The organism is Streptomyces sp. NBC_01549 (assembly GCF_026339955.1).
GTDB lineage: Bacteria > Actinomycetota > Actinomycetes > Streptomycetales > Streptomycetaceae > Streptomyces.
In genome coordinates this window covers 5954791-6012461 of record NZ_JAPEPW010000001.1, presented here as the reverse complement: position 1 = coordinate 6012461, position 57671 = coordinate 5954791, and the positions used below count along the sequence as shown (strand labels likewise).

Genomic DNA, 57671 nt, shown 5'->3' with positions numbered 1-57671 from the left:
AGACACCGCACGGCCCACGCCGCTGTCTACAGGTCACGGTCGAACGCAAGGAGGGGAAGAAGCCGCTGGTCGCCCGCTTCGGCGGGATCCCACTCAAACGAGAGCGCACCGCCACGCTCGCCGACGTCCGGCCGGTGACAGCACCCGCCTACAACGAGCTGATCAAACGGCTCCTGGCCGAGTACTGCGAGCTCTGCGAGACCCGCACGGATCTGGAGGTCCACCACATCCGCCACCTCGCAGACCTCAAACAGCCCGGACGTCGGGACAAGCCCGCCTGGATCCAGCTCATGGCCCGGAGGAGGCGCAAGACGCTTGTGCTCTGCCGGACTTGCCATGTCTCGGTCCATGCCGGGCGCGTTTCTCAGCCACTGCGGACGTGACCGCTGGAGAGCGGAATGCCCGGAAACGGGCACGTTCCGTTCGGGAAGGGGCCGTCGGAAAAGGACCCGTGCCACGGGCACCTCGTCGGCGGCCTACTTCACCCGACGACCAAGGGCTGGTCCCCTACATCGCGAAGAAGCTCACCATCAAGACCGGCAAGAACAAGGACAAGCACCCGTCGGTCGCCTCGCTGTACCGGGCCTTCGCCGAGGCTGAACAGACCGCGTCCGCGTGACCTTCCCTTGCGATGCCGCCGTGGGCCTCTAACCGCTCAAGACCCTTCTCAGCGCCAACCACGGTTCCATTGAGGGGCCCCGAAGTTCTCGGACAGCGTCCCCATAGGATCGAAGTCCAGAACGGCGGAGAGAGCACATGGCACAGAAGCGTAGGAAGTTCAGTCCTGAATTTCGGGACGCGGCGGTCAAGATGTTGGTCGTGGGGTCCCGCCCGATTGCCGAGGTCGCCCGAGAGTACAAGTGAACGAGGGAACGCTGGACACCTGGGTCAGCCGGTACCGGCAGGAGCACGCCGGGGAGGAGCCTCCGCTGAACATCAGCGAACGTGGCCGCCTGCGCGAACTGGAACGCGAGAACCGGGAACTCCGCATGAAGACCGAGTTCCTGGGAAAAGCCCGCACTCGCGGCGGCCGGTGTCGTGAAGAAGGTCGGCGAGAAAGCTGAGATGTACGGAGGTCGCAGCCGTCGGTACCCCGTCTACGAACTCTCCCGCGAGGACATGTTCCACGTCCTCCGGCACACGTACGCGAGTACCCAGCTTGAGGCTGGCGAGTCGATCGTGAGCGTGTCGGAGTGGCTCGGGCATGCCTCGCCGCAGACCACGCTGACGCACTACGCTCACTTCATGCCGGGGGCGGGCAAGCGGGGCCTCGCCGCCATGGACGAGTGGTTCGATCAAGATCCACAACCGAATGTCCCTGAGGACTCCCTGGGCGCCCCACAGACCCAGAACAGGCCATGAAACCGCAGGTGGCAGCGGTAATCGCGCACACTGACAACGTGTACGAGGAGTACAAGGAGCCGCTCTACGCCGCTCCCCCGCTGCTCCAGCGCATGGTCGACGCGGGCCGGCTCGGCCGGAAGTCCGGCTCGGGCTTCTACACGTACGCCTGATCACGTACGGTAAAACTCAGGCTTCCGCGAGCCCGGCACCTGTTGCGGTGCCGGGCCCGCGCCATTCACACGCCGTGTGCGCGCCGGGCTCGCATATGCCCCTCGCACACGCTCCCCACGCGTCCACCAGGCGAGTTGACTTTCCGTGCGCATCCAAGGGATGTGACGACTACGGAAAGGAGCGGACCCGTGACCGTCGACCCGGAGCATCCCGTGGTCCATGGAGAACTCGCAGAGTTACGCCGTCGCCTCGACGTGGCATACGCACGTGTCGAGGGAGGGCACGCCCTGCTCAGTCACCGCGCCGAACAGACCGCCAAGGAACTCGACGACCTGAGCGCACGGGTCGTCGCCCTTGAACACACCCGCTGGCCACTGCCGGCGATCGCGGCCCTCACGGCCGTGGGCGCCCTCGCCGTGGCGGTCTGGCAGGCTCTCGGACGCTAGCCGACTAGCGTTCAGGACGCCGTGGAGGGATGGATCGGGGCAAGGCGTCCTGCCCGAGCCTGAGGTGATGCAGGAGGAGTAGCGCGGCAGCCATATTGGCGGCCGGGACCTCGCCGCGGGCGACCATGTCGGGAACGAGCTTCAAGGGAACCCATTCCCGACGGTCGGACTCGAAGTCGTCCACGGGGTGTCCGATGTACGCGCCTTCGTCGGCCCAGAAGATGTGGTGCCGGGCGTCGGTGAGCCCGTTGGAGGGCTCGACGCTCATCAGATGGCGCAGGGGTCCCGGTCGCCAGCCGGTCTCCTCCTCGAGTTCGCGGGCCGCCGCGACGGCGATGTCCTCGCCGTCCTCGACGACGCCCGCCGCGAGTTCCCAGCCCCAGCTGTCGGTGATGAAGCGGTGCCGCCACAGGAGCAGCACCTCATTGGCCTCGTTCACCACCGTGGCCACGGCCACGGGACGCAGCCGTATCAAAAAGTGATCGAGGTGCCGACCGTCCGGCAGCTCGACATCTGCGAGATTGACGCTGAACCAGCGGTTTGCGTACACAGTTTGTTCGTTCTGTTTCGTCCACTGCACGGTTCTGCCACCTTCCGCCGAGTAGATGGCAATATCGCAGCAGGAGCGTCCTGACAGCAGGCGCACAGCAGCGCACAGTGCACGGTGCGGCGGTGGGGATCGGTGGTCTAGAGCGGTACGCGCAGTGCTCCGTCGATGAGTTCGGCGGCCTCGGCCGTGCCCGCACAGCCGCTGCGCACCAGGTGTTCGCGTACCGCGCGCAGTCTGTCGCGCAGCCGCTGGGACTCCATCCCCCGGGCCTGCTCGGCCATTTGGACGGCGGTGGCCACCGCCTTGTCGGCATTCCCCTGGCGCAGCTCGATCTGGCTGAGCATCGCGAGACGGTGCACGCGCCCCCGGTCGTGCGCCGGAGTGTCCACGGCCGCCTCGGCGTGCGCCGCCGCGGCCACCAGGTCACCGAGGCTCAGCAGTGCCTCCGCCACCTGTACGTTGACCAGACCGGGCTGGACATAGCCGGTCTCATCGGGTTCGTAACCGCGCCGGATGCGCTCGGCGGCCTGTTCGGCACGCCGAATGCAGGACAGCGCGCTGCTGCCGTCGCCGAGGTGTGCGTACGCCTTCGCCTGCATCGCGTAGAGGTCCGAGGCGAGCGCCGGGGTGATGTGCCGCCCCGCGGCGCGCAGCGCGGCCTCCGCGAAGGCGACGGCCTGCCGGTGCTCGCGCATGAACAGTGCCTGGTTGACCAGCAGAGCTATGACGTACGCCCCAAGACCCCGGTCCCCGCTGGCCTTCGCCAGCCGCAGTGCCTGGTGGAAGTAGCGCTGGGCGAGCCCGTGCGCGTCGGAGTCGTAGGCGCAGATGCCCGCGATGGCGACCAGGCCGCCCGTCGCTCGGTGGAGCTGGCGGCCGGTGGCGTCGGGGTAGCTGCCGCGCAGCAGGGGCGCGGTCTCGGCGTTGAGGAAACCGACGATCCGGCTGCGGGTCGCCACCCCGCCCGCCTTGCGGTACATCTGCTCGTAGTGGGCGCGGGCCGCGCGCAGCATCTCGATGTCGGCCATACTCACGTGGTGGCGGCCGCCGCGTGAGACGTCCACGTCCTCGGGCGGGTTCTCCCACTCCCACACGGGCATCACGGCGGGCGTCCCCGTGACCGCCGGGGCCCCGAGCAGGTGCGGGCGCTGCTGTTCGTCGGAGCGCCACAGGGCAGTGGCACGCTCCACGAAGCCGGAGAGCGAGGTGGCGTGCGGGGCGGACGGCTCGCCGGGCACGCCGAGGCCGATGTCGTCGAGCGTGACGGGCCGGTGCAGGCGCCCCGCGAGCACTTCGCAGATCAGGTCCGGTACTTGGCCACGCGGACGCTGGCCCTTCAACCACCGTGCCACGGCCGTGTGTTCGTATCTGAGCGCGAGGCCGCGTGCCCTCCCCGCCTGGTTGACGTGCGCGGCGAGCCCGGCGTGCGAGATGCCGGCCTCGTCGAGTATCGCGTCGAGCAGAGTGTTGGGCTGCATTCGGGCCCCCGGGTGGCTCGGTGGCGACAGTGCGGTCAGAGTAATCCGTCCCTCTCGCTCATGGGTCACCCTTCACACGGGGTGTGAACGGAATGCCCGTATCCGCAGGGTGCGCGCGCTGTCGCGCAGTGTTTCTTGCCGGTTGACTGAAATGCCTCGCAAGAGGCCGGCCGGGCCGCCGGCTCCCCCTCGTACAGTGCGGCGGCCCGATTCCGCGCCGTCCGCCCGGCTGCCTGCCCGACACTCCGTGGCGGGGCGGACGGCTCCGCCGGCTGCGCGGGGTCACTGCGGGTTGTGTGTCGGCTGCACGTACGTTGTGGCTGGTCGCGCCCACGCGGCGGAGCCGCGCAATGTCACAGCCCCGCGCCCCTAAAGGCCTTGTGCTCGCGTGACCTGATGCGCTGCGGAGTGGACCTGCTGTGTCGGGACGCGGTCGCGGTCGTTGCGGAGGATCAGTACGGCCACGTCGTCTGCCGGTCTGCCACCGGTGTGGCGCAGAAGGCGGGTGAAGACGGCCCTGAGCACAGCCTGCGGAGAGAGCGGCTGGGTGCGGACGGCCTCGGCGAGCGTGGCGGGCAGCGGAAAGAAACGGCCGTGGGTGTCGCGGGCGTCGTCCACTCCGTCGGTGTGCAGGAACAGGGCCTCGTCGGGGAGGAGCCGGCCGCACCGGGTGGCCGCCAGTTCGGCGGGGAGCGGGAACGGGCCGAGCGGGGGGACCGGTTCGGCTGCCGTGAGTGGTTCCACGCGGCCTGCGCCGAGCCGATACGGCGCCGGGTGACCGCAGTTGAGGGCGTACACCTCGCCGTCGTCGCGGATCTCCAGGAGCAGTACGGTGACGAACTCCTCGGCGACCGGGCTGTCGGGGTCCAGGCCCGCCGAGGGGTGTTCGGCGCGCGCCCGCTCGCGCAGGTGCCGGGCCATGGCGCGTTCCAGCCGCCGGAGCACACCGGCGAGTTCGAGCTCGTCGTGCACGGCCTCGCGGAAGCTGCCGAGGACGGCGGCGACGGTTGCGAGGGCGCCGAGGCCGTGTCCGCGGACGTCACCCATGACGATCCGTACGCCGTGCTCGGTGGCGATCACCTCGTACAGGTCGCCGCCGATGTTCGCGCCGCGGTCCGCGGACAGCTGGGCCGCGGCGATGCTCAGACCGTCGATGCGCGGAGGCAGCGGTCGCAGCAGCACGCTCTGGGCGGCGCCCGCGACCTTGCGGATCTGTCTCAGCTCCCGCAGCAGCGCCCGTCTGACGTGGAGGATCAGCCCCGTGCCGACGGCGAAGAAGACGGCGCTGGTGACGATCCGCGCTTCGAGCCCGTCCCGCTGGGCGAGCGGGCAGGTCATCTTGTACGTGACGGCGATCGCGCCCCAGGCGGTGGGCAGCCCCAGACTCAGTGCCCGCCGCAGGGACCGCCGCTCGGCCCGGCGCTCCGTCCGGTCGAAAACGTCCGGCGGCCCGCCGCCGTGAACCGGCCGGTCCGGTCGCACTCGGGGGCTGTCCCGGCGCACCGCCCGGACCAGCCCGGCCCGCAGGCCACACCCCCGGCGCCGCGCCCGAAGTCCCGCCCGGGCCGGCCCCCGCGAATTCGTCCGGGACGTCGCCCTGCGGGGAGCCCCCGCCTTGATATGGATCATGCCGATTGGCCCCCCAATAGGCCCTGACAGCGCAGATGACCTCCAAGAGGCCGGTCCGATTCTGTCGACCGCATGCCCCGATCGAGACAGATCGCCCCGACTTGCCACCCGAATGAGTGACACAGCTTCGGACACCTGCATTTATGCAGGTCGGCCGGGGGAAAGCGCCCCAAAGGGGCGCGGGGAACTGCGCGCCCAGCCACGACACACTCGCAGCCGACAAACAACCCGCAGTTCCCCGGTACAACCAGCGGAGCTACCCCCGCAGCACCGCCCCCGTGCGCCCAGCGGCGAGCGCCACGGCCGCGTCACGCGCCGCGGAGGCCTCGTCGACGGTCAGCGTGCGGTCGTCGGAACGGAACCGCAGCGCGTAGGCCAGGGACTTCTTGCCCTCGCCGAGCTGCTCGCCGTTCTCGTAGACGTCGAACAGCCGGATGGACTCCAGGAGTTCACCCGCGCCCTCGCGCAGCGCCGCCTCGACGTCCACGTGCGGGACGGTCTTGTCGACGACCAGGGCCACGTCCTGGGTGGCGACGGGGAAGGTCGAGATCTTCGGGCCCTTGGGGAGGCCCGCGCTCGCCTGCTCCAGCGCGTCCAGGTCGAGCTCCATCGCGCAGGTGCGCGCGGGCAGACCCAGGGTCTTCAGGACGCCGGGGTGCAGCTCACCGGCGTACCCGATGACCTTCTCCCGGCCGTCGACGACGACGGCCAGCTCGGCGCAGCGGCCCGGGTGCCACGGCCCGTACTGGCCAGAGCGGACGAGGATTTCGGTCCCCGCCTCGCGGGCCAGCGAGCGCGCCGCCTCGATCGCGTCGGCCCAGTCGGCCGGGCGGCCCTTGCCCCACCAGCCGGCCTGCTCGCGGGCGCCCGCGAGGACGACGGCGGCGTGCCGGGGCTGGACGGGGAGCGCGGCCGTGAGGGACGCGATCTCCTCGTCGGTGGGACGGCGGTCGACGGGCAGGCGGCCCGCGACGCGCAGTTCGTCCTGCGGCTGGAAGACCAGGCCGGTCTCGAAGAGCGCCAGGTCGTGGCTGCCGCGGCCGTCGTTGCGGCGCAGGGCGTGGAGCAGGCCCGGCAGCAGCGTCGTACGGAGCGCGGGCTCCTCGTCGGAGAGCGGGTTGACGAGCTTGACGACCTTGCGCTTCGGGTCGTCGGCGGCGAGGGCGAGCTGGTCGAAGACGTGCTCGCCGATGAACGGGTAGTTCAGCGCCTCGACGTATCCGGCGCCGGCCAGCACGCGGCCGATCCGGCGGTGCAGCCGCTGCCGGCCGGTCAGGCCCAGGCCCGCGGGGGGCTTCGGCAGGGTCGAGGGCAGGTTCTCGTAGCCCTCGAGCCGGATGACCTCTTCGGCCAGGTCGTTCGGGTCCGTCAGGTCGGGCCGCCAGGACGGCACGGTGACGATCAGCTCGTCCTGCCCGTAGACGTCACAGCCGACCTGCTGGAGTCGGCGTACGACGGTCTCGCGGCCGTAGTCGACACCGGCCACCTTGTCCGGGTGGTTCGCCGGGATGGTGATGCTGTGCGGCGCGGAGGGCGCGATGACCTCGGTGACCCCGGCGTCGGCGGTGCCGCCGGCGAGGAGGACGAGGAGGTCGACCGTGCGCTGGGCGGCGGCCGAGGTGGCCTGCGGGTCGGCGCCGCGCTCGAAGCGCTTGGACGCCTCGGAGGCCAGCTTGTGACGGCGGGCCGTGCGCGCGATGGAGAGCGCGTCGAAGTGCGCGGCCTCGATGACGACCTCGGTGGTGGTGCCCTCGGTGTCGTCGATCTCGGTGTTGGCGCCACCCATGACACCCGCGAGGCCGATGGGGCCGCGGTCGTCGGTGATGACCAGGTCCCCGGCGTCGAGCGTGCGCGTGACACCGTCGAGCGTGGTGAGCTTCTCGCCCTGCTCGGCCCTGCGCACACCGATCGCGCCCTGGACGCGGGTGCGGTCGTAGGCGTGCAGCGGCTGGCCGACCTCCAGCATCACGTAGTTGGTGATGTCGACGGCGAGCGAGATCGGGCGCATGCCCGCCTTCTGGAGGCGGCGGCGCAGCCAGATCGGGGAGTGGGCCTCGGGGTCGAGGCCGGTCACCGTGCGCGCGGTGAAGCGGTCGCAGCCCATCGGGTCGGAGACCTGCACCGGGTAGCCGAACGCGTTCGGGGCCGGTACGTCGAGCAGCGCGGGGTCGCGCAGCGGCAGGCCGTAGGCGATGGCGGCCTCACGGGCCACGCCGCGCATCGACAGGGCGTAGCCGCGGTCGGGCGTGACGGCGATGTCGAGGACCTCGTCGACGAGCTCGAGCAGCTCGATCGCGTCGGTGGCGACCTCGACCTCCGGCGGCAGCACGATGATGCCGCCGCTGCCGTCGTCGCCCATGCCCAGCTCGTCGCCGGAGCAGATCATGCCGTGCGAGGTCCTGCCGTACGTCTTGCGCGCGGCGATCGCGAAGTTGCCGGGCAGCACGGCACCCGGCAGGACCACGACGACCTTGTCGCCGACGGAGAAGTTGCGGGCGCCGCAGACGATCTCCTGGAGCTCACCGGTGCCGTTGGCGGTGCCGACGTCGACCAGGCAGAAGCGGATGGGCTTCTTGAAGCCCTCCAGCTCCTCGATGGACCGCACCTGGCCGACGACCAGGGGGCCCTTGAGGTCGGCGCCGAGCTGCTCGACGGTCTCGACCTCGAGGCCTGCCGAAATGAGCTTGGCCTGGACGTCGCGGCCGGTCTCCGTCGCCGGCAGGTCGACGTACTCCCGCAGCCAAGAAAGCGGGACCCGCATCAGATCTCCATCCCGAACGGCCGGGTGAACCGGACGTCACCCTCGACCATGTCTCGCATGTCTTCGACGTTGTGGCGGAACATCAGCATCCGCTCGATGCCGAACCCGAAGGCGAATCCGCTGTACTTCTCCGGGTCGACGCCACAGGCGACCAGCACCCGCGGGTTGACCATGCCGCAGCCGCCCAGCTCGATCCAGCCCTCGGAGGAGCAGGTACGGCAGGGGCGGTCGGGGTTGCCGACGGACTCGCCCTTGCAGACGTAGCAGAGCATGTCCATCTCGGCGGACGGCTCGGTGAAGGGGAAGTAGTTCGGGCGCAGCCGGGTCTTCATGTCGGCGCCGAAGAGCGACTGGACCATGTGGTCGAGGGTGCCCTTGAGGTCGGCCATGGTCAGGCCCTCGTCGACGGCGAGGAGCTCGATCTGGTGGAAGACCGGGGTGTGGGTGGCGTCCAGCTCGTCCGTGCGGAACACCCGGCCGGGGCAGACGACGTAGACCGGGGGCTCGCGGTCGAGCATGGCGCGGGCCTGCACGGGCGAGGTGTGGGTGCGCAGCACGACACCGGACTCGCCGTGGTCGCCCGTGGGGCCCTCGACGAAGAAGGTGTCCTGCATCTGCCGGGCCGGGTGGTCGGGCGTGAAGTTCAGGGCGTCGAAGTTGAACCACTCCGCCTCGACCTCGGGGCCCTCGGCGATCTCGTATCCCATGGACACGAAGACGTCGGCGACGCGCTCCATCATGGTGGTCAGCGGGTGGCGGGCGCCGACGGGTACACGGTCGTAGGGCAGCGTGACGTCCACCGCCTCCTCGACCAGCACCCGGGCGTCGCGCTCGGCCTCCAGCTCGGCCTGGCGGGCGCCGAGGGCCTTGTTCACCGCGCCTCGCGCCTGGCCGACCAGCTTGCCTGCGGCGGCCTTGGCGTGCGGGGGCAGGGCGCCGATCTCGCGGTTGGCGAGGGCCAGCGGCGAGGCGCCGCCGGTGTGGGCGACCTTGGCCTCCTGGAGCGCGTCGAGGTCACCGGCGGCGGCGAAGGCGGCGAGCGCCTCGTCCCGCATGCGCTCGATCTCTTCCGGTTTCAAGGCCTCGACCTCTACAGGGTCGTACGACTTATTCGGTGCCGACATCTCTTCCCGTGCTTCCGGTTGGCTGGCGGATGGTCCCCGTCCCGACTCGGGGGACGCATGGTCCCTGAAACGGGGACGCAAAGGTGCCAAAGGCCGAGTCTAACGGGGTGGGAGCCGACCTCGGACGCGCAGTCCGATGGGTGGCTCCGGTACGACTGCGCCCGTGGGGCCTCTTCGGCGTTACAGCAGGTACGCCGGGGTGCCCACGGGCAACGTAAATCGGAACTCGGCGCCGCCGCCGGGGGCGCGGCCGACCGTGATGGTGCCGCCGTGGGCCTCGACGATGCCCTTGACGATGTACAGCCCGAGGCCTGTGCCACCGCGCTTGCTGCCCCGCCAGAAGCGGGTGAAGACGCGGTTCATGGATTCCTCCGGGATGCCGGTGCCCTCGTCGCTCACGGTGACCGACGTGGCTACGTTCTCGCCGTCCTCGCGCTCACGCGGGGACGCCGAGGGCGTGACGTCAATAGTGACGGTTCCCTCGCCGTGCCGCACCGCGTTTTCGAGCAGGTTGCTGAGCACCTGGTCGATCTTGTCCGGGTCGGCCCACAGCGGCGGCAGGGGCTGTTCGATACGCAGCAGGAAGCGGTCGGCGGGCTGGCCGGAGGTGACGTACGCCTGGATGTGGCGGCCGACCGCGGCGCCGATGTCGACGGGCTGGCGGCGCACCTCGAGACGGCCGGAGTCGATGCGGGAGATGTCGAGCAGCTCGGCGATGAGCCGGGTAACCCGGTCGGCGTCGGCGTCGACGGTCTCCAGCATGAGTTTCTTCTGGTCGTCGGTGAAGCGTTCCCACTTGGCGAGCAGGGTGGCGGTGAAGCCCTTGACCGAGGTGAGCGGGGAGCGCAGCTCGTGGGCGACCGTGGCGATCAGCTCGGCGTGGCTGCGCTCGGTGCGGCGGCGGGCCTCGGTGTCGCGCAGCGAGACGACGACGCGGCGGACGGAGCCGGTGGGCACGGTGCGTACGTATCGCGCGGAGACGAGCACCTCCCGTCCCCCCGGGAGCAGCAGATTCCGCTCCGGCTGTCCGACACGGATCGCGAGGCCGCCGTAGGGATCGGTCAGTTGCCACCAGCGACGGCCCTCGAGGTCCTCGAGCGGAAGGGCCGACTCCAGATGGCGTCCGAGGGCGGCGGCGGCGGGGACGGCGGTGATGCGGGCGGCGGCGGCGTTGAAGCAGACGACCCGGCCGTTCTCGTCGGCGATGACGAGTCCGTCGGGCAGATCGTCGGGGTCGACACCGAGTTCGACTCCGAGTCCTGACCCGAGACCGGCATCGTGATCGACGTCATGATCGGCATCGAGTCGATCGTCGCGCTGGTCGGCGCGCCGGGGCGCAGGCGTGTCGCGCACGTCTCGTGCGCGCGGCGCGCTCTTCGCACCGCTCGTGCCGACACCCATCCCCGTATCCCACCTCTCGTCTGGCGCAGTGGGCCCCCGAGCCCGTCACCCTACTAGCTGTCGGTGACGGAGCGGCACCCTCCGGAGGCGCGCTGTGCACGGGCGGACGCGTAGAGACATACGGCGGCGGCCGTCGCGAGGTTCAGACTCTCGGCCTTTCCGTGGATCGGTACGCGCACGACGGCATCCGCCAGCGCGCGCGTCTCCTCCGGGAGCCCCCAGGCCTCGTTGCCGAAAACCCAGGCGGTGGGGCCGCCCATGGTCCCCTTGTCGAGCTCGTCGTCGAGGTCGTCCTCGCCCGCGCCGTCGGCGGCGAGGATCCGTACGCCGGCGTCCTTGAGGCCTCGCACGGCTGCCTCCACGGGCACACCGACGGCCACCGGCAGGTGAAAGAGGGAACCGACCGAGGCCCGTACGGCCTTGGGGTTGTACAGGTCGACGGACGCGTCGGTCAGTACCACGGCCTCGGCACCGGCGGCGTCGGCGCACCGCAGCACCGTGCCGGCGTTCCCGGGGTCGCGGACGTGCGCGAGAACGGCGACGAGCCTGGGCCGCGCCGCGAGGATCTCCTCGAACGGGGTGTCGAGGAACCGGCAGATCCCGACGAGCCCCTGCGGGGTGACGGTGGTCGAGATGTCGGCGATCACGTCCTCGTCGGCGAGGTGCACCCGTGCTCCGACGGTCCGGGCCTCCCCGACGATGTCGGCGTAGCGTTCCGCGGCCTCGACGGTCGCGAACAGCTCGACGAGGGTGGCCGCCCCGTCGACGTGGTGCGCCGCCGCCTCGCGCACGGCCTGCGGTCCCTCGGCGAGGAACAGCCGCTCCTTGCCCCGGAAGTTCCGCCGGGCCAGTCGCCGCGCGGCGGACACGCGAGGCGAGCGCGGGGAGATCAGCTCGGGGGCGGCGGACATGGGGTCACCTCAGGGGGTTGCGAAGGGGCGGCTTGAGGGGCGGGGTGGAGCCGGGTCCCCTCGGAGAAGACGAGGAGAACGGGACCTGTGTGTCCGTGCCGACTGCGGCGGGCGGCGGGGCTTCGGGGGGCCGGAGCGGCAAGCCGCCGTGCCGTCACCGGCCGGCGTCCGGTGACCACGGTCCCGGCGGAGCCGAACACACGGTCCGGCGGAGCTTTCGACGAGCCGGGCCAGGCGCACGGTCCGCCAGCGCTTCGACGGGCCGGACCAGGCGCACGGTCCGCCAGCGCTTCGACGGGCCGGACCAGGCGCACGGTCCGCCAGCGCTTCGACGGGCCGGACCAGGCGCACGGTCCGCCAGCGCTTCGACGGAGGCCGCCGGCCCGGCGGGGTCTGAGTCCCGCCGTCGGGCCCGTGGCCGACCGGCTGGGTGTCCCCGGCCGGATGCCTCTGGCACCGCAAGCGAGCTTCGCCCCCCCGTCGGGGACATCGGACACGTCACGTCATGCGTGGCGTTCGGTGCCGCCCCGGCCGGGGATTCTCCCGTAGCCGACGCGCCACACGGCGCCGCAGGCGCTTCTCCCGCCGCAGGGGCGCTCAGCCGCGACGGCGGAATCCGGCGGTGCCGAACCGACATCGCCGACGCGCAGCGTGCCTCGAGCGGCCGGCGGAGCCCAAACGCACCGGGACCCGCAAGCCGTGAGGCAAGCGGGTCCACAGCCGCGTACGGCTCAGGCGAGCGCGAGCGTCACGCGGCCTTCGGCGCGTTGACGTCCGACGGCAGCGCCTTCTGGGCGACCTCGACCAGCGCGGCGAACGCACCGGCGTCGTTCACGGCCAGCTCGGCCAGGATCTTGCGGTCGACCTCGATGTTCGCGGCCTTCAGACCCTGGATGAAGCGGTTGTACGTGATGCCGTTGGCGCGGGCAGCGGCGTTGATGCGCTGGATCCACAGCTGCCGGAAGTCGCCCTTGCGCTTCTTGCGGTCGTTGTAGTTGTAGACCAGCGAGTGGGTGACCTGCTCCTTGGCCTTGCGGTACAGGCGCGAACGCTGACCGCGGTAGCCGGAGGCCGCCTCGAGGATCGCCCGGCGCTTCTTGTGGGCGTTGACTGCCCGCTTGACGCGTGCCACTTGTTAACTCCTTGTAGCGGGGCTGTGGTTGTCGTCACACAGCCCGAAATCGATTGGGTCCCGGTCGGAGATCAGGCGCGCGGTGCGCGCCCGACGTCACTTGCCGAGAAGCTTCTTGATCTTCTTGGCGTCGCCCGGGGCCATCTCGGCGTTGCCGGTGAGGCGGCGCGTCAGGCGCGACGACTTGTGCTCGAGCAGGTGGCGCTTGCCGGCGCGCTCACGGAGCACCTTGCCGGAGCCGGTGACCTTGAAGCGCTTGCTGGCACCGCTGTGCGACTTGTTCTTCGGCATAGCGCCGTTCTCTCCTCGTCAGTGGCGTTCCGATGCCCGGTCGTTAAACCGGGCACGGTGGAACGTCATGTATGTATCGATTGACATCCCTGGACTCATGTCCCGGGGACTCCATGGACTGTCGTCCCGGACTCCCCGGAGCCTTCACCCTGGGATCAGGCCTCGGCGGAAGCCTCGGCCGGGGCCTCGGCGGTCTCGACCTCGGTGGCCTCGACGTCGGCGGACTCGCCGTCGGCGATCTCACCGTCGGCGGCGTTCTGCGAGCGACCGGGATTGGCCTTCGCTTCTGCCTTACGAGCCGCCTGGGCCTCACGGGCCTCAGCCATCGCCTCGGTCTTCTTCTTGTGCGGACCGAGAACCATGATCATGTTTCGGCCGTCCTGCTTCGGGTTCGACTCGATGAACCCGAGGTCCTCGACGTCCGAAGCCAGACGCTGCAGCAGTCGGTAGCCGAGCTCCGGCCGGGACTGCTCGCGACCGCGGAACATGATCGTGATCTTGACCTTGTCGCCCTGCTTGAGGAACCGGACGACGTGACCCTTTTTGGTGTCGTAGTCGTGCGGGTCGATCTTCGGCCGGAGCTTCATTTCCTTGATGACCGTGTGCGCCTGGTTCTTGCGCGCCTCACGGGCCTTCATGGCCGACTCGTACTTGAACTTTCCGTAGTCCATGAGCTTGCAGACCGGCGGACGCGCGCTCGCCGCCACCTCGACCAGGTCGAGGTCGTACTCCTGCGCAAGCTCCAGCGCCTTGGCAAGCGGAACAATCCCGACCTGCTCGCCGCTGGGACCGACAAGTCGCACCTCGGGAACGCGAATCCGGTCGTTGATGCGGGGCTCGGTGCTGATGGATCCTCCTCGGTAGCACCACACGGCGGTCTGGCGGACAGCCGCGTATGTCTCTGATGACATGTGGACCAACCACCGCGGGGCACGAAAAATGCCCCGGACGGTACACAGGCGGGGCTCCATGGAATACCGGAGCACCACCACGGTGAACCGCGGGGCGCACATTCGGGCGACTCCACCGTCCGTACGGAACGGTGGTGGCCGCCTGACCGGGTGACCCGCCATCCCTGAGGACGGTCGGGTGGGAGATCGGAGCCTCCACTTGTGGGCCGAGCACGCTGACATACGTCGTGGCGCATCCGGCCGGTCGTTACACAAGGTTAGCAGCTCCCCCGGGCCCGCGCTAACCGAGCGCCTCCCCGCTCCCGCGGACGGGTGCCGGTGTGCCGGGGCCTATCGTGTGGGACATGAGTGACACCCCTCCCCAGAACCCCGACTTCGACAGCATGACCCGCGACATCGCCGAGGTCCCCGCGGTCGAGGTCCTCGTCACGGTCGCCGTCAACCTGATGAGCGCCGCCGCCGTGAAGCTCGGTCTGACCGAGGAGGGCGACAAGTACAAGGACCTCGACGAGGCGCGCAAGCTGATCCACGCGCTGGCCGGGCTGCTCGACGCGAGCGCGACCGAGATCAGCTCCTTCCACGCGTCCCCGCTGCGCGACGGCCTCAAGTCGCTGCAGCTGGCGTTCCGCGAGGCGTCGCTCGTCCCGGACGAGCTGGGCCAGGGCCCGGGCGAGAAGTACACGGGCCCGGTCTACGGCTAGGACTTAATCCGCCGGACAGGCCCCGGTTCGCCTGTACCTAACGACCACCCCGTACGAACAAGGGCTCGCCCGGTGGCGTCGTCCCGGCCGGCAGCAGTGCCAGGTCGAGGCCGCGCACCAGGCGGGCCCTCAGTGTTTCGTCGGCGGCGAGCCGCTCGGCGAGCGCGCGAGCGGCCTCGGCCGGGGCGGCGGACGGGTCCAGTACGAGCGCGAGGGTGCCGTCCGCCTGGCCGGGGCCCAGGTGGGCGCGGAGCACGGCGGGCTCGGCGGCCACGGCGGCGCGTACCGCCTCGACCACGGCGGGATCGGCGAGCGGGTCCACCGTCGTACGCCCCTCCGCGAGGGCGAGCAGCGCCGAGCCCGTCAGCTCGTACGGCACCGGACCGGCCAGGTCGAGCACGACCGTGTCGGCCTTCTCGTGCGCGGCGGCCTGCAGCGCCTGGTGCAGGGGTACGGCGACGGGGCGGGCCTGCGGGTCCCAGCGGGCCAGCGACTCGGTGGAGGTGAAGGCGGGCAGGGCCGTGCGGTGGCCGGCCTTCAGGGTCGGCACCGCCATGTCGCTGGTCTTCTCGTGGCGCAGCCCGTTCTCGTCCTCCTCGACCTCGCCGAGGACGGCCACGACGGGCACGAGGAGCCGGGCGCCCTTGAGCGCCTCCAGGACCGGTCCTACGGCGGTGCGGTCCTCGGCCCAGGCCGCGAGCGCCGCGCTCAGCCGGGGATCGGCGGAGCCGTCGTCGTCGGAGAAGCCGGAGTCGGGAATGTTCTTGTTCGCCACGGTCCCCGACCCTATCGGGGGGATGCTGCTGGGCTTGTGCGGGCCCAGAAACCTGACGGTGACGGCTTTCACGGGATTCTCAGCTTTCGCTGACATGTCTCTAACATTCGTCTAACGCCGGGCACAGGCACCGCCCCGAGCATCGCGGGATGGCCCCTCACAGAGCTCGTCGGCGTCGCACCCGCCCCTCCGGACGCAGGACCCTTCTCCACACCGTGGTGGCTTGTGCCGTCCTCGTGGGCGGTACGGCGGCGGGTGCCGTGTATGTGAAGGCACAGGCGCACGACCGCGGGGGCCTCGTATCCTCCTCCTCGGCACCGCCGGGTACCTCGTCCTCGGTGTCGGCCGCGTCGTCGTCCCCCAGCCAGGAGGCATCGGTGGAACCCGTGGCGGACCGGGACGCCCTGCTCGCCAAGGCGATGAAGGCCCTGACCCTGGAGGACGGGGCCGAGGTGTCGGTCGCGGTGTCCGACATCGCCTCCGGCGAGAGCGCCGCCTACGGCGAGGGGGCCTTCGACACGGCCAGCATCGTCAAGGTCGACATCCTCGCGGCACTGCTGCTCCAGGCGCAGGACGCGGACCGGCATCTGACGGCGACGGAGAAGACGTACGCCACCGCGATGATCACGAACAGTGACAACGTGTCCGCGTCCGCGCTGTGGGACATCATCGGGCAGGCTGACGGTCTCGACGCCGCGAACGAGCGGCTCGGGCTGACCGCTACCGCCGGCGGGGACGGTGCGCTGTGGGGGCTGACCCAGACCACGGCCGCCGACCAACTCACGCTGCTCCAGCAGGTGTTCGGCGACGACTCCGAACTCAGCGAAGCCTCGCGCACCTATCTCCAGGGGCTGATGGGCGAGATCGCCGCCGATCAGCACTGGGGGGTGTCGGCGGCGGCCGACGGCACCGAATGGGCCCTCAAGAACGGGTGGCTGGCGCGGAGTTCGACCGGGCTGTGGGACATCAACAGCATCGGGCGGGTCACTGTCGACGGGGACGAGTATCTGGTGGCGACGCTGTCCAACGGCAACACGACCAAGACCAGGGGGATCTCGGTGGTGGAGGCGGCGGCGAAGGCGGCGGTGGCCGCGTTGGGCTCCGCGTGAGTTCGGGGGGCCGTAAAGGTGCGGGGGGCCGTTCGACTGCGGGTGGGTAGTGGCTGGGCGCGCCCACGTGGCGGAGCCGCATATGTCACAGCCCCGCGCCTCTCCTACAGTGTCTCCCCGGACACGTCCCGCCCCGAGAACCTGCGGCCTCGCCACAGGATCACCGACGCGGCCAGCAGGAGCACGCCCGCGCCGCCCGCCGCCGGGCCCACCCAGCCGGACGGCTGGTTGTCGTCCTTGACGGCGTCGGGGCCCTTACCGAAGTACTTCTTGCCGTACGCCGCCGCGTGGGTGTTGTCCGGCTTGAGACGGCCGGCGGCCTTGATGGCGGCCGCGGGGTCGATGAAGCCGAAGCCGCGGGAGTCGTCCCGGCCGCCGCTGGGGGCGTTGCGGGCGGTGTCCTCCAGGAGCTTCTTGATCTGTGCCGGGGACAGGCCCGGATGGGCCGCCTTGATGAGCGCGACCGCGCCGGAGACGAACGCGGAGGCGGCGCTGGTGCCCCAGCCCTCGTAGTACCTGTCGTCCGGGTCGGCGATGACGACGTCGACGCCGGGGGCGCTGACGGTGGCGTACCAGCGGCGGGTGGAGAACGAGGCGTGGGTGCCGTTCTGGTCGACTGCCGTGGCCGCGATCACGCCCGGGTAGGCCGCCGGGTACGAGATGTGGTCGCCCTTCTCGCCGCCGTTGCCGGCCGAGGCGACGACGACCGCGCCCTTCTTCAGGGCGTACTGGACGGCGGCGTCCTCGGCGGGCTCGGGATGCGCGGACTTGGAGTCGTCGCCGAGGGAGAGGTTGATGACGTCGGCGCCGTGGTCGGTGGCCCAGCGGATGCCCTCGGCGAGCGCGTTGCCACGAGTGTTGCGGGCCCTCGTACGGGCCGAGTCGCCGTCTTCGAGGATGACGCGGACGGGGAGGACCTTCGCCTCGGGCGCGATGCCCAGGACTCCGTCGCCGTTGCCGACGCCGTGCCCGTGACCGGCGATGATCCCGGCCATCGCGGTGCCGTGCCGGGCCCACGCGCGGTCACCGCGCTGCGCCCCGAAGCCGACCATGTCCTTTCCGGCGAGGACGTTGCCGGCCAGGTCCGGATGCTGGTCGTCGACGCCCGTGTCGAGGACCGCGACCGTGATGCCCTGGCCCTTCGTGGTGCGCCACGCCTGCTGGGTGTGCATCGCGTCGAGGGCCCACTCCTGGGCGCGTATGCCGTCGGCGTGCGCGGCGGTGGACGGGAGCAGGGCGAGGGAGGCGGCCAGCAGGACGCTCAGGGCTCCGGCCCGCTGGGTGGCCCTGCGGGGGGCCTTGCGGGTGCGCTCGCTCGTGGGGGCCTTGCGGGTCATGACGGCTTCTCCGTGGCCGATCCGACGGTCTTGCGCAGGCTGCGCTCGATGCGGTCGGCGAGGCCCTGTGCGTCGTGGCCCAGGCCCGCCTGGGCCGGGGCCGTGGTCGCACCGGGCTTGACGGCGTCCGCGGCGGGCTGCGGGGCGGTGACGATACGGCCGTCGGCGAAGCCGGAGACGGCGTAGACGACCACGGGGGCGTCGGTGAGGACCGACACCTTCCAGGACGCGCGCTGGGCGTCGCCGAACCCGGTGGCGGCGGTGCCCTTGACGGCGTACGGACGGGGCATCAGATCGGTGCGCCGGTCGAGGCCTTCCTGCTGGAAACGGTTCTTCAGCGCGGCCATGGCCGCCGGGTCCGCCTTGGTGAACAGCAGGCCCACGGTGGTGACCTGACTGCGGGTCGCGTCCGTGTAGGTGGCACGCAGCAGCCGCAGACAGCCGGCCGGGGCGAGGGCCTTGCTCAGGAGCGGGTCGAAGGCGTTCGCACAGCCGCTGTCCGGGGCGACGGCGAGCCGGGTCCAGGTGCGGTCGGCGCCGCCTGGGCCCGCGCCCTGGCCCTGCACGGTGGGCGGGAAGAGCTGGTCCACGGGCACGCTGTGCCACAGGCTTCCGGCCGCCACGAAGGCGCTGCTCGTACCGTCCGCGCCCGTACCGTCGCCGGTCAACCAGCTCCCGGCCACCGCGCCACCGATGAGGCCGAGGCCCAGCACGACACAGGCGGCGGCCGCGGCCGCCCGGGGCCGGGTGCGCCCGCCTACGTGGCGCGGGCGCGTGAGGGCGTCGTCGTAGGTCTCCGGCTCCGCGAACGACACGTAGGGGCGTGCCGTGCCGAAGGCCGGGCTCGCGAGGGCGGGCGCTTCGACGGGCCGCTCCGTGGGGATGGAGCGCAGCCGCCTGGTCGTCTCCGTGATCCCGTCCTCGGGTACGGGCGTCCGCCGGGCCGGGCCGGGGTGCGGCACGCCGGGGTGCCCACCGGCCGGCGGGGCGTCGGGAAAGCGGGCGGAGGCCGGAGGCGGGGGTGGGGACGCGGGAGTGGTGCGCCGGCCGGGGAAGCCGTGGTGCGTCGGCTCGTGGCGCGGGGACTCGGGGGCGTCGGTGGCACCCGGCGCCGACGAGGGCGCCGTACCGGCGGAGGAGCCCGACGACGGCTTCGGGTCGCGCGGGAGCTGGAAGGGCCGCGACGCGCGGGTACCGCCGTCACCGGGGCGTGCCGTGACATCGCCGGAGGCGCAGGATGCCCGCGGTCCACGGGAGCCGGGCGCCTCTCCCGGACGCGAGACCGCGTCCGCGGGGGAATCGGTCGGCGCCGGCCGCTGGGAACCACCGCCCGCGCGGGGCGCCGCGGCGGCGCCCGAGCGGGAAGTCCCGGTGGCAGAGACATCGGACGACGACGGGGTACGGGACTCGCCGCCCGCACGCGGTGTCCCGGCAGTGGACGTACCCGGCGCCGACGGTGAACGCCGCTCACCGGCCGGGTGCGAGGCCGTGTCCCCGGAGGATCCGGCCGGTATCGGCCGCTGCGAGGCGGCGCCCGGGCGGGGCGGTGTCGTGGTGCCGTCCGCCGACGACGGACGGCTCTGCCGGGGTGCGCGCGGGGCAGCATCCGCCGTGGTGGGGCGCTCCGCCGGGCGGCGCGGGGGCAGGTCCCCGGAGTCGGGGAGGGCCCAGGGCTCGCCGACCACGGACGGGGTCGTCCTATGGGGCCCCGGGGCGGTGGCGGCGGGCGTGTCCTGCGGGTCAGGCAGCGTCCAGGGCTCGCCGCCCACGGGCGGCTGGGCCGGTCGCGGCCGCCAAAGGGCGCCCGAGGGAAGGTAGTTCGGGCGGGGCGGTACCCCGTCCCCACGTTCCGGGGACTGCCCGGGCCGCGGTGGCATCACCGGACGCGGTGGCGGCGTGGCGCCTCCCGCGGGCGGCGCTTCGGACCTCTGCGGGGGCACCTCGGGAGACCCTGCCCCCTCGGGGGCCTCTCCCGGTGGCTGTGCCGGGCGGGGTGGGGTGGCCGGGCGTGGCGGAATGGAGGCGCGGCGCGCTTCCGTGCTCATGCACCCCCCGTTTCCTCGTACCCGGGCAACCGACTCGGCCCGGAGTCCGCCGGGCCGTTCACGTGTACGGAAGAAACCACCTCGGCGACTCACCCGTCACGAGCACCCATACCCGTACCGACGGACCGTCATCCCGGGCACGACCCGCCCGGACAAGGTCGTTCCTCCCTGCGTGCGCGTCACTCTACGGGTTGACGTGGGCAGAGAGGGAACCAGTCCGCGCCTCCGGGGCATCTGCCCGGAACATCCCCCTACCCTGCGGTAATGGAGTCTGGCAGGCTTCGGCCATGACTGCCCGCGCCGCAGACCGGGCCCGGTACGACCGGGCCACCGCTCACCTCGACGCCCCTCTCGCGATCGTGGATCTGGAGGCCTTCGACGCGAACGCGGACGATCTCGTCCGCAGGGCCGGCGGCAAGCCGATCCGGGTCGCCAGCAAGTCGGTGCGCTGCCGCGCCCTGCTCGAGCGCGTCCTGGGGCGGGACGGCTTCGCGGGGATCATGTCCTTCACTCTCGCCGAGTCGATCTGGCTGGCCCGCTCCGGCTTCGACGACATCCTGCTCGCCTACCCCTCGGCGGACACCCAGGGCTTCGCCGAGCTGACCTCCGACCCCAAGCTCGCCGCCGCCGTCACCGTCATGGTCGACGACCCCGCCCAGCTCCGCCTGATCGACGAGGCCCGCCGGGGCGGCACCGAAGTCGTGCGCGTCTGCCTGGAGTTGGACACCTCCCTCAAGCTGCTCGGCGGCCGGGTGCGGGTCGGGGCGCTGCGCTCACCGCTGCACTCGCCCGCCCAGGTCGCCGACCTGGCCCGCGCCGTGGTCCGCCGGCCCGGATTCAGGCTGGTGGGGATCATGGCGTACGAGGGGCACATCGCGGGCGTCGGTGACGCGGTCGCGGGGCGGCCCTTCCGGTCGCGTGCGGTCAGGCTCATGCAGGCCACCGCCCGCAAGGAGCTCGCGCAGCGGCGCGCCGAGGTGGTCCGTGCCGTACGGGCCGTGGAGCCCGGCCTGGAGTACGTCAACGGCGGCGGCACGGGCAGTGTGCAGCACACGGCCGCCGAGGACGCGGTCACCGAGATCGCGGCGGGCTCCGGGCTGTACGTTCCTCGGCTGTTCGACAACTACACGTCGTTCAGCGGGCGTCCGGCCGCGCTCTTCGCCCACCCGGTCGTGCGCAGGCCGGGCGTCGGGGTCGTCACGGTGCTCGGCGGCGGCTACCCGGCCTCGGGCGCCCCGGGCCCCGACCGGCTGCCGGTCCCCTACCTCCCGGAAGGGCTGCGCTACGACCCCCAGGAGGGCCCCGGCGAGGTGCAGACGCCGCTGCTCGGCGCCCCCGCGGACGACCTGCTCATCGGCGACAAGGTGTGGTTCCGGCACGCGAAGGCCGGGGAGCTGTGCGAGCGGTTCGACGCGCTGCGTCTGATCGAGGGCGACACGGTGACGGCGACCGTCCCGACGTACCGGGGAGAGGGCCACACCTTCCTGTAGCCGGGCTCACCGCGTTCCGACCGGCCGGATCCCCTCGGTGATCCGGTCCATGTCGGTGAGCGGTGGTCCGTCCGTACCCGCGTCGAAGGCGAAGCGGACGATGACGAGGGCCCGCGAGCCCACGCTGGAGGGAAACGCCAGCGATTCGACGTAACCCCCGGGTCCCGCCCCCGTCTTCACCTGCCAGCGCACGAGGTATCCGACGCTGCCCGCGACGGCGACCGGGCTCGCCCGCAGCTGCCGGTGGGACGTGACGCCGCCAAAGGGCCGGTTGTCGAGGAGGTCGCGGTCGTACGCGGTGTTCGCGGCGTCCGCGATGTCGTGCTCGGCGAGGGCCTTCGGGGACCGCTCGTCGTTCGTGGTGACGGTGCGCGAGATGACCCGTCCGCGCCGGCACACACCGGGGTCACCCGGGCAGTCGTAGGTGCCGGGGGTGGTCATCATGACGTCGTCCTCGGCGACGTCCTGGGCGCGGACCCAGCCGTGGAACAATGGCAGGGCGATGCCGTTGAGCTCGTCCACGACGACGGACGGGTCGGCGGAGGACGGGCCGGAGCCGGTGGTCTGTCCGGGGGCGGCGGGCAGGGAGGTCCGTGCCGCCGCGGCACCTCCGGCACCCCCGGCACCGCCCTCCCGGCCGAGCACGAAGGCCCCCGTGACGATCGAGGTGACCAGGACGACTCCGGCGGTGACGAGCGCCACCGCCTTGGCGCGGCCGGAGCCACCGGCGACGGGTTCCGGCGCCGCCGAGGGCACTTGAGGGGCCTCGGGTCCTCGCCGGTGGTCCGTCCAGGCGGTGCCGTCCCACCAGCGCTCGACGAGCGGGTACGAGGGGTCGCGGTACCAGCCGGGCGGAGGCGTCATGCTCATTCCGGCACTCTAGGACGCGCCCCGAACGTCAGTACACGGGTGCGCAGGAGGCGGGTGGCGCGGCCGCCAGGGCGGCGGCCGCGACCAGGGTCCACGCGAAAGCGACACGAACGGATCGAAATCGCATGGGACGTGCATACACCGGGGCGATCTACAGAGGTGTGACGTACGCGCCCGAGATTCCGCCGTCCACCAGGAAGTCGGAGGCGTTCACGAAGGAGGAGTCGTCGCTGGCGAGGAAGGCGACCGCCGCGGCGATCTCCTCGGCCTCGGCGAACCGGCCGACGGGGATGTGCACGAGCCGGCGTGCGGCCCGCTCGGGGTCCTTGGCGAACAGTTCCTGGAGCAGCGGGGTGTTGACCGGTCCCGGGCACAGGGCGTTGACCCGGATGCCCTCGCGGGCGAATTGGACGCCCAGTTCACGGGACATGGCCAGTACACCGCCCTTGGACGCCGTGTACGAGATCTGCGAGGTGGCCGCGCCCATCCGGGCCACGAAGGACGCCGTGTTGATGATGGAGCCCTTGCCCTGGCGCCGCATGTAGGGGATCGCGGCCTTGCAGCACAGGTAGACGGAGGTGAGGTTGACCTCCTGGACGCGCTTCCAGGCCTCCAGTCCGGTTTCCAGGATGGAGTCGTCGTCGGGCGGCGAGATGCCCGCGTTGTTGAAGGCGATGTCGACGGAGCCGTAGGTGTCGAACGCCGTTTTGAAGAGTGCCTCGACCTGCTCGGGGTCGGTGACGTCGACCTTGACGAAGATCCCGCCGACCTCTTCGGCGGCGGCCTTGCCACGGGCGTCGTCGACGTCGCCGCAGACGATGTGGGCGCCCTCGGAGGCGAGCCGGCGGACGGTGGCGAGACCGATGCCGCTGCCGGCGCCGGTGATGACGGCGGTACGGCCGACGAGGCGGCGGCAGATGTTTCCTTCGGTGGCCGCGGCGGCTTCGGTGCCTGCGGTCGCCTCGGTGGCTTCGGTGGCTTCGGTGCCTGCGGTGGCTTCGGTCACTGTGCGGGGCCCTCCGTGCTGATGAAGACGTTCTTGGTCTCGGTGAAGGCGGTGAGCGCGTCCGGGCCGAGTTCGCGGCCGATCCCCGACTGCTTGAAGCCGCCGAAGGGAGTCCAGTAGCGGACGCTGGAGTGGGAGTTGACGGACAGGTTCCCGGCCCGGACGGCCTGGGAGACGCGCAGGGCGCGGCCGACGTCACGGGTCCAGATGGAGCCGGAGAGGCCGTAGTCGGTGGCGTTGGCGAGCCGGATCGCGTCGGCCTCGTCCTCGAAGGGCAGGACGACGGCGACGGGCCCGAAGACCTCCTCGACGGCCACACGCGCGTGGGGTTCGACATCGGTGAGGACGGTGGGCGGGAACCAGAAGCCGGGGCCCTCGGGGGCCTTGCCGCGGATGCCGGGGGTGTCGGCGGGAACGTACGACCGTACGCGCTCCAGCTGCGCCCGGGAGATCAGCGGGCCCATCTGCGTCAGCTCGTCGGAGGGGTCGCCGACGACGACGGACTCGATCGCCGGGGCGAGAAGGCCGACGAAGCGGTCGTAGGCGGAGCGCTGGACGAGGATGCGGGTGCGGGCGCAGCAGTCCTGGCCGGAGTTGTCGAGGAAGGCCATCGGAGCCGCTGCGGCGGCGGCCTCGACATCCGCGTCGGCGAAGACGATGTTGGGGCTCTTGCCGCCGAGTTCGAGTGTGACGCGCTTGAGCAGGGCCGAGCCCTTCACCAACACCTGTTTGCCCACGGCCGTTGACCCGGTGAAGACGATCTTCGCGACGCCGGGGTGCTCGACGAGCGCGTTGCCCGCGACCGGGCCGTGGCCTGGGAGCACCTGGAAGAGCCCCTCGGGTAGACCGGCCTCCAGAGCCAGCTCGGCCAACCGGAGCGCGGTCAGGGGGGTCGTCTCGGCAGGCTTGAGGACGACCGCGTTGCCGGCCGCGAGCGCCGGGGCGGTGCCCCAGGCGGCGATCGGCATCGGGAAGTTCCAGGGCGCGATGACGCCCACGACACCCAGCGGTTCGAGGATGGTCACGTCGAGGCCGCCCGGGACCGGGATCTGGCGGCCGGTGAGCCGCTCCACTCCCCCGGCCGCGTAGTCGAGCAGGTCTCGGACGTTGCCCGCCTCCCAGCGGGCGTTGCCGAGGGTGTGACCGGCCTCGCGGACCTCGAGGCGGGCCAGTTCTTCGAGGTGGCCGTCGACGGCGGCGGCGAAGCGGCGCAGCAGCCGGGCGCGGTCGCCGGGGGCCAGCGCGGCCCACGCGGCCTGCGCCTTCGTCGCCCGCACGACGGCGGCGTCCACGTCCTGCGCGGTGGCGGCCGGGACGGTGGCGACGAGTTCCTCGGTGGCCGGATTGAGCACGTGGAGCTGGTGTTCGGACGGGGCGGACGGGACGGACGGGGCGGACTGCTCGGACAAGAAGGGCCTCACATGCGTTCGAAGGAGCGGCGCAGCTCCCAGTCGGTCACCGCGGCGTCGAAGGCCTCCAGCTCGACGCGCGCCATGTTGCGGTAGTGCGCGACCACCTCGTCACCGAAGGCGGCCTTGGCGATGGGACTGTTCTCCCAGAGCTCCGCGGCCTCGCGCAGGGTGGTGGGCACGTGCGCGTACTCGGCGGCATACGCGTTGCCCGCGCACGGCTCCGGCAGCTCCAGCTTCTGTTCGATGCCGTACAGACCGGCCGCGACCAGTCCGGCGACGGCCAGGTGCGGATTGACGTCACCCCCGGGCAGCCGGTTCTCGAAGCGCGTCGAGCGGCCGTGGCCGACGACGCGGAGCGCACAGGTGCGGTTGTCGTATCCCCAGGCGACGGCGGTCGGCGCGAAGGAGCCGGGCTGGAAACGCTTGTAGGAGTTGATGTTGGGCGCGTAGAGGAGCGCAAAGTCGCGCAGGGCGGCCAGCTGCCCGGCGAGGAAGTACCGCATGACCTCCGACATGCCACCGGGGTCCTGGGCGGAGCCCGCCATCATGTTCGTGCCGTCCGCGTCCGCGAGCGAAAGGTGGATGTGACAGGAGTTGCCCTCGCGCTCGTTGTACTTCGCCATGAAGGTGAGCGAGACGCCCTCCTGGGAGGCGATCTCCTTGGCGCCGGCCTTGTAGATGGCGTGCTGGTCGCAGGTGACCAGCGCCTCGTCGTACTTGAAGGCGATCTCGTGCTGGCCGAGGTTGCACTCGCCCTTGGCGGACTCGACGGTCAGCCCCGCGGCCTGCATCTCGTTGCGGATGCGGCGCAGCAGCGGCTCGATGCGCCCGGTTCCGAGGAGCGAGTAATCGATGTTGTACTGATTGGCCGGGGTGAGCCCCTTGTAGCCCGCGTCCCAGGCCTGCTCGTAGGTGTCCTTGAAGACGATGAACTCGAGCTCGGTGCCGACCTGGGCGGTGTAGCCGAGTTCGGCGAGCCGGTCGAGCTGGCGGCGCAGGATCTGGCGGGGCGCGGCCACGACCGGGGAGCCGTCGTTCCAGACGAGGTCGGCGACGAGCAGGGCGGTGCCCTCGTTCCACGGCACCCGCCGTAGGGTGCTGAGATCGGGGCGCATGGCAAAGTCGCCGTAGCCCCGGTCCCAGGAGGACATGGCGTACCCGTCGACCGTGTTCATCTCGGCGTCGACGGCGAGGAGGTAGTTGCAGCCCTCCGTGCCGTGCTCGAGGACCTCGTCGAGGAAGAAGCGCGCGGCGAACCGCTTGCCCTGGAGCCGCCCCTGCATGTCGGGGAAGGCCAGGACGACGGTGTCGATCTCGCCGCCCGCGACGAGGGCGTGCAGCTCCTCGACGGGGAGCGGGGGTGTGCGGTCTGCCACCGGAAAAGCCTCCTTGGGTCAGCCGAGAGCCATAAGGTATTGCCGAGAACCATTGCTTGGGAAGGGGGCACGACCAGATGACGCGGGCGGAAGCCGACGGTGGTGTGAACGACCGACTGACGCCGGTGCTGCGGCCGGTGCGGGCGGGCAACGGTTTCGAGGAGGCGCTGGAGCAGATCCTCCAGGTGGTCCGGCTGGGGCTGGTGCCGGGCGGCGGACGGCTGCCCGCGGAGCGGGAGTTGGCGGAGCGGCTGGGGATCAGCCGGGTGACGCTGCGCGAGGTGCTCAAGGTGCTCCAGGACCAGGGCCTGGTCGAGTCGCGGCGCGGACGGTACGGCGGCACGTTCGTGGTGCCGCGGGCCGAGACCCCCGGCGAGGACGAGTTGCGGCGCCGGTTCGCCGAGGTCGACATCGAGGACGTACTGCGTTTCCGCGAGGTGCTGGAGGTGGGTGCGGCGGGGCTGTGCGCGACGCACGGGCTCTCCGCCGAGCAGGCCGAGCGGCTGCGTGAGGCGCTGGCCCGCACGCACGAGGCTCCGCTGGCGGACTACCGGCGCCTGGACACCCTGCTCCACCTCACCCTCGCCGAGCTGAGCGGTTCACCGTCACTGACGGCCCAGTACGCGGCCGTCCGCGCCTCCGTCAACGACCTGCTCGACTGCATCCCCCTCCTGGTCCGCAACCTGGAACACTCCCAGCGCCAGCACACCGCGCTGGTCGAGGCGGTGCTCGACGGGGACGCGGACGGGGCGCGGGAGATGATGCGGGAGCACTGCGCGGGGACGGCGGCGCTCCTGCGGGGTTTCCTGGCGTGAGCGGCCGGCGAGTACCGTACAAAGGTCTTCAAAGGTATGACGGTATTCCATTGGGTCCGATAGGGAGCACGGTGTGGGAGGTACGGGCGGCGTGGGCAGTGTGGGCAGTGCGGGCAGACCGCTGATCGGCGTGAGTACGTATCTGGAGGCCGGGGCGCGCTGGGGTGTGCTGGAGCTGGAGGCCGCGCTGCTGCCGGCCGGCTATCACCGGCTCGTCCAGGCGGCGGGGGGTCTCGCCGCGATGCTGCCGCCGGACGACCCCTCCCACGCCGCGTCGACCGTCGCCCGTCTCGACGGCCTCGTGATCGCGGGCGGCCCCGATGTCGACCCGGTCTACTACGGCGCCGAGCGCTCCCCGCGGACCGGACCGCCGGCCGCCGCCCGCGACGCCTGGGAACTCGCCCTGATCCATGCCGCGTTGGCCGTCGGCACCCCGCTCCTCGGCATCTGCCGGGGCCTGCAGCTCCTCAACGTCGCCCTCGGCGGCACGCTCGTCCAGCACATCGACGGGCACGTGAAGGACGTCGGGGTCTTCGGGCAGCACGAGGTGACGCCGGTGGCGGGAAGTCTGTACGGGGATGTCGTGCCGGAGACCTGTGCCGTGCCGACGTATCACCACCAGGCGGTCGAACGCCTCGGAGAGGGACTGACGGCCTCGGCCCACGCGCTCGACGGGACGATTGAGGCGATCGAACTCCCCTCGCCCCACTGGGTGTTGGGTGTGCAGTGGCATCCCGAGATGGGCGAGGACCTGAGGGTCATGCGGGCGTTGGTGCGAGCCGCTTCCTGAGCCAGTCGAGAGCGGCGGCGCCCTGGGCGTGCTGGAAGGCGCGCAGGGTCGGCAGTCCCGGGGGCGCTGGCTGCCGGGACTGCCGGACGAAGTAGCCCGCGAGGGCCGCCAGGGTGGCGGTGACGCCTTCCGGGTCGGCGGCGCGGCCCAGCGGATGGGTGGTGAACACCTCTTCCGGGTCGGGGCCGCCCTGGGCGCGGACGCACGGGAGCATCAGCAGCAGGTCGAACCACGGGGCGGCGCGCACGGCGTGCGGCCAGTCGACGAAGACGACCCTGCCGTCCTTGGCGAGCAGGACGTTGTCCGCGCGCAGATCGCCGTGCGCGAGGGTGTCGCCGGTGGCGAACTCGGCCCACGGGGCCGAGAGTTCGGCCAGTTCGCGCAGGTGGGCCGCGGTCCATGGGTCGAAGCCCTCGCCCTCGGTGTCCCCGGAGTCGACGAGCTGCCGCCATCCCTGGAAGGCGTGGGCCAGGGACTGTGCGGCGGGTGGGGCGTCGAACGGGGCCGGGGTCAGGGTGCGACTCAGTTCCTCGACGGCGTCCAGCACCCGTCTGAATTCACCCTCGCGCCAAGGGACATGCGGCTGACGGCCCGCCACGTCCTCGAAGACGAGGGCGACCCAGGTGCCGTCGTCGTAGCTGCCGATGAGTCGAGGGGCGGGGGCGCTGGGCGGGATCGCGGAGGCGTTCCTCGCCTCCGTCCGGTGCAGGGAGGGGCTGTCGGGGTTCGCCTCCGCGCTGACCGCCTTCACGAACGCGCGGCGGTGGTCCGTGGTGGTCACACGGGCGGCCGCGCCGGGCGAGAAGCCGCCCTCCTGTGTGACGGCCGTCCGCACCGGTGCGCCGAGCATGTCCGCGACGGCGTCACGGAGCGAGCGAGGGAGTTCTTCCCAGGGTGTACGCAAGCCCGCGGCAGGCGGAGCGGTCCCAGTCATGCCCCGCATCCTGCGGGGCCCCCGACCCCGCCCGCCACCGATTTCTCCGCCCCGGCCGCCGTGCGGCTTTTGGGGGCGCGGGGAACTGCGCGATCGGCCCCCACCGGCCCACAGCCGAAGGAGCGGGCCGGTTCCCCTACAAGCCCCGCGTCAGCGAGAGCAGCTCCCGGGCCGGCCCCGTGGGCCGGTGGCCCGTGGGCCAGACCGCGCGCAGGGCCCGTCGGAGCTGGATGTCGGACAGGGGAATGCTCACCAGCCGATGAGCCGACAGCTCCTCGCCGAGGGCCAGCTCGCTCAGGACGGCGGGCCCCGCCCCACTCACCGCCGCGGCCTTCACCGCCGTCGTCGAGGAAAGCTCGATCAGCGGCCGCGCCAACCCGCCCAACGCCGCGTCGAGAACCTGCCGCGTACCCGACCCCTCCTCCCGGAGGATCAACGGCGTCGCGGCCAGCTCCGCCCCCGCGAGAGCCGCGCGGCGCCGGGCCCACGGATGCCCCGGCGCCGTCACCACGATCAGCCGGTCGTGGGCGATTACCGTCGAGTCGAGGGCTGGGGGAACGGACAGTCCCTCCACGAAGCCGAGGTCCGCCTCGCCCGCGAGGAGACGCTCCGCGACGGCCGCCGAGTTCCCGGCGAGCAGCGACACCGCCGTGTCCGGTCGCTGCGCGCGCAGCGCCAGCAGCCAGCCCGGCAGCAGATACTCGGCGATGGTCATGCTCGCCGCCACCCGAAGCCGCGAGTCCCGCCGGTCCCGCAACGCCTGCGCCCCCGCGTCGAACGCCTCCGCCGCCTCCACGACCCGCCGCGCCCAGTCCGTGACCAGCGCCCCGGCGTCCGTGAGCCGCGAGCCCCGGGGTGAGCGGTCGACGAGCGCGACGCCCAGTTGCCGTTCCATGGAGCGGATCCGGCTGCTGGCCGCGGGCTGGGTGATCCCCAGTTCCCGCGCCGCCCGCCCGAGACTCCCGAGCCGCGCCACCGCGAGCAGCAGCTCCAGCGCCCCCAGGTCGGGCACCCGGTGCGCGATCCCGACCGCGACCGGTTCCCCCGACCGGCCGCCTTCCATCGATCCCTCAGCACTCACACCCATAAAGCCAGCTTATGCCCCCATAGACCCGTACTCCCTGGTGGGGACCCCGCAGGCGCGCGACCGTGGAGCCATGGTCACCGTAGCCCAGCCACTCCTACCGACCCCCGCCGCCGAAGTCGGGCGCCTGCGGGCCACCGCCGTACGGCACCTCGGCCCGAACTGGTACGCCTCCGTCATGGGCACCGCGATCGTCGCCACGGCGGGTGCCGGGCTCCCCGGCGACGTCCCGGGCCTGCGGACCGTCTGCGTGTCGGTCTGGGCCCTGTCGGCCGTCCTGCTCGTGATCCTGCTCGGTGCCCGCGCCCTGCACTGGACGCACCACCGCGACCAGGCCCGCGCCCACCTCCTCGACCCGGCCGTGGCGCCCTTCTACGGCTGTCTGGCGATGGCCCTGCTGGCGGTGGGCGGCGGCGCCCTCGTCGTCGGCCGGGACTGGATCGGGACGCGGGCGGCGGTCACCGTGGACACCGTACTGTTCACCGTCGGTACGGCCGTCGGCCTCGCCGCCGCCCTGGCCATCCCCTACCTGATGGTCGTACGCCACCGCATCCGCCCCGACCAGGCCACCCCCGTCTGGCTGCTGCCTGTCGTCGCGCCCATGGTGTCGGCCGCCGTAGGGCCGCTCCTCGTGCCCCATCTGCCTCCGGGCCAGCCCCAGGAGACCCTGCTCCTCGGCTGTGTTGCACTGTTCGGGCTGAGCCTGTTGGCCACCTTCGTGATGCTGCCGGTGATCTTCGCCCGGCTCGTCACCGCGGGTCCGCTGCCGCTCGCGCTCACTCCGACGCTGTTCCTCGTGCTCGGCCCGCTGGGCCAGTCCACGACCGCCGTCGGCAAGTTCGCGGACTTCGCGCCGGGCGTCGTACCGGCCCCGTACGACCAGGGCTTCGGAATGCTCGCCGTCCTCTACGGCGTCCCCGTGCTGGGCTTCGCGCTGCTGTGGCTGGGGCTCGCCGGCGCGCTGGTGGTGCGGGCCCACCGGCAGGGCATGGGGTTCGCGATGACGTGGTGGGCGTTCACCTTCCCGGTGGGGACCTGCGTCACCGGCGCCGAGGGCCTGGCCCGGCACACCGGGTTGGTCGCGTTCGACTGGCTCGCGGTCGGCCTGTACGCGCTTCTCGTGACCGCCTGGTGTGTGGCCGCCGTCCGCACCACGCGCGGCCTGCTCAGCGGCGAGCTGCTCGCAGCGCCTCGCTGAGCGCACCCGGCGCCTGCGCCAGCGACGGTCCGTACCAGGTCAGCAGCCGGCCGTTGACGAGCACGCAGGGCACCCCCTCGAACGCCTCGGGTCCGTCGTCGGCGGTGAAGTGGTACGGCTCGTCGGGCAGCACCACGAGATCGGGGGCCGCGGCCCGGAGTTCGGGCAGGGGGATGCGGGGGTAACGGTCGGCGTGGTGGGCGTACACGTTGTCGACGCCCAGGCGCGCCAGGACGTCCCCCGCGAACGTGTCCCGGCCGAGGACCATCCAGGGGCGCCGCCAGATGGGCACGATCGCGGTCGAACGACGCTCGGGAGCGGGCGGCCGCGCCCACGCGGCCTGCGCCTCGTCCAGCCAGCGGGGGCGGGTCCGCGCGCCGCACGCGTCCAGCACCCGCGTCAGCTCGCGGAAGGCTCCCGGCACATCGCGGACCTCGGTGACCAGCACCTCGACTCCCGCCTCCCGCAGGATCGCCAGGTCGGGCTCGCGGTTCTCCTCCTCGTTGGCGATCACGAGGTCCGGGGCGAGTCGTACGATCCGGTCGACCGCGGGGTTCTTGGTGCCGCCGACGCGCACGACGTCGAGGTCCGGCGGATTGCTGCACCAGTCGGTCGCGCCGACCAGGGCGCCGGGCACGGTGACGGCCACGGCCTCGGTCAGCGAAGGCACGAGGGAGACGACACGCCGCACTCCGGCGGCCCCTCTAGGCATGGCGGGAGGTCTCGGGCATGGCAGCAGTATCGCAGCGGCCCGCGATCGCAGCGGCCCGCGCGGGAACGGCTCAGCGTCTGCCGAAGGTCTGGCGGTCCTCCACCGCCTCGATGTGGTCGGCTACCTCGACCACGACCACCCGGGTGTCCGGCACGGTCGCCCGCCACCGGTGGCGCACCCCGCCGGTGAGGTACAGCGTGTCGCCGCGCCCCAGTCGGTGGGCACGCCCCTCCGCCTCGACCTCGACGGCGCCGTCGGCCACGTACATCAACTTGTCGTTGCGGTGCTGGAGTTCGCGGCCCTCCTCGTGGTCACCGGTGAACTCCGTGGCGTGCAACTGGTGGTGACCGCGCACCAGGGGGCGCATATGGGCCTCGGGAGTGAACTCGGCGCCCGCCTCGGCGCGCACGACATCGACGCTGCACGCCGGGTCGGCCGCGGCGAGCAGCTCGACGGCGGTGGTGCCCAGGGCGTCGGCGACCCGCTCCAGGGAGCTCTGGCTGGGCCGGGCCCGTTCGTTCTCGACCTGACTGAGGAAGGGCACCGACAGGCCGCTGCGCTCGGCCACGACGGCGAGCGTGAGCTCCAGTGCCCGGCGCCGCCGCCGGACGGCCGCACCCACCCGAAGGGGCTGTTCTTTGTGGTCGCCCATCGCTTCGGCTCCCTCCCACGCGTCGTCGGTCTGCTGCTTCGGCTGCCGCTCGGGCAGCTGTCTCGGCGCACAACTTCTGATGAGTTGTTTGCACCCTACGCATGTTCGGCAAACCGTTTCATGCACCCGTCACATCGCTGACACATCGGAGGTGGGTGAGGGTCACAATTCGCGCCAATAGACGAGTTGTCCCGACTCCCTGGGCGCCGAGCCCTCTCGCGGGACGAAAAGGCTGACCAGCGGGGCCGGATGCCCCTCCGGGTCGATGAGCGGAGTCACGAAGGGACCGGCGAAGGCACGGCTGCCGCCGTGGGTGCGGATGGTCAGCCGATCAGCCCGCCCGGCCGTCGGATCATAGACGTACGCCCGCCGACGCCCACAGCCCCCTCGCATCACTGCTGACTGTCCGTCAGAACTCGCCACCCGCAGCCGAGTTCGACGAGCGGGTGGCCGCCGATACCGGCGCGCACACCCCGGGACTCCAGGACGCGGTCCGGCCGCCGGTCGGGGGTGGCGTACCAGGTCGTGAAGTCCCTGAGGGTGGCGCGGAGTTCACGGGCGGTGTCACAGCGTGCTCGGTGTCACCGGTGAGCTCGACCGTGCCGTCGTGCACGGAGGTGATGTCCGGGGTGCCCTCGGCGCGGTGCGAGAGGGTGCGCGGCGCGTCGAACGCGTGGACGGTGTTCCCGGACAGGAGGGCGTCCGGATCGGCGTGGCCACGTACGGCGATGTGGTTGTCCGGATCCTTTTCGTACGCAAGGACGTATCCGCCACGATCGTCGGGGGCGAGCACGGGCCGACTGGTACCCGCGCCGAAGCCGAAAGGGGTGGCTGTCGGTCGCACGGGACCGGGTCCCGTGCGACCGACAGCCACCCCTCGCCGAACGCCCTTCGGCTACTGCGGCGTCATCCGCTCCACCACGTCCGGGTGCTCCTTCAGCCACGCCACGACGGCCGCCTCCTCATGGCCCTGGCCGCGCTGCTTGATCTCGCTCTCCAGGGTGCCGAGTTCGGTCTCGCTCATCCTGAAGTTCTTGACCCATTCGGTCAGCTGCGGGTACTGCTCGGGGAACTTCTTGCTGGAGATGGTCCGGATCGTGTTCCCCTCGCCGAAGAGCTTCTTGTCGTCGGTGAGCTTGGTGAGCTCGTACTCGCTGTACGCCCAGTGCGGGGACCACAGGACGACGGCGACCGGCTGCTTCTTGGCGTACGCGCGCTTCAGCTCGGCCAGCATCGCGGGCGTGGAGCCGTCGACGACCTTGTACTCCTTGTCCAGGCCGTAGCCGGGAAGCACCTTCGTCTTCAGGAGGTTCATCTCGCCGGTGCCGGGCTCGATGCCGATGATCCGGCCGCCGAAGGTGCCCGCCTTGCCCTTGAGGTCCGCGAGGGACTTGACGTCCTTCACGTACGAGGGCACGGCGATCTCCAGAGAGGTCGGCCGGTACCAGGTGCCCAGGTCTCTCAGGTCGTTCTTGTGCTGGTCCCAGTAGTTCGACTGGGCGTACGGAAGCCAGGCGTCGAAGTTGAGATCCAGGTCGCCGGAGGCGAGGCCGGTGTAGACGGGGCCGACGTCCATCTGTTTGAGGTTCAGCTTGTAGCCGCGCCGCGCCAGGACGTTCTTCCAGAGGTACGTCACGGCGACGTCCTCGTCCCAGGGGAACCAGGCCACGTCCAGCGGGCGCTTCGTCTCGGCGGCGGCCGCGGCGCTCTTGACCGGGGCCAGCTTGTCGACGACTCCGGGGTTCCGCTTCAGCCAGGCGCGCACCGCGTCCTGCTGCTTGCCCTTGCCCACCTTGTTGATCTCCGCCTCGAGACCCGTGAGCTGCTTCTCGGTCATCCTGAAGTTCTTCAGCCACTGCCCGACGACCGGGTTGTCCTGCGCGAAGCCCTTGCGGGAGAGCGTGTGCACGCCGTCGCCCTTGCCCCAGGCGCCCCGCGGGTCCTTGAGCTTCTTCAAGTCGTAGTCGCTGTACGCCCAGTGCGGCGACCAGAGGGTCACGACGATCGGCTCCTTCTTGGCGTACGCGCGCTTCAGCTCGGCCAGCATGGCGGGCGTGGAGCTGTCGACGACCTTGTACTCCTTGTCGAGGCCGTAGTCCTTCAGGACCTTGCTCTTGAGCAGGCCCATCATTCCGGCGCTGGACTCGATGCCGGTGATCTTGCCACCGAAGGTGCCGGCCTTGCCCTTGAGGTCCGCCAGGGAGTCGACGCCCTTCATGTACGAGGGGACGCTCAGCTCCAGTGAGGTGGGACCGTACCAGGAGCCCAGGTCGTCGAGCCTGCTGCCGTACTTCTTCCAGTACTGCTCGTGGGTGGTCGGCAGCCAGGAGTCCGTCTGGAAGTCGATGTCGCCCTGGGCCAGGGAGGTGTACAGCGGGCCCGCGTCGAACTGCTTGACGTCGACCTGGAAACCGCGCTCCTCGAGGATCTCCTTCCACAGGAAGGTGGACGCGACGCCCTCGTCCCAGGGGATGTACCCGATGGTGATCTTCTTGCCCTGGCCGACGTTCTCGTCGTCCGCCGCGGTGGACGACGTACTCGATCCGCCGAAGACGCCCATGCCGCCCGCGACCAGCGCGAGCGCCACGACGCCGATCACGGCGACGGCCGCGCGGGGGCGGTAGGACCAGATCTTCAGGCCCTGCGCGGCGCGCAGTCTGGCGGCGGCGCGGCGGCCGAGCGGGGAGACCTGGATACCCAGGGCGCTGGTCATGCGGTCCAGGTAGATCGCCAGGACGACGATGGCGACGCCCGCCTCGGAGCCGAGGCCGACGTTCAGCTGACCGATGGCCTCGTTGACGTCGCCGCCGAGGCCGCCGGTGCCGACCATGCCCGCGATGGCGGCCATGGACAGGCCCAGCATGATGACCTGGTTGACGCCCGCCATGACGGTCGGCAGGGCCAGCGGCAGCTGGATGCGCAGCAGGGTGTTGCGGGGCGTGGTGCCGAACGCGTCGGCGGCCTCGACGAGTTCCTTGTCGACCTGGCGGATGCCCAGCTCGGTCATGCGGACGCCGGGGGCCAGCGCGAAGATCAGGGTGGCCACGATGCCGGCCGGGGCGCCGGTGCCGAAGAACAGGATCGCCGGGATGAGGTAGATCATCGCGGGCAGCGTCTGCATGAAGTCCAGCACCGGGCGGACGATGCCGCTGACCCGGTCGGAGCGCGCCGCCCAGATGCCCACGGGCACCGAGACGACGAGCGCGATGATCGTGGCGACGAGGACCAGCGAGAGGGTCACCATCGCGTCCTCCCACAGTTCGAGGGAGTCGATGAAGGCGAATCCCACGAAGGTGAGGACACCGGCGGAGGTACCGCGCAGCCAGAACGCGATCACCGCGAAGATGCCCGCGAGGAGCAGCGGTTCGGGGGCCTGGAGGACGGCGTCGATGCCGTCGTACGTGCCCTGGAAGACGGTCTTGAGGAAGTCGAAGAGCCACGCCATGTGGTTCAGCAGCCAGTCGACGGCGCTGTTGACCCAGTCGCCGAACGGGATCCTAGGCACCGGCCGTCACCACCTTGTCGCCCTTGTCGCGCGGTGTGGCGCAGGCAGTGGGTTCCCCCTGCTGGTCGCCGAGGAATCCGACGAGCCGCTGCCGCGGGACCACGCCCACGAGTCGGCGCTGTGCGTCGAGGACCGCGACCGGGTGCGTGAGACGCGCGCTGATCGCGCAGAGGTCCACGAAGGGGGTGTCGGGCGTGGCGGTCTCGCAGTCGCAGTCCGCCTCGTCGCCGCGGATGCCGGTGTCCATGACGACCCCGGCGGTCAGCACGCGGGAGCGGTCGACGTCCTGGGTGAAGGACGCGACGTAGTCGTCCGCCGGGCGCACGAGGATGTCCTCGGCGGTGCCGATCTGGACGATGCGGCCGTCGCGCATGACGGCGATCCGGTCGCCGAGGCGCATCGCCTCGTTGAGGTCGTGGGTGATGAAGACGATGGTCTTCTTGAGCTTCTTCTGGAGCTCGATCAGCTGGTCCTGCATGTCGCGGCGGATCAGCGGGTCGAGCGCGCTGAACGACTCGTCCATCAGCAGCAGATCGGCGTCGGTGGCGAGCGCGCGGGCGAGGCCGACGCGCTGCTGCATACCGCCGGACAGCTCGTCGGGCCAGGACTTCTCCCAGCCGGCGAGTCCGGCCAGCTCCAGGGCCCTGGTGGCGCGTTCCTTGCGCTCGGCGCCCGGTACGCCCTGGACCTCCAGGCCGTAGGCCGCGTTCTCCAGGACGCTGCGGTGCGGAAAGAGCGCGAAGTGCTGGAAGACCATGCTGATCTTCTTCGAGCGCACCTCGCGCAGCGCGCGGGCGCTGAGCGCGGTCAGGTCCTGGCCGTCGAAGCGCACCTGGCCCGCGGTGGGTTCCAGGAGCCCGTTGAGCATGCGCAGGAGGGTGGACTTGCCGGATCCGGACAGGCCCATGACGACGAAGATCTGGCCGGGTTCCACCGTGAAGGACGCGTCGATCACGGCGGCGGTGGTGCCGTCGGCGCGCAGTTCCTCACGGTCGGCTCCCTGACGGAGCCGTTCCACCGCGGCGTCGGGTCGTCTCCCGAACACCTTGTACAAATGCTCGGCCTCAAGCCTGGATGACACGTGTGCCTCTCGATCGGACAGTTGAATGAGCAACCGGGTTTGTCCCGATGCCGCGCCTGCCCCCGCTTACACGGAGCAAACACAGGAGTGGTCCAGGTCACTGTCAGTGCCGTACGGCATGATGCGAGGCGTGACCAGACGCCTGATGCTGCTCGACACCGCCTCCCTGTACTTCCGGGCCTACTTCGGGGTCCCCGACTCGGTGAAGGCCCCGGACGGCACGCCCGTGAACGCCGTGCGCGGGCTGCTCGACTTCATCGACCGGCTGGTCAAGGACCATCGCCCCGATGACCTGGTGGCCTGTATGGACGCGGACTGGCGCCCGCAGTGGCGGGTCGACCTGATCCCCTCGTACAAGGCGCATCGCGTCGCCGTGGAGACCGAGGCCGGCCGTCCGGACGAGGAGGAGGTGCCGGACACCCTCTCCCCGCAGGTGCCGGTCATCGAGGAGGTCCTCGACGCGCTGGGCATCGCGCGCGTGGGGGTCGAGGGGTACGAGGCGGACGATGTGATCGGCACCTTCACGGGGCACGCCGACGGCCCGGTCGACATCGTCACCGGCGACCGCGACCTCTACCAACTCGTCGACGACAAGCGGGGGGTGCGCGTCCTGTATCCCCTCAAAGGCGTGGGCACGCTCCAGCTCACCGACGAGACCTGGCTGCGCGAGAAGTACAGGGTCGACGGCAGCGGATACGCGGATCTGGCGCTGCTGCGCGGCGACCCGAGCGACGGTCTGCCGGGGGTGCCGGGGATCGGCGAGAAGACAGCGGCCAAGCTGCTCGACCAGTTCGGCGACCTGGCCGCGATCATGGCCGCGGTCGACGATCCGAAGGCGAAACTGACGCCTTCTCAGCGCAAGCGGCTCGACGAGTCGCGGCCGTATGTCGCCGTCGCGCCCAAGGTCGTACGGGTCGCCGGTGACGTCCCCCTGCCGGACGTCGACACGGCGCTGCCGCACACGCCGCGCGACCCGGCCGCACTGAAGGAGCTGGCCGCGCGCTGGGGTCTGGGCGGATCGCTGCAGCGGTTGCTCACCACGCTCGGCGACTGAAGTCGACGCGATCGGCCGAATCAACCATGGAGGACGGGGATTGACATTCTCATCTCTAAGAATGCCATTCTCAGTTTAGGGTAACCTTACTCGTGGAGCGGGACTCGACCCCTCCCACCGCGCGACCCGAGCCCCGTCGTGGGGAACTCAGGAGCTTCTCACGCGGGGGGTGTTAACTAGGGAGAGATGCTAACTTAGGTAAGCCTAAGCGAGTGAACGAGGAGGCCGTCATGGCAGAGCGTCCGGCACGCAGGTCCAGGAAGCCCCACTCCGCGCGCGTCGTGCGGACCGAGCGGTTGACTCCCCATATGCAGCGTGTCGTGCTGGGCGGCGAGGGCCTCGCCGAGTTCACCGCGGGCGCCAGCACCGATCACTATGTGAAGTTGCTGTTCGCCCCGGAGGGTGTCACCTACACCGAGCCCTTCGACATGGAGCGGATTCGCGAGGAACTCCCGCGCGAGCACTGGCCGGTGACCCGCACGTACACCGTGCGCGCCTGGGACCCCGAACTGCGCGAGCTGACGCTCGACTTCGTGGTGCACGGCGACGAGGGCCTGGCCGGGCCGTGGGCGGCGCGCGTCCAGCCGGGCGAGGTCGTGCGGTTCATGGGTCCGGGTGGCGCCTACGCGCCCGACGCGAGCGCCGACTGGCATCTGCTCGCCGGTGACGAGAGCGCGCTGCCCGCGATCAGTGCCGCGCTGGAGGCGCTGCCGGACGGCGCCGTGGCCCGCGCCTTCGTGGAGATCTCCGGGCGCGAGGAGGAGCAGAAGATCGACTCCGACGTGGAGGTCGTCTGGCTGCACCGCGGCGACCGGCCCATCGGCGAGGCGCTGGTGGAGGCCGTCCGCGCCCTCGACTTCCCGGCGGGCCGGGTGCACGCGTTCGTGCACGGCGAGGCGGGCTTCGTGAAGGAGCTGCGCCGGTTGCTGCGGGTCGAGCGCGAGATCCCGCGCGAGGACCTGTCCATCTCTGGCTACTGGCGCCTCGGGCACAACGAGGACGGCTGGCAGGCGAGCAAGCGGGACTGGAACGCGCAGGTGGAGGCGGAGCAGGAGGCGACCGCGCCGACCGCCTCCTGACTCCCGCCCCTCGGGTCATGCGGAGCGCTGGTACGACCTGAACGTACGGATCGACAGCCACACCGCCGCCACGGCCTTGATGGTCACCTCCATGGAGGGGAACTGGTACGCAGGCGTCAAGGCCGCACCCTCGCAGTCGCCCAGACCGAGGATCACCTTCTCCCAGATCCCCTCCTTGAGCCACGCGCCGGCGTTCAGGATCTTCAACCCGCTACTTCCAGTCGGGCAGTGCCTCTTCCCCCGGCAAGGACGTGAGGAGTTAGGCCCGCCGCGGATACGGCCGCGTCACGCGGGCGAAACAGGGTCTCCCTAATTTCTGTCACCCGACAGGAATTCGGCTCACCCCCGTTCCGCCCACCCTTCCGCGCCGAAGGCAGGTGCCGCCGTGACCACCACCGCTCCCTCCGACGTACGCCCCGATCCACCGGAGTCCTCCGGCGACCGCTCGCTGGCCGAGTTCGGTTACCGCCAGGAGCTGCACCGCAGCCTCGGCCGGTACGCCTCGTTCGCCGCCGGTTTCTCCTTCATCTCCGTCCTGACGACCGTCTTCCAGTTCTTCGCCTTCGGGTACGCGTTCGGCGGCCCCGTCTTCTTCTGGACGTGGCCGGCCGTGCTGGTGGGCCAGTTGACGGTCGCCGCCTGCTTCGCGGAGCTCGCCGCGCGCTATCCGATCTCCGGCGCGATCTACCAGTGGTCCTCCCGTCTGTCGAACCTCTCCTTCGGCTGGTTCGCCGGCTGGATCATGGTGATCGGTCAGATCGTGGTGGTCGCGGCGGCGGCGCTCGCTCTGCAGATGGTGCTGCCCGCGATCTGGTCGGGCTTCCAGCTGGTCGGCAGCGATCCGACCCCCACCAGCCCGGACGGCGCGGCCAACGCGGCGGTCCTCGGCGTGATCCTGCTCGTGCTGACCACGCTGGTGAACGTCATCGACAACCGTGTGATGTCCCTGATCAACCGGATCGGCGTCACCGCGGAGATCATCGGCGCCGTCCTGATCATCGTGCTCCTGCTCACCCACTCCGAGCGTTCCCCCGGCATCACCTTCCACACCGGCGAGGGCGGCACCGGCCTGTTCGGGGCGCTGATGGTGGGCTCGTTCATGGCCGCGTACGTCATGATCGGCTTCGACAGCGCCGGTGAGATGAGCGAGGAGACCCACAACCCGCGCCGCACCGCGCCCCGTACGATCCTCACCGCGCTCGGCGCGGCGGGTCTGCTCGGCGGGCTGATCGTGCTCGGCGGACTGCTCGCCGCGCCGAGCCTCACCGACGGCCGTCTCGGCGTCGACGGCCTGAGCTACGTCCTGACCAGCAGCCTCGGCGACGGGGTCGGCCGCGCACTGCTCGCCGACGTCGTGGTGGCCATCGCGGTGGCGACCCTGGCGATCCAGACCGCCGCCTGCCGCATGCTCTTCTCGATGGCCCGCGACCACCAGCTCCCCTTCTCCCGCCGCCTCGCCCAGGTCAACCCGCGCACCGGCATGCCGGGCGCCCCCGCCCTGGTCGTGGGCGTCCTCGCCGCCGCCCTGCTGCTGCTCAACTTCGCCTCCCCGGACGCCTTCCTGGCGATCGGCACCACCTGCATCGTGATGCTGTACCTGGCGTACGCGATGGTGACCGGTCCGCTGCTGATCCGCCGGCTGCGCGGGGAGTTCACCGCCGACGGCACCGACGAGACGGGCGCCCCGCTCTTCTCGCTGGGCCGCTGGGGCGTCCCCGTCAACGCGATCGCCCTCCTCTACGGTCTCTTCATGACCGTCAACCTCGCCTGGCCGCGGGCGGCGGTGTACGACCCGGCGGGCGGGCACTGGTACTTCCAGTGGTTCACGGTGCTGTTCCTGGGCCTGACCCTGGTCGCGGGCGCCGCGTACCGGGCCTACCGGGCGCGGACACCGGCGGCGGAGACTCCCGAGGCGGTCCCGGCCTCGTACGCCTGAGCCCCTCCCCCGCCCGAGCCTCGTACGCTTGACCAGGTGAGACGCAAGCCCCGGATCCCGCCCTCCCCCCTGCCGCAGCGCGACGGAGTCGACCCCGTGCGGGTCAGGCTGCCGCGGGACGGGGGGTGGGCCACCGTGCGGGAGCATCTGGTGGAGCGGCTCGCGGCGGGGCCCGGGGTGATCGACGGGATGTTCGGGGACGGGCTGATCGTCGGCGCCGACGGGCGTCCGGTGGCCCCCGACACGGCGTACGAGCCGGGGATGTTCGTGTGGTTCCACCGGGAGCTGCCCGACGAGGAGCCGGTCCCGTTCGCCCTCGACGTGGTGTACCGCGACGAGCACATCGTCGTCGCCGACAAGCCGCACTTCCTCGCCACCACCCCGCGCGGGGGCCATGTCGCCGAGACCGCGCTGGCCCGGCTGCGGCGGGAGCTCGCGCTGCCGACGATCGGCGCCGCGCACCGGCTGGACCGCCTCACCGCCGGGCTCGTGCTGTGCACCGTGCGGCCCGAGGAGCGCGGCGCCTACCAGACGCTGTTCCGCGACCGGCTGGTCCGCAAGGAGTACGAGGCGGTGGCCCCGTACGACGCGGGGCTCGCGCCCCCGCGGACGGTCCGCAGCCGGATCGTGAAGGAGCGCGGGGTGATGGCCGCGCGCGAGGTGCCGGGCGAGCCGAACGCCGTCACGGAGGTCGAACTCACCGACCACCGCGACGGACTCGGGCGCTACCGCCTGCTCCCGCACACCGGGCAGACCCATCAACTACGCGTGCACATGACCGCGTTGGGCGTGCCGATCCTCGGTGATCCGCTCTACCCGGTGGTGACCGGCCCCGTACCGGCCGGTGACTTCCGGCGTCCGCTCCAACTGCTGGCGCGGGTACTGGAGTTCACCGATCCGATCACGGGGCGCGCGCACCGGTTCGTCAGCGAGCGGGTGCTGCGGGCCTGGTCCTCGTACGACGACTGGGCCCAGGGGACGTGATCGTCGACGACCAGGCTCAGTAGCCCCGCCACCAGCGCAGGAAACGCTGCCAGGCGCCGAGGCGGCGTACGGGTTCCGGTGTCGGCGGCACGGCGGGAGACGGCAGCGGCTGCGGGCCGGGCGCCTCCGTCGGCTCGTCCGTCGTGACCCGCAGGCTCGGCAGCTGCCGCGGGATGGGGTTGATGGAGGGCACTTCCTCGACGTCCTGCGGCGCCTGCGGCTGGAAGTACACCGGCAGCTCCACCAGGTGCCGTGAGGACATCGACGAGCGCCAGCGCAACTCCTCCTCGTCGCCTTCGAGTTCGACGTCGGGCAGCCGGATGAGCAGCGCCTCGACGCCGACGTCCGCGATGGCGCGGCCGATGTCCTGGCCCGGGCACTCGTGGGGCCCGCCGCCGAAGGCGAGGTGGGCGCGGTTGCCCATCATGTCGGCGCTGAGGTCGGGACGTACCCTGGGGTCGATGTTGCCCGGCGCGATCCCCAGGATCAGGCCGTCTCCCTGACGGATCTGCCGACCGCCCAACTCCGTGTCCTGTTTGGCGAAGTAGCCGAGGACGGCGCTGAACGGCGGTTCGTCCCACAGGGACTGCTCGACCGCCTGGGGCACCGTCATCTGGCCGCCGTTCAGCCGGGCACGGAAGCGGGGGTCGATGAGGACCACGCGCAGCACGTTGGCGAGAAGGTTCGCCGTGGCCTCGTAGGCGGCGAGCAGTACGAGGCGCAGATGCTGGGACACCTCGTCGTCGGTGAGCCCGGCCGGGTGGTTGATCAGGACGCTGGTGAAGTCCGCGGTGGTCTGGGCCCGGCGTCGGGCGGTGTGCCGGATCAGGATGTTCATGACGTGCTCGTTGCTGGAGATCGCGGTCTCGGTGCCCCTGAGCAGGTCGCGGGTGGCCTGCACCAGCCGGTCGTCGTACTCGTCGGGCATGCCGAGGATCTCGCACAGCACGGCCATCGGAAGGTGCTCGGCGAACTGACCGACCAGGTCGGCCCGGCCCTTCTCGCAGAACCGGTTGACGAGCAGTTGGGTCGCCCGGTTGATGTGCCGCCGGATCGTGCGGTGGTTGATGGTCGACATGGCGCCGATGACCGCGCCGCGCAGCCGCAGGTGTTCGTCGCCCTCGGCGTGGGAACAGATGGGCTGCCAGGCGATGTGCGGCGCGAGCGGGTGGTCGGGGCCGGCCGTGCCGTCCTTGACGGCGTTCCACACCCGGCTGTCCCGGGTGAAGTGCGTGGGGGTGCTCACCAGGTGCATGTTCTCGGCATGGCCGAGCACCATCCAGATCGGCACGTCGTTGTGGAGCAGGACGGGGGCGACCGCACCGTGCTCCTCGCGGAGTCTCTCGTACAGGTCTCCCAGCGCGTCCGCCTCGGTGCCGTACAGCCGGTGCAGTCCGCCGGGACCGGGGCCGGGGCCGTGAGCGGGGCAGCCGGGCGGCGGGGCGGGCGTACGGTCGTCCGTACCGGCCGGGGAGTGGGATTCAGACGTCACGGTGATCGCTCCGAAACTGAGGTGGATCCGGTGTCTTGGGGGTGTCCGGGGTCACGGGGGTGGTCGGGTGTCCTGGGAGGAGAGTCGAGGTCACCGCGGGCGTCAGGTGCGTGCCTGGTCCATCGTGAGCGAGTACAGGAAGTGCATCAGTGTCATCAGGACGTCCCGGCTGGAGGCCCGGCGGCGCGCGTCGCACTGCACGATCGGGATCTCCTCGGACAGGTCGAGCGCGGTGCGCAGGTCCTCGATCGGATAGCTGGGCGCGTCCGGGAAGGTGTTCATGGCGACGACGAACGGCACACCGCGCTCCTCCAGACGGCCGATCACCTCGAAGCTGACTTCCAGCCGACGGGTGTCGATCAGCACGACCGCGCCGAGCGCGCCCTCGAAGAGTCCGTTCCACAGGAACCAGAAGCGCTCCTGGCCGGGGGTGCCGAAGAGGTAGAGCACCAGTTGCTCCGTGATGCTGATGCGGCCGAAGTCCATGGCGACGGTGGTCGCGGTCTTGGTCTCCGAGCCGTAGTTGTCGTCGATGCCGATGCCGGCCTGCGTCATGGTCTCCTCGGTGGTCAGCGGTTTGATCTCGCTGACGGCACCCACCATGGTCGTCTTGCCGACTCCGAAACCGCCCACGATCACGATCTTCACGGCGGATTTCGCCGTGTGCGGCAGACGGTCCTCGGCGCGCGGGCCGGTGATCGTGTCAGAGCTTTTGAAGTCCATGCATCACCGCTTCGAGGAGGGAACGGTCGGGGAGCGCCGAGCGGACGATCGGGGCGCGTGCCTGTACCAGTCCAGCCGCCAGCAGCTCGGTGAGCAGGACGGTCACCACGCTGAACGGCAGATTGAGGTAGGCCGAGAGCTCGGCCACGGACAGCGGGGCCTGGCAGAGCCGGAGCAGCACCGACTGCTCCGGCTGGGTGGTGGTCGACGGCGCGTCGGCGCGCGCCACGATCAAGGTGACGAGGTCCAGGTCGGCCCGCTCACCCTCCCCGCCCCCACCGGTGAGCAGGTACAGGCGCCCGGGATTCTTGGGGTCCTCTTCCTGCTCCTCTTGGGGAGGCCGCTCCTGGGGAGGCTCGGTGAACTCTTGCTTGGGGTGTCGCCGTCGGCGTTGCGGAGGAGTCATACGGTCTGCCCGTTGCGCCGCGGCGGACTGGTCAGATGCGTACCGATCCGGGCGACGAGGTCGCGCATGCGGTTGCTCATCAGGCCGGGCTCCGCGACCTGGTTGGCCAGGACCGCGAGATAGGCGTTGGCCCCGGCGGACATCAGGTAGAAGTAGCCTCTGTCGACCTCGATGAGGACCATGTTCATCGTGCCGTCGCTGTGCGGAACCTCGCCGGCGACCGCCGCGGCCAGACTCTGCAGGCCCGCGCAGGCCGCGGCGACGCGGTCGGCGGCGTCCGGGTTGCCGCCGTAGCGTGCGATGCGCAGTCCGTCGGCGGAGAGCACCACGATCTGCTGGATACCCGGTACACCGTCAGCGAGATCCCTGAGCATCCAGTCGAAGTCGTCCCGCTGATGGATCACTTGAGGTCCCCCTCGTCGTCGGCCTCGGCGGCCGGCTGATTCTTCCTGGTGAACGCGTTGGGGTCCGGGTCGCGCTTGAGGCCTTCCCAGAACGACTCGACCCACAGGCCTGGTGGAGGCTTCTCCTCCTTCGGGGCGGCGGGCACGGTGTCCCAGGAGGGCGCCGCCGCCGCGGCCGCCGCTTCCTCCGCGGCGACCCGGGCCGCCTCGGCGTAGCGCTGGCTGAGCGGGGTCTTGACCCGGCTGCGGCGCTGCGGCAGGCCGCCCGCCGTCCACTCGGTGACCAGGGGGGCGTCGTCGTCCCGGGGCTCGTCGTCCTCGGGGCGGCGGGGTCCGGTGGTCGGACGACGCTTCTTCGGCTTGCGGTTGGGCCCCTCGACCCCGTCGGTGTCCATGGTCGCGGAGGCGTTCGCGCCGATGCCGTGCGCGAGAGCGGGGGCGGGGTCCTCGGTGAGCATCTTGCTCGGCACCACGACGACCGCGCGGACACCGCCATACGCGGACTGCCGGAGCGCGATCTTCATGTCGTACATCGCCGAGAGGCGGCCCACGACGGGCATGCCGAGCCGGGGGGCCTCGCCGAGAACCTGGAGGTCGGTGCCGGCCGCGGCCTGCCGGAGCAGTTCCTCCATCTTGCCGCGGGCCTCGTCGCTGAAGCTGGCGCCGGAGTCCTCGATCTCGACGGCGACACCGCTCTGCACCTTGAGTGCGGTCAGGTGCACCTTGCTGGTCGGCGGCGAATAGCGCGTCGCGTTGTCGAGCAGTTCGGCGACGGCGTGGATGACCGGTTCGACGTGGATGCCGTTGACGGCGACGTCGGCAATGGAGTGCAGCTCGATACGGCGGTACTCGAGGATCCGGGACATCGCGCCGCGCATCACGCTGAACAGCGGCACGGGCTGGGGCCAGTTGCGGCCGGGGCGGCCGCCGCCGAGCACCGCGATGGAGTCGGCGAGGCGGCCGATCAGCGCGGTGCCGTGGTCGATACGCAGCAGGTCGTCGAAGACCTCGGGGTTGCGCCCGTGGTCCTCCTCCATCTCACGGAGTTCCTTGTTCTGCTGGTGGACGATCGCCTGTACACGGCGGGCGATGTTGACGAAGGACCGGTGCGAGGAGTCGAGCATCAGCTTCTCGGTGTCCAGCAACTGGAGGAAGGTGCCCAGCAGGTCCCGTTCCACCTCGGAGATCTGGGGCAGGCTGGGGTCGTCGACGCCGAAGCGGAGCGCCACCTGGTCGGGGTTCATGCCGCGGTTCATGCGCCTGATCGCGGCGGGCAGGACTTCCTTGTGGAAGCACACGATGTCCTGTTCGTGGGCGGCGATGCGCTGTTCCAGGTACGCGGTACGGCGGGCCAGTTCGGCGCGTACGTCACGGATGACGCGGCCACGGCGTACGGCTTCGGCGGCGACCGCGATCACCAGCAGCGTCGCGATGCCGCCGCACCAGCCGACGGCGGCCCGGGCCGGGCCCGTCACCACGGCGACGGCGGCCCCGGTCACGGCGGCCATCAGTATGGCCGGCGGCAACAGCACACGCGCGTAGGGAAGTTCACGGCCACCGGGAGGCGATTGAACACTCACCATGTATGCCCTCTGAGAAAAATCGGCTGGGGTCGGGGGGGAGTTCGTGGGGGAAACTGCGTGGTCAAACCGAATCTTCGGAACTTTTGGGAACAAGCGCACGAATACATCTCAACTCGGTGCGCCGCGGGCGAGCTTAGTCCGACCGGATCATCGCTGTGTCATATTCAGCAACCACCTGAAATCGCCCGTACGGCAGGAGTACCCTCGGCCATTTACACGCTCGGAATGCGTTCGTACACGATGAGTAACGGCGTACGGGCATGCGAAAACCGCACCTGCACAGGGCGGTACGTCAGATTCCGGCGATCCGCAGCGCCGCGTCGGCGGTTGCTTCGGCGAACGCGGACGCGGGCCGCTCGGGGTCGGACCGGTGCACGAGGATGACCCCTTCGATGAGGCCGAACAGCAGATCCGTCCGCAGGTCGAGTTCACTCTTGACGAACGAGCCACCCGTGGCCGTCGCGGCCAGCAGCTGCCGGTAGGTGTCCTTCAACTCGGCCCGTACGGCATGGAAGCCGGCGAACCGCTCGGCGCGCACCTCGGGCAGCAGATACAGCCCGCCCAGGTTGTGCGGGCCCCCGCAGAGCAGCTCCACGTCGGTGCGGCACAGCTCCCACAGCCGGCCCTCGGGCGGGGTCGCGTCGTCGGCGAGGAGCTCCCGGGCGAAGGCCAGCGAGGGCGTGACGGTGGACTCCAGGAGCTCGGCGAGCAGCTCCTCCTTGCCGGAGACATAGTGGTACATCGACGCCTGGCGCATACCGGCCCGCTCGGCGACGGCACGGGTGGTCGTCGCGGCGTACCCCCGCGTGGTGAACAACTCGGCGGCGGCGTCGAGCAGTTCGTCCCGCGGCGACAGCCCGCTGTCCGGCCGCTGCGCAGCCCGAGGCCGTCCGACCCGTCGCCCGCCACCACTTCCCATGCGTTCGATCCTCGCACACGGCTCCGCCCCCAAGGGGCACGAGGAACCGCACGCCCAGCCACGAACGACCCGCACCCTCAAGTCCGCGGAGCGACCCGTGAGGGGTCGGTAACCGTCCGGCAACACTCGGGATACGACTCCGACCCTCCCCGCCCCTAATTTCTGTCGAGCGACAGAAACCACCCAGGAGCCGGAGGACTCGCGATGGCGACAGCGACCACATACGGAGCCCGTGCCCACGCCCGGGCACAAGAGGGCTCCCGCACGGAGGCCATGCCCGTCGTTCCGGCGAGCGCCTGGCCCGCGCCCCCCTGCGAGGCGGGCCACCTGGTGTGGGCGGAGACCGTGGCGGCCGGCAACTACACGCACAAGGTGCTGGCCCGCGGCACGGAACTCAGGCTGACCGACCTCAGGGGCGACGCCTGCGCACACCTGCTCCTGTACGCCGCCGACCGCCCATGGGAGCGCCTGAACGTGGCGGACACGGTCAAGGTCCAGTGGAACGCCTACCTGGGAGAGGGGCAGCTGCTCCTCTCCGACCAGGGCCGCGTCCTCGCCTCCCTGGTCGCCGACACCTCCGGCCACCACGACACGCTCTGCGGCACCTCCACCCTCGTACGCAACACCCAGCGCTACGGCGACGGAACCCCGCAGTCCGCGTCCCCCGCGGGCCGCGAGCTCTTCAAGCTGGCCGCCGCCAAGAACGGCCTCGAACCCCGTGACCTGCCGCCCTCGCTCTCCTTCTTCCAGGGCGTGCGGGTCCGCGACGACGGCTCGCTGGACTTCATCGGCTCGGCGGGCCCCGGCGGCAGCGTCACGCTCCGCGCCGAGCAGGACGTGACCGTGCTGATCACGAACGTGCCGCACCCCGTCGACCCCCGCACGGAGTACGTCAGCACTCCGCTGGAGGTCCTCGCCTGGCGCGCGGCCGCGACCGTGCCGGGCGACCCGCTGTGGGAGGCCACACCCGAGAGCCGCCGCGCCTTCCTGAACACCGCCGAGTTCCTTGCCGCGAGGGGGATCGCATGAAGACCGTGGTTTTGGCCCGGGCCGCCTGGTCCGCCGTCGTCCGCACCGGTCAGACGCTCACCGTCACCGACCTGCACGGCAACCAGGCCGTCGACTTCCTGGTGTACGACGCCCACGACACGGCCGTCCGTTACAGCGCGCCCGACACGATCCACGCGCAGGGCAACCTCTTCCTCACCACCGGCAGCGTGCTGATGTCCAACGAGCACACCCCGCTGATGACCGTGGTCGCGGACGAGGTCGGCCGGCACGACACGGTCGGCGGCGCCTGCTCCAAGGAGTCCAACACCCTGCGGTACGGCCACCACACCTGGTCCCAGCACGCCTGCGTGGACAACTTCCTCGCGGAGGGCGCCAAGTACGGCCTCGGCAAGCGCGATCTCGTCTCGAACATCAACTGGTACATGAACGTGCCGGTCGAGAAGGACGGCACCCTCGGCATCGTCGACGGCATCTCGGCCCCGGGGCTCACGCTGACCCTGCGCGCCGAGTGCGACGTCCTCGTGCTGGTCTCCAACTGCCCGCAGATCAACAACCCCTGCAACGGCTTCGAGCCGACCGCGGTGGAAATGAGCATCGAGGCGAGCGGGGCGACGGGATGACCTTCGACACCCTGCTGGTCGCCAACCGCGGCGAGATCGCGGTACGGATCATCCGCACCGCCCGCGAACTCGGCCTGCGCACGGTCGCCGTGTACTCCGACGCCGACCGCGGCGCGCCCCACGTCCGGCTCGCCGACGAGGCGGTACGGCTGGGGCCCGCGCCCGCGAAGGAGTCGTATCTCGACGCCGACCTCGTCCTGAAGGCGGCCAAGGACACCGGGGCCGGGGCGATCCACCCCGGGTACGGCTTCCTGTCCGAGGACGCGGCCTTCGCACGGCGCTGCGAGGACGCCGGAATCGTGTTCGTGGGACCGACGCCGGAGCAGCTCGAGCTGTTCGGGGCGAAGCACACGGCGCGGGCCGCGGCGGAGGCGGCCGGGGTGCCGCTGGCGCCCGGCACGGGACTTCTCCCCGGCCTCACGGAGGCCTTGGAGGCGGCCGCCCGCATCGGCTATCCCGTCATGCTGAAGGCCACCGGCGGTGGCGGCGGCATCGGTATGTCGGCATGTCGCTCCGCCGACGAACTGACCGAGGCGTGGGAGCGGGTGCAACGCGTCGCCGCGGCCTCCTTCTCCTCCGCCGGCGTCTTCCTGGAGCGGCTGGTCGAGCACGCCCGCCATGTCGAGGTACAGGTCTTCGGCGACGGCCGGGGCCGGGTCGTCACCTTCGGCGACCGGGACTGCTCGCTCCAGCGCCGCAACCAGAAGGTGCTGGAGGAGGCCCCGGCACCGGGCCTGCCGTCCTCCGTCCGCGCCCAACTCGCCACGGCGGCAAAAGACTTGTGTGCCGCTGTCGGATACCGCTCTGCCGGAACGGTCGAGTTCGTCTACGACGCCGCCCGCGAGGAGGCCTACTTCCTGGAGGTCAACACCCGCCTCCAGGTGGAACATCCGGTCACCGAGGAGATCTACGGCGTCGACCTCGTCGCCTGGATGCTGCGGCTCGCGCGCGGGGAGTCGGAGGTCGTACAAGAACCGGGGGCACCGCGCGGTCACGCCGTCGAGGCCCGGGTGTACGCCGAGGACCCCTCGCGCGACCACCGGCCGAGCGCGGGCCTGCTGACGCGGGTCGAGTTCCCCGGCGGCGTCCGCGTGGACGGCTGGGTGGAGACGGGCACCGAGGTGACCACGTCGTACGACCCGATGCTCGCGAAGGTCATCGCGTACGGCTCGGACCGGGCGCACGCGCTGGAACGCCTCGACGAGGCACTGGCCAGGACCCGGGTGGACGGCATCGAGACCAACCTGGGGCTGGTGCGGGCCGCACTCGCCGACCCTTCCTTCCGGCGGGCGACGCACTCGACGGCCACGCTGGCCGAAGTCACCGATCCCACTCAGCGCATCGAGGTCGTCTCCGGCGGGACCCTCACCACGGTCCAGGACTGGCCGGGCCGCACCGGCTACTGGCAGGTGGGCGTGCCCCCCTGCGGCCCGATGGACGACCTCTCCTTCCGGCTCGGCAACCGCGCCCTCGGCAACCACGAGGGGGCACCCGGTCTGGAGTGCACCCTCCAGGGGCCGGCCCTGCGCTTCACCCACACCACGACGGTCTGCGTCACGGGCGCTCCGGCGCCGGTCACCGTGGACGGCACGGCGGTCGCGCAGTGGGAGCCGGTGACGGTACCGGCGGGGGCCCTGCTGGAGGTCGGTGCCCCCACCGAACACGGCCTGCGCACCTATGTGCTGGTCGCGGGCGGAGGCCTCGACGTACCGGCGTTCCTCGGCAGCGCGTCCACCTTCACGCTGGGCCGGTTCGGCGGGCACGGGGGCCGCGCCCTGCGGACGGGCGACGTGCTGCACGGCGGCTCGGCGACGGATCACAGGGCTCCCGTACCGGTCGGCGACCGCCCCGTGTTCTCCGCCGCCTGGCGGGTCGGCGCGCTCGAAGGCCCGCACGCCGCACCGGAGTTCTTCACCGAGGACGACATCCACGACTTCTACGCCGCCGACTGGAAGGTCCACTTCAACTCGGCGCGCACGGGCGTACGGCTGGTCGGTCCGAAGCCCCGCTGGGCGCGCACCGACGGCGGCGAGGCGGGCCTGCACCCGTCCAACATCCACGACACGCCGTACTCGGTCGGCGCCGTGGACTACACAGGCGACATGCCGGTGCTGCTCGGCCCGGACGGCCCCTCGCTCGGCGGCTTCGTCTGCCCGGCGACGGTCGTCAGCACGGAACGCTGGAAGCTCGGTCAGTTGCGCCCCGGCGACACCGTGCGCTTCGCGCCGCTCGCCGACGACGGCTCGCAGCGGCCCGCGATCGTCGACGGCGGGGTGCTCGCGCGGGACGGCGACGTGACGTACCGCCGCAGCGGCGACGACAACCTACTGGTCGAATTCGGACCGCCACAACTGGACCTGGCGCTGCGCATGCGCGTCCACGCGCTGATGGAGGCGGTGACCGAGGCCGCGCTCGACGGCGTCACGGACCTGACCCCCGGCATCCGCTCCCTGCAGATCCAGACGGACCCCGGCAGGCTTCCACAGCGCGAACTCCTCACCGCGGTACGGGACATAGCCCGCACCCTCCCGCCGAGCGACCAGCTGGTCGTCCCCTCCCGCACGGTGCACCTCCCCCTCTCCTGGGACGACCCGGCGACCCGTGAGGCGATCGCCCGCTACATGGCGGGCGTCCGCGACGACGCGCCCTGGTGCCCGTGGAACATCGAGTTCATCCGCCGCGTGAACGGCCTGGACTCGGTGGACGACGTGTACCGCACGGTGTTCGAAGCGGAGTACCTCGTCCTGGGCCTGGGCGACGTCTACCTGGGCGCGCCGGTGGCCACCCCGCTGGACCCGCGCCACCGCCTGGTCACCACCAAGTACAACCCGGCACGCACCTGGACCGCCGAGAACTCGGTCGGCATCGGCGGCGCCTACCTCTGCGTCTACGGCATGGAGGGCCCGGGCGGCTACCAGTTCGTCGGCCGTACGACCCAGGTGTGGTCGGGATGGCAGCAGCGCGGGGGGTTCGAGCCGGGCTCGCCCTGGCTGCTGCGCTTCTTCGACCGCATCAAGTGGTACCCCGTCGAGCCCGACGAACTCCTCGACCTGCGCGCCGACATCATCTCGGGCCGTTTCGTGCCCCGGATCGAGGAGGGCGTCTTCTCGCTCGCCGAGTACGAGGCCTTTCTCGCCGCCGACTCCGCGTCCATCGCCGAGTTCCGGGCCAGGCAGGGCGCCGCGTTCTCCGCCGAGCGGGACGACTGGGAGGCGGCGGGCGAGTTCGACCGCGCGGACGCCGCCTCGGCGCCCGCGGCGCCCGCCACCGAGGTGACCGTCCCCGCGGGCGGCCGTCTGATCGAGGCCGAGTTCGCGGCTTCCGTATGGCAGCTGAACGTCAAGCCGGGCGACCGGGTGACGGCCGGCCAGCCCCTGCTGGCGTTGGAGGCGATGAAGATGGAGTCCAGGGTGTCCGCCCCGATGGACGGAGTGGTCCAACAGGTCCTCACCAAGCCGGGCGCCCAAGTGGAAGCGGGCACGGCACTGGTGGTCCTGACATCCGCAGGTCCAACGGTGCCGTAAAACGCCCAGTGGTGTGTGGGCAGGCGTTCCGCGGGGCGGAACGGGTGGGCACACACCACCCACCGGCCCGCGCCCGAAGAACCAGGAGCAACCCATGTCCGTCCTGACCCGAGTCCAGTCGGCCTACGCCCGCATCGAAACCGTCGACCGCCCCGAGATCTGGATCGACCTCCGCCCGCTGGCAGAGGTCGAGAAGGAAGCCCAGGCCATCGACGCCCGCCTCGCCGCGGGCGAACACCTCCCCCTCGCCGGCAAGCTCCTCGCCGCGAAGGGCAACATCGACGTCGCGGGCCTGAAGACCACCGCCGGCTGCCCGGCCTACGCGTACACCCCGGAGGGCGACGCCCCCGCGGTCGCCCGCCTGCGCGCGGCCGGCGCCCTCGTCCTCGGCACCACGAACCTCGACCAGTTCGCCACCGGCCTGGTCGGCACCCGCTCCCCGTACGGTGCCGTACGGGGCGCCCTGGACCCGGCCAGAATCAGCGGCGGCTCCAGCTCGGGATCGGCCGTGGCCGTGGCCCTCGGCATCGTCGACCTGGCGCTCGGCACCGACACGGCCGGCTCCGGACGCGTCCCCGCCGCCTTCAACGGCATCGTCGGCCTCAAGCCCACCCGCGGCCTGGTCCCGGCCACCGGTGTCGTCCCGGCCTGCGCCTCGCTCGACTGCGTGACCGTGTTCGCCCGTACGCTCCCGGAGGCCGAACAGGCCCTCGCGTACATGGCGTCCCCCTCCGGACGCGAACTCCCCGCACTCCCCCAGCGCACCCCCGGCCCCTGGCGCGTGGCCGTCCCCCCGACGGCACAGCTCGGCGAACTCGACGAGGGCTGGGCACAGGCGTACGAGGCCACCGTGGACCAGCTCGTTGCGGCCGGGGCCGAGGTGCGCACGCTCGACCTCACCCCGTTCACGGAGGCGGCGGCGATGCTCTACGAGGGCGCGTTCGTCGCCGAGCGCTACACGGCTGTGGGTGGTTTTGTCGACAAGTTGATCACTGAGGGGGGTGAGGCGCTCGACCCGACCGTCGCCGGGATCATCACCCGCGCCCGGGACATCCCGGCCCATCGGCTCTTCGCCGACCAGGACCGGCTGGCCGCCCTGCGCGCCCGGGCCCTCGCCGAACTCGGGGACGCGGACGCCCTGTTGCTGCCGACCGCACCCGGCCACCCCACCCTCGCTGAGGTCGCCGCCGACCCGCTCGGTACCAACGCCCGGCTGGGCCGCTTCACCAACTCCACCAACCTCTTCGACCTGGCGGCGGTCGCCGTCCCGGCCGGTCTCACGCCCGCCGCTCTACCCTTCGGCGTGATGCTGATCGGCCCGGCGTTCACCGACGAACGCCTCGCCCGGATCGCCGCGCTGCTCCAGCCGCGGCTGCGGATCGCGGTGGTCGGCGCCCACCTGTCCGGCCAGCCGCTGAACCCCCAACTCCTCGCCCGGGGCGCGGAGTGGGAGCGTACGACCACGACGGCGTCCGCCTACCGTCTGCACGCACTGTCCACCACCCCGCCCAAGCCGGGCCTGGTCCATGTCGGCGAGGGCGGCGGGGCCGGCATCGAGGCGGAGGTGTGGCGACTGCCCGCGGAGGGCCTCGGCCGACTGCTCGCCGACCTGCCCCGGCCGATGGCACTGGGCCGGGTCGAACTGGCCGACGGCACCCACGTTCCGGGCTTCCTGTGCGAGCCCGCCGCGCTCGAAGGCGCCGAGGACATCACGGAGTACGGCGGCTGGCGCGGCTACCTCCGGGCACGCGCCTGACCTCATGATGTTCGCCGGGCGCGGCTCCTCAAGGGGGGTCGCGGCGGCGGTCGGGCCGGAAGGCCGACGGATCACGATGCGGCAAAAAAGCATCGCGGAAAGCGGGACGGGCCGAACGTGCCCGGGGGCCGGGGCGTCACAGGCATGCACGATCTTCGCCCCGCACCACTCACTTTCCGCTCGTCAGCGCCGGCCCCCCGGGGGACCCATGCATGCCAAGACCACACGCACCGCCCGCCTGCTCGTCACCCTCGCCCTCTTCGCCGCCGGAGCCGGTGCCGTCACGGGGTGCGGCAGCGAGAGGGCCGGCGGCCACGACGCGGGCACCCGCGACACCGCTCAAGAACCGCGGGCGCAGACCCGCGCCCGCCAGGTGGCCGACGCCTGGGACGGGTCCGAGGCCGCTCGGCAGTGGCGCGCGGGCTACCACCCGATGGGTGACGTGGTCCAGCTGCCCGAGGGCGGCCTGCGCGACGAAGCCGACAAACGGGCCTTCACCTCCCAGAACTTCGCTCTGCGGGGCGAGCTTCCGGCACTCCCGCGGAAGGACGGGGCGGTGAAGTGGAAGAGCGGAGCCTCCCTCACCCTGCCACTGTTGGAGGCACGGAAGGCGTACGAGACCGTGGCACGCGGCGGGAACGACGGCCCGCATCTGACCGTGACCGGGGTGAAGCCGGGCGAGATGACCCTGGCCACCAGCCGGGGTCCGGCGACCGTTCCGGCCTGGCTGTTCACCCTGGAGGGCTACGACACTCCGCTCAAGCGCGCCGCCGTCGGCCCCTCGAAGCTCCCCGAGTCACCGATCAGGCCGATCCGGAATGTCGCCGCCCACACACTGACCCCCCTCGACCGACTCGCCGGGGTGACCGGAGACGGCCGGTCCATCACGGTCCTGGCCGACCACGGGGCCTGCGACTCCGGACCCGCCGTGCACGTACTGGAAACCCGGACCAGTGTCGTGCTGTCCGCGTCCGTCCTCGGAGCCCGGAGGGGTCCCTGCACCAGCGAGATGATCCGCGCGAAGGTAACGGTGAAACTGACGCGCCCGATCGGCGACCGTATCGTCCTGGACGCCTGCACGGGCCGCCCCGTGCCGCATCAGGGGCCGCACGAGCCCTCGGCGAGCTGGAGCTGAGCGAACGGGACGAACGGGATCAAGGTGCACCCCTCTCCCCGTGATCCGCGTACAGAAGTGCGCCGCCCCCCCGGTAGGGAGGCAGCGCACCATGAACGACCGGGCCACAGGTCGGCTCAGCCCACCGACGAGTAGGCGACCACCCCGCGCAGCAAGCCGTCGACCGCCTTGCGCGCGTTCTTGGCGACCGTCGAGCCCTCGCCGCCGGAGACGGGCGCGGCGGCCGAGATCTGGCCCAGGACGTCGATGACCTGCTTGCACCAGCGGACGAAGTCACCGGCGGGCATCTCCGCCTCACGCAACACCTCGTCGAGGCCCTTGCCGGAGGCCCACTCGTAGGCGGCCCATGCGAAGCCGAGGTCCGGCTCACGCTGGCCGACGCCCTCGGACTGGGTGATCCGGAAGTCCTCCTCCAGCGCGTCGAGGCGGCCCCAGATGCGGACCATCTCACCGAGCGCGGCCTTGGCCTTGCCGGACGGCAGCTTCGGCGCCATCGCGTCGTCGCCGACCCGCGACTCGTACACCAACGCCGAGACACAGGCGGCGAGTTCGGCCGGGCTGAGGCCGTCCCAGACCCCGGCGCGCAGACATTCGCTGGCCAGCAGGTCGAGCTCGCCGTACAGCCGGGCGAGCCGTCTGCCGTGCTCGGTGGCCTCGTCACCGCGCAGGTAGTCCAACTCGGTGAGGAGGGCGACGATCCGGTCGAAGGTGCGGGCGATGGTGTTCGTCCGGCCCTCGATGCGGTTCTCCAGCTGCTTGGTGTCACGCAGCAGCCGGTGGTAGCGCTCGGCCCAACGGGCGTGGTCCTCACGGTCGTTGCACCCGTGGCAGGGGTGGGCGCGGATCGCGGTGCGCAGCCGGGCGATCTCACGGTCGTCGGCCGCCTCGGAGCGCCGCTTGCGCAGCCGGTCGGGGACGATGTGCCCGGCCTTGGTGCGCAGCGCGGAGGCGAGGTCACGACGGGACTGCGGGGAGCGCGGGTTGAAGGACTTCGGGATGCGCATCCGCTCCAGCGCCTCGACCGGCACCGGGAAGTCCATCGAGGCCAGCCGCTTCACCTGGCGCTCAGCCGTGAGGACCAGCGGGCGCGGTCCGTCGCTGTGCTCGAAGCCGCGGTGGCCGTTGGACCGGCCCGCGGGCAGCCCCGGGTCGAGGACCAGCGCCAGGCCCGCGAACTTGCCGGTCGGGACATGGATGATGTCACCCGGCTTGAGCTTCTCCAGCGCGACGGCCGCCTCGGCACGCCGCTGCGCCGCACCCTGCTTGGCCAGCTCCGTCTCGCGGTCCTTGAGCTCGCGACGCAGCCGCGCGTACCCCTCGAAGTCCCCGAGGTGGCAGGTCATGGACTCCTTGTAGCCCTCGAGCCCCTCCTCGTTGCGCTGCACCTGCCGGGAGATCCCGACGACCGACTTGTCCGCTTGGAACTGTGCGAAGGACGTCTCAAGGAGTTCGCGCGAGCGGTGCCGGCCGAACTGCTCGACCAGGTTCACGGCCATGTTGTACGACGGCTTGAAGCTGGAGCGCAGCGGGTAGGTGCGGGTGCCCGCGAGTCCCGCCAGGTGGTCGGGGCTGAAGCCGCGCTGCCACAGCACGACGGCGTGACCCTCGACATCGATGCCGCGGCGCCCGGCCCGGCCCGTGAGCTGGGTGTACTCGCCGGGTGTGATGTCGGCGTGCTGCTCGCCGTTCCACTTGACGAGCTTCTCCAGCACCACCGAGCGGGCGGGCATGTTGATACCCAGCGCCAGGGTCTCGGTCGCGAACACCGCCTTCACCAGGCCGCGTACGAAGAGTTCCTCGACGACTTCCTTGAACGTGGGCAGCATGCCCGCGTGGTGGGCCGCGATGCCGCGCTCCAGGCCCTCCAGCCACTCGTAGTAGCCCAGGACGTGCAGGTCCTCGGAGGGGATCGAGGCGGTGCGCTCCTCGACGATCTCGCGGACCTTCGCGCGTGCCTCCTCGTCGTTCAGCCTGAGGCCCGCGTACAGGCACTGCTGGACGGCG

General features: G+C 71.4%; 53 protein-coding genes and 1 pseudogene (2 of these 54 only partly in view). 22 read left to right on the top strand and 32 right to left on the bottom strand.

The window, feature by feature from the left end; translation table 11 throughout:
* The 7 genes and pseudogenes from OG819_RS26785 to OG819_RS26760 form a co-directional block, all read left to right on the top strand.
* Positions 1-383, top strand: the end of a protein-coding gene (locus OG819_RS26785) for a reverse transcriptase/maturase family protein (protein WP_266651352.1). The gene continues 1405 nt to the left of window position 1, outside the view; 383 of the gene's 1788 nt are visible here — the last part of the coding sequence; its start codon lies off the left edge, out of view; it ends in the stop codon at positions 381-383.
* Between the two features lie 68 nt (positions 384-451).
* Positions 452-619: a hypothetical protein gene (locus OG819_RS26780; protein ID WP_266651351.1), complete on the top strand. Its 168-nt coding sequence runs from the start codon at positions 452-454 to the stop codon at positions 617-619.
* A 137-nt stretch (positions 620-756) separates the two neighbouring features.
* Complete coding sequence (locus OG819_RS59130; RefSeq protein WP_353963251.1) at positions 757-864, top strand: transposase; 108 nt, start codon at positions 757-759, stop codon at positions 862-864.
* Positions 861-1064, top strand: coding sequence for a hypothetical protein (locus tag OG819_RS26775; protein WP_266651350.1), 204 nt, complete (start codon positions 861-863; stop codon positions 1062-1064). The genes OG819_RS59130 and OG819_RS26775 overlap by 4 nt, the downstream gene beginning before the upstream one ends.
* A 1-nt stretch (position 1065) precedes the next feature.
* Positions 1066-1362, top strand: a complete 297-nt coding sequence (locus tag OG819_RS26770; RefSeq protein ID WP_266651349.1) for a tyrosine-type recombinase/integrase — start codon at positions 1066-1068, stop codon at positions 1360-1362.
* A gap of 35 nt (positions 1363-1397) precedes the next feature.
* Positions 1398-1514, top strand: a pseudogene (locus OG819_RS26765) (3-hydroxyacyl-CoA dehydrogenase family protein); the annotation flags it as partial.
* Positions 1515-1703: 189 nt separating this feature from the next.
* A complete protein-coding gene (locus OG819_RS26760; RefSeq protein WP_266651348.1) occupies positions 1704-1961 on the top strand; it encodes a hypothetical protein in 258 nt (85 codons plus the stop codon).
* 4 nt (positions 1962-1965) lie between these two features.
* Here the strand turns inward: OG819_RS26760 and OG819_RS26755 are convergent, their stop codons facing one another.
* From OG819_RS26755 to infC, 10 genes are all read right to left on the bottom strand, one after another.
* Positions 1966-2541, bottom strand: coding sequence for an NUDIX hydrolase (locus OG819_RS26755; protein WP_067365642.1), 576 nt, complete (start codon positions 2539-2541; stop codon positions 1966-1968).
* Between the two features lie 107 nt (positions 2542-2648).
* Positions 2649-3989, bottom strand: coding sequence for a transcriptional regulator (locus OG819_RS26750; protein ID WP_266416090.1), 1341 nt, complete (start codon positions 3987-3989; stop codon positions 2649-2651).
* A gap of 369 nt (positions 3990-4358) precedes the next feature.
* The gene (locus OG819_RS26745) at positions 4359-5327 is read right to left on the bottom strand and encodes a PP2C family protein-serine/threonine phosphatase (RefSeq protein WP_266652857.1); all 969 of its coding nucleotides are present in this window, start codon (positions 5325-5327) and stop codon (positions 4359-4361) included.
* A 547-nt stretch (positions 5328-5874) separates the two neighbouring features.
* Positions 5875-8379, bottom strand: a complete 2505-nt coding sequence (gene pheT, locus OG819_RS26740; RefSeq protein WP_266651347.1) for a phenylalanine--tRNA ligase subunit beta — start codon at positions 8377-8379, stop codon at positions 5875-5877.
* Positions 8379-9503, bottom strand: a complete 1125-nt coding sequence (gene pheS, locus OG819_RS26735; protein ID WP_266651346.1) for a phenylalanine--tRNA ligase subunit alpha — start codon at positions 9501-9503, stop codon at positions 8379-8381. The genes pheT and pheS overlap by 1 nt, the downstream gene beginning before the upstream one ends.
* 180 nt (positions 9504-9683) lie before the next feature.
* Complete coding sequence (locus tag OG819_RS26730) at positions 9684-10904, bottom strand: ATP-binding protein (RefSeq protein WP_266651345.1); 1221 nt, start codon at positions 10902-10904, stop codon at positions 9684-9686.
* Between the two features lie 53 nt (positions 10905-10957).
* Positions 10958-11815 (bottom strand): RNA methyltransferase, encoded by an 858-nt coding sequence (locus OG819_RS26725; RefSeq protein WP_266623331.1) that lies wholly within the window; start codon positions 11813-11815, stop codon positions 10958-10960.
* Between the two features lie 748 nt (positions 11816-12563).
* Positions 12564-12947: a 50S ribosomal protein L20 gene (rplT, locus tag OG819_RS26720; RefSeq protein ID WP_054236131.1), complete on the bottom strand. Its 384-nt coding sequence runs from the start codon at positions 12945-12947 to the stop codon at positions 12564-12566.
* Between the two features lie 96 nt (positions 12948-13043).
* Positions 13044-13238, bottom strand: coding sequence for a 50S ribosomal protein L35 (gene rpmI / locus OG819_RS26715; RefSeq protein WP_007829094.1), 195 nt, complete (start codon positions 13236-13238; stop codon positions 13044-13046).
* A 155-nt stretch (positions 13239-13393) separates the two neighbouring features.
* The gene (gene infC, locus OG819_RS26710) at positions 13394-14110 is read right to left on the bottom strand and encodes a translation initiation factor IF-3 (RefSeq protein ID WP_266652855.1); all 717 of its coding nucleotides are present in this window, start codon (positions 14108-14110) and stop codon (positions 13394-13396) included.
* Positions 14111-14493: 383 nt separating this feature from the next.
* Between infC and OG819_RS26705 the strand changes: the two genes are divergently transcribed.
* Entirely contained in the window at positions 14494-14850 is a 357-nt protein-coding gene (locus OG819_RS26705; protein WP_266416063.1) for a DUF1844 domain-containing protein, read from the top strand.
* A gap of 37 nt (positions 14851-14887) precedes the next feature.
* Here the strand turns inward: OG819_RS26705 and OG819_RS26700 are convergent, their stop codons facing one another.
* Entirely contained in the window at positions 14888-15625 is a 738-nt protein-coding gene (locus OG819_RS26700; RefSeq protein ID WP_266651344.1) for an SseB family protein, read from the bottom strand.
* A gap of 149 nt (positions 15626-15774) precedes the next feature.
* Between OG819_RS26700 and OG819_RS26695 the strand changes: the two genes are divergently transcribed.
* Positions 15775-16734, top strand: a complete 960-nt coding sequence (locus OG819_RS26695; RefSeq protein ID WP_266651343.1) for a serine hydrolase — start codon at positions 15775-15777, stop codon at positions 16732-16734.
* A gap of 104 nt (positions 16735-16838) precedes the next feature.
* Here the strand turns inward: OG819_RS26695 and mycP are convergent, their stop codons facing one another.
* Entirely contained in the window at positions 16839-18071 is a 1233-nt protein-coding gene (gene mycP / locus OG819_RS26690; protein WP_266623341.1) for a type VII secretion-associated serine protease mycosin, read from the bottom strand.
* Positions 18068-19756: a hypothetical protein gene (locus OG819_RS26685; protein WP_266651342.1), complete on the bottom strand. Its 1689-nt coding sequence runs from the start codon at positions 19754-19756 to the stop codon at positions 18068-18070. The genes mycP and OG819_RS26685 overlap by 4 nt, the downstream gene beginning before the upstream one ends.
* Before the next feature lie 647 nt (positions 19757-20403).
* On the opposite strand from OG819_RS26685, the gene OG819_RS26680 reads away from it, so the two are divergent.
* The gene (locus OG819_RS26680; RefSeq protein WP_266623344.1) at positions 20404-21606 is read left to right on the top strand and encodes an amino acid deaminase/aldolase; all 1203 of its coding nucleotides are present in this window, start codon (positions 20404-20406) and stop codon (positions 21604-21606) included.
* A 6-nt stretch (positions 21607-21612) separates the two neighbouring features.
* On the opposite strand, the gene OG819_RS26675 is transcribed toward OG819_RS26680, so the two are convergent.
* From OG819_RS26675 to OG819_RS26660, 4 genes are all read right to left on the bottom strand, one after another.
* A complete protein-coding gene (locus OG819_RS26675) occupies positions 21613-22476 on the bottom strand; it encodes a DUF2510 domain-containing protein (RefSeq protein WP_266651341.1) in 864 nt (287 codons plus the stop codon).
* 151 nt (positions 22477-22627) lie between these two features.
* A complete protein-coding gene (locus tag OG819_RS26670) occupies positions 22628-23395 on the bottom strand; it encodes a 3-oxoacyl-ACP reductase (protein ID WP_266421985.1) in 768 nt (255 codons plus the stop codon).
* 83 nt (positions 23396-23478) lie between these two features.
* On the bottom strand, positions 23479-24891 hold the full coding sequence (locus tag OG819_RS26665; RefSeq protein WP_266651340.1) for an aldehyde dehydrogenase family protein: 1413 nt from the start codon (positions 24889-24891) through the stop codon (positions 23479-23481).
* Between the two features lie 8 nt (positions 24892-24899).
* On the bottom strand, positions 24900-26270 hold the full coding sequence (locus OG819_RS26660; RefSeq protein ID WP_266651339.1) for a glutamine synthetase family protein: 1371 nt from the start codon (positions 26268-26270) through the stop codon (positions 24900-24902).
* 77 nt (positions 26271-26347) lie between these two features.
* On the opposite strand from OG819_RS26660, the gene OG819_RS26655 reads away from it, so the two are divergent.
* Together OG819_RS26655 and OG819_RS26650 are read left to right on the top strand one after the other, a co-directional pair.
* A complete protein-coding gene (locus OG819_RS26655) occupies positions 26348-27085 on the top strand; it encodes a FadR/GntR family transcriptional regulator (RefSeq protein WP_266623351.1) in 738 nt (245 codons plus the stop codon).
* Between the two features lie 73 nt (positions 27086-27158).
* On the top strand, positions 27159-27875 hold the full coding sequence (locus OG819_RS26650) for a gamma-glutamyl-gamma-aminobutyrate hydrolase family protein (protein ID WP_266651338.1): 717 nt from the start codon (positions 27159-27161) through the stop codon (positions 27873-27875).
* Here OG819_RS26650 and OG819_RS26645 read toward each other — a convergent pair.
* Together OG819_RS26645 and OG819_RS26640 are read right to left on the bottom strand one after the other, a co-directional pair.
* Entirely contained in the window at positions 27844-28809 is a 966-nt protein-coding gene (locus tag OG819_RS26645) for a phosphotransferase (RefSeq protein ID WP_266651337.1), read from the bottom strand. The genes OG819_RS26650 and OG819_RS26645 overlap by 32 nt on opposite strands.
* A gap of 136 nt (positions 28810-28945) precedes the next feature.
* On the bottom strand, positions 28946-29872 hold the full coding sequence (locus OG819_RS26640) for a LysR family transcriptional regulator (protein ID WP_266634181.1): 927 nt from the start codon (positions 29870-29872) through the stop codon (positions 28946-28948).
* Positions 29873-29966: 94 nt separating this feature from the next.
* Between OG819_RS26640 and OG819_RS26635 the strand changes: the two genes are divergently transcribed.
* The gene (locus OG819_RS26635; RefSeq protein WP_266651336.1) at positions 29967-31091 is read left to right on the top strand and encodes a TDT family transporter; all 1125 of its coding nucleotides are present in this window, start codon (positions 29967-29969) and stop codon (positions 31089-31091) included.
* Here OG819_RS26635 and OG819_RS26630 read toward each other — a convergent pair.
* From OG819_RS26630 to OG819_RS26610, 5 genes are all read right to left on the bottom strand, one after another.
* Positions 31060-31803, bottom strand: a complete 744-nt coding sequence (locus OG819_RS26630; RefSeq protein WP_266651335.1) for a helical backbone metal receptor — start codon at positions 31801-31803, stop codon at positions 31060-31062. The genes OG819_RS26635 and OG819_RS26630 overlap by 32 nt on opposite strands.
* Positions 31804-31873: 70 nt before the next feature.
* Positions 31874-32455, bottom strand: a complete 582-nt coding sequence (locus tag OG819_RS26625) for a helix-turn-helix domain-containing protein (RefSeq protein ID WP_266416019.1) — start codon at positions 32453-32455, stop codon at positions 31874-31876.
* A gap of 409 nt (positions 32456-32864) precedes the next feature.
* Positions 32865-33299, bottom strand: a complete 435-nt coding sequence (locus tag OG819_RS26620) for a hypothetical protein (RefSeq protein ID WP_266651334.1) — start codon at positions 33297-33299, stop codon at positions 32865-32867.
* Between the two features lie 51 nt (positions 33300-33350).
* Entirely contained in the window at positions 33351-35960 is a 2610-nt protein-coding gene (locus OG819_RS26615) for an ABC transporter permease/substrate binding protein (protein WP_266651333.1), read from the bottom strand.
* Positions 35953-37041 carry a betaine/proline/choline family ABC transporter ATP-binding protein gene (locus tag OG819_RS26610; RefSeq protein WP_266651332.1) on the bottom strand — a complete coding sequence of 363 codons (1089 nt, stop codon included), beginning with the start codon at positions 37039-37041 and terminating at the stop codon, positions 35953-35955. The genes OG819_RS26615 and OG819_RS26610 overlap by 8 nt, the downstream gene beginning before the upstream one ends.
* Positions 37042-37162: 121 nt before the next feature.
* On the opposite strand from OG819_RS26610, the gene OG819_RS26605 reads away from it, so the two are divergent.
* Together OG819_RS26605 and OG819_RS26600 are read left to right on the top strand one after the other, a co-directional pair.
* Entirely contained in the window at positions 37163-38095 is a 933-nt protein-coding gene (locus tag OG819_RS26605; RefSeq protein WP_266652853.1) for a 5'-3' exonuclease, read from the top strand.
* A gap of 230 nt (positions 38096-38325) precedes the next feature.
* Complete coding sequence (locus OG819_RS26600; protein ID WP_266651331.1) at positions 38326-39174, top strand: siderophore-interacting protein; 849 nt, start codon at positions 38326-38328, stop codon at positions 39172-39174.
* Between the two features lie 15 nt (positions 39175-39189).
* Here OG819_RS26600 and OG819_RS26595 read toward each other — a convergent pair whose 3' ends face one another.
* Complete coding sequence (locus OG819_RS26595) at positions 39190-39381, bottom strand: hypothetical protein (RefSeq protein ID WP_266651330.1); 192 nt, start codon at positions 39379-39381, stop codon at positions 39190-39192.
* 178 nt (positions 39382-39559) lie between these two features.
* Here OG819_RS26595 and OG819_RS26590 point away from each other — a divergent pair, with 178 nt between their 5' ends.
* Together OG819_RS26590 and OG819_RS26585 are read left to right on the top strand one after the other, a co-directional pair.
* Entirely contained in the window at positions 39560-41110 is a 1551-nt protein-coding gene (locus tag OG819_RS26590; RefSeq protein WP_266623366.1) for an amino acid permease, read from the top strand.
* 36 nt (positions 41111-41146) lie between these two features.
* Positions 41147-42094: an RluA family pseudouridine synthase gene (locus OG819_RS26585; RefSeq protein WP_266623368.1), complete on the top strand. Its 948-nt coding sequence runs from the start codon at positions 41147-41149 to the stop codon at positions 42092-42094.
* A gap of 16 nt (positions 42095-42110) precedes the next feature.
* Here OG819_RS26585 and OG819_RS26580 read toward each other — a convergent pair whose 3' ends face one another.
* The 6 genes from OG819_RS26580 to OG819_RS26555 all read right to left on the bottom strand — a co-directional run bounded on the left by OG819_RS26580 (position 42111) and on the right by OG819_RS26555 (position 47621).
* Positions 42111-43586 carry a cytochrome P450 gene (locus OG819_RS26580; protein WP_266651329.1) on the bottom strand — a complete coding sequence of 492 codons (1476 nt, stop codon included), beginning with the start codon at positions 43584-43586 and terminating at the stop codon, positions 42111-42113.
* A gap of 102 nt (positions 43587-43688) precedes the next feature.
* A complete protein-coding gene (locus OG819_RS26575; protein ID WP_266415996.1) occupies positions 43689-44309 on the bottom strand; it encodes an ATP/GTP-binding protein in 621 nt (206 codons plus the stop codon).
* Positions 44290-44715: a DUF742 domain-containing protein gene (locus OG819_RS26570; RefSeq protein WP_266623371.1), complete on the bottom strand. Its 426-nt coding sequence runs from the start codon at positions 44713-44715 to the stop codon at positions 44290-44292. The genes OG819_RS26575 and OG819_RS26570 overlap by 20 nt, the downstream gene beginning before the upstream one ends.
* Complete coding sequence (locus tag OG819_RS26565) at positions 44712-45119, bottom strand: roadblock/LC7 domain-containing protein (protein ID WP_266415991.1); 408 nt, start codon at positions 45117-45119, stop codon at positions 44712-44714. The genes OG819_RS26570 and OG819_RS26565 overlap by 4 nt, the downstream gene beginning before the upstream one ends.
* Complete coding sequence (locus OG819_RS26560; RefSeq protein ID WP_266623372.1) at positions 45116-46702, bottom strand: ATP-binding protein; 1587 nt, start codon at positions 46700-46702, stop codon at positions 45116-45118. The genes OG819_RS26565 and OG819_RS26560 overlap by 4 nt, the downstream gene beginning before the upstream one ends.
* A 292-nt stretch (positions 46703-46994) precedes the next feature.
* A complete protein-coding gene (locus OG819_RS26555) occupies positions 46995-47621 on the bottom strand; it encodes a TetR/AcrR family transcriptional regulator (protein WP_266623373.1) in 627 nt (208 codons plus the stop codon).
* 204 nt (positions 47622-47825) lie between these two features.
* Between OG819_RS26555 and OG819_RS26550 the strand changes: the two genes are divergently transcribed.
* The 5 genes from OG819_RS26550 to OG819_RS26530 all read left to right on the top strand — a co-directional run bounded on the left by OG819_RS26550 (position 47826) and on the right by OG819_RS26530 (position 55667).
* The gene (locus OG819_RS26550) at positions 47826-48650 is read left to right on the top strand and encodes an urea amidolyase associated protein UAAP1 (RefSeq protein WP_266651328.1); all 825 of its coding nucleotides are present in this window, start codon (positions 47826-47828) and stop codon (positions 48648-48650) included.
* The gene (locus OG819_RS26545) at positions 48647-49252 is read left to right on the top strand and encodes an urea amidolyase associated protein UAAP2 (RefSeq protein ID WP_266581290.1); all 606 of its coding nucleotides are present in this window, start codon (positions 48647-48649) and stop codon (positions 49250-49252) included. Before OG819_RS26550 ends, OG819_RS26545 begins: the two co-directional genes overlap by 4 nt.
* Positions 49249-52776, top strand: coding sequence for a 5-oxoprolinase/urea amidolyase family protein (locus OG819_RS26540; RefSeq protein WP_266623377.1), 3528 nt, complete (start codon positions 49249-49251; stop codon positions 52774-52776). The genes OG819_RS26545 and OG819_RS26540 overlap by 4 nt, the downstream gene beginning before the upstream one ends.
* 94 nt (positions 52777-52870) lie before the next feature.
* Positions 52871-54532, top strand: a complete 1662-nt coding sequence (atzF, locus tag OG819_RS26535; protein ID WP_266651327.1) for an allophanate hydrolase — start codon at positions 52871-52873, stop codon at positions 54530-54532.
* Between the two features lie 208 nt (positions 54533-54740).
* Positions 54741-55667: a hypothetical protein gene (locus OG819_RS26530; RefSeq protein ID WP_266651326.1), complete on the top strand. Its 927-nt coding sequence runs from the start codon at positions 54741-54743 to the stop codon at positions 55665-55667.
* A 116-nt stretch (positions 55668-55783) separates the two neighbouring features.
* On the opposite strand, the gene OG819_RS26525 is transcribed toward OG819_RS26530, so the two are convergent.
* On the bottom strand, positions 55784-57671 hold the 3' portion of the coding sequence (locus OG819_RS26525; RefSeq protein WP_266623383.1) for an RNA helicase. 974 nt of this gene lie beyond the right edge of the window; 1888 of the gene's 2862 nt are visible here — the last part of the coding sequence; its start codon lies beyond the right edge, outside the window — the gene reads right to left on this strand; the stop codon is at positions 55784-55786.

Coding starts and splice junctions, on each gene's coding strand:
- OG819_RS26600 (WP_266651331.1), top strand. CDS start 38,326: ATGGCAGAGCGTCCGGCACGCAGGTCCAGGAAGCCCCACTCCGCGCGC.
- OG819_RS26725 (WP_266623331.1), bottom strand. CDS start 11,815: ATGTCCGCCGCCCCCGAGCTGATCTCCCCGCGCTCGCCTCGCGTGTCC.
- OG819_RS26630 (WP_266651335.1), bottom strand. CDS start 31,803: ATGCCTAGAGGGGCCGCCGGAGTGCGGCGTGTCGTCTCCCTCGTGCCT.
- OG819_RS26635 (WP_266651336.1), top strand. CDS start 29,967: ATGGTCACCGTAGCCCAGCCACTCCTACCGACCCCCGCCGCCGAAGTC.
- OG819_RS26545 (WP_266581290.1), top strand. CDS start 48,647: ATGAAGACCGTGGTTTTGGCCCGGGCCGCCTGGTCCGCCGTCGTCCGC.
- OG819_RS26550 (WP_266651328.1), top strand. CDS start 47,826: ATGGCGACAGCGACCACATACGGAGCCCGTGCCCACGCCCGGGCACAA.
- OG819_RS26605 (WP_266652853.1), top strand. CDS start 37,163: ATGCGAGGCGTGACCAGACGCCTGATGCTGCTCGACACCGCCTCCCTG.
- OG819_RS26695 (WP_266651343.1), top strand. CDS start 15,775: ATGGCCCCTCACAGAGCTCGTCGGCGTCGCACCCGCCCCTCCGGACGC.
- OG819_RS59130 (WP_353963251.1), top strand. CDS start 757: ATGGCACAGAAGCGTAGGAAGTTCAGTCCTGAATTTCGGGACGCGGCG.
- mycP (WP_266623341.1), bottom strand. CDS start 18,071: ATGACCCGCAAGGCCCCCACGAGCGAGCGCACCCGCAAGGCCCCCCGC.
- OG819_RS26560 (WP_266623372.1), bottom strand. CDS start 46,702: ATGGTGAGTGTTCAATCGCCTCCCGGTGGCCGTGAACTTCCCTACGCG.
- OG819_RS26705 (WP_266416063.1), top strand. CDS start 14,494: ATGAGTGACACCCCTCCCCAGAACCCCGACTTCGACAGCATGACCCGC.
- rpmI (WP_007829094.1), bottom strand. CDS start 13,238: ATGCCGAAGAACAAGTCGCACAGCGGTGCCAGCAAGCGCTTCAAGGTC.
- OG819_RS26640 (WP_266634181.1), bottom strand. CDS start 29,872: ATGGAAGGCGGCCGGTCGGGGGAACCGGTCGCGGTCGGGATCGCGCAC.
- pheT (WP_266651347.1), bottom strand. CDS start 8,379: ATGCGGGTCCCGCTTTCTTGGCTGCGGGAGTACGTCGACCTGCCGGCG.
- pheS (WP_266651346.1), bottom strand. CDS start 9,503: ATGTCGGCACCGAATAAGTCGTACGACCCTGTAGAGGTCGAGGCCTTG.
- OG819_RS26540 (WP_266623377.1), top strand. CDS start 49,249: ATGACCTTCGACACCCTGCTGGTCGCCAACCGCGGCGAGATCGCGGTA.
- OG819_RS26645 (WP_266651337.1), bottom strand. CDS start 28,809: ATGACTGGGACCGCTCCGCCTGCCGCGGGCTTGCGTACACCCTGGGAA.
- OG819_RS26575 (WP_266415996.1), bottom strand. CDS start 44,309: ATGGACTTCAAAAGCTCTGACACGATCACCGGCCCGCGCGCCGAGGAC.
- OG819_RS26625 (WP_266416019.1), bottom strand. CDS start 32,455: ATGGGCGACCACAAAGAACAGCCCCTTCGGGTGGGTGCGGCCGTCCGG.
- OG819_RS26655 (WP_266623351.1), top strand. CDS start 26,348: ATGACGCGGGCGGAAGCCGACGGTGGTGTGAACGACCGACTGACGCCG.
- OG819_RS26530 (WP_266651326.1), top strand. CDS start 54,741: ATGCATGCCAAGACCACACGCACCGCCCGCCTGCTCGTCACCCTCGCC.
- OG819_RS26555 (WP_266623373.1), bottom strand. CDS start 47,621: ATGGGAAGTGGTGGCGGGCGACGGGTCGGACGGCCTCGGGCTGCGCAG.
- OG819_RS26745 (WP_266652857.1), bottom strand. CDS start 5,327: ATGACCTGCCCGCTCGCCCAGCGGGACGGGCTCGAAGCGCGGATCGTC.
- OG819_RS26675 (WP_266651341.1), bottom strand. CDS start 22,476: ATGAGCATGACGCCTCCGCCCGGCTGGTACCGCGACCCCTCGTACCCG.
- OG819_RS26680 (WP_266623344.1), top strand. CDS start 20,404: ATGACTGCCCGCGCCGCAGACCGGGCCCGGTACGACCGGGCCACCGCT.
- OG819_RS26730 (WP_266651345.1), bottom strand. CDS start 10,904: ATGGGTGTCGGCACGAGCGGTGCGAAGAGCGCGCCGCGCGCACGAGAC.
- OG819_RS26570 (WP_266623371.1), bottom strand. CDS start 44,715: ATGACTCCTCCGCAACGCCGACGGCGACACCCCAAGCAAGAGTTCACC.
- OG819_RS26770 (WP_266651349.1), top strand. CDS start 1,066: ATGTACGGAGGTCGCAGCCGTCGGTACCCCGTCTACGAACTCTCCCGC.
- OG819_RS26750 (WP_266416090.1), bottom strand. CDS start 3,989: ATGCAGCCCAACACTCTGCTCGACGCGATACTCGACGAGGCCGGCATC.
- atzF (WP_266651327.1), top strand. CDS start 52,871: ATGTCCGTCCTGACCCGAGTCCAGTCGGCCTACGCCCGCATCGAAACC.